The sequence below is a fragment of the Kitasatospora griseola genome, assembly GCF_014648555.1.
Taxonomy (GTDB): Bacteria; Actinomycetota; Actinomycetes; order Streptomycetales; family Streptomycetaceae; genus Kitasatospora; species Kitasatospora griseola.
In genome coordinates this window covers 26,614-68,928 of the sequence record NZ_BMRI01000041.1, presented here as the reverse complement: position 1 = coordinate 68,928, position 42,315 = coordinate 26,614, and the positions used below count along the sequence as shown (strand labels likewise).

At 69.9% G+C, this 42,315-nt stretch carries 39 protein-coding genes, 3 pseudogenes and 2 CRISPR repeat arrays; of the genes and pseudogenes, 33 read left to right on the top strand and 9 right to left on the bottom strand.

What is annotated here, in order from left to right:
* Positions 1–52 precede the first annotated feature (52 nt).
* The 3 genes from IEZ12_RS32630 to IEZ12_RS32620 form a co-directional block, all read right to left on the bottom strand.
* Positions 53–1,306 carry a HEPN/Toprim-associated domain-containing protein gene (locus tag IEZ12_RS32630; protein WP_189277315.1) on the bottom strand — a complete coding sequence of 418 codons (1,254 nt, stop codon included), beginning with the start codon at positions 1,304–1,306 and terminating at the stop codon, positions 53–55.
* A 73-nt stretch (positions 1,307–1,379) separates the two neighbouring features.
* Positions 1,380–1,949, bottom strand: a complete 570-nt coding sequence (locus IEZ12_RS32625; protein ID WP_189277313.1) for a DUF6262 family protein — start codon at positions 1,947–1,949, stop codon at positions 1,380–1,382.
* On the bottom strand, positions 1,946–2,782 hold the full coding sequence (locus IEZ12_RS32620; RefSeq protein WP_189277311.1) for a tyrosine-type recombinase/integrase: 837 nt from the start codon (positions 2,780–2,782) through the stop codon (positions 1,946–1,948). The genes IEZ12_RS32625 and IEZ12_RS32620 overlap by 4 nt, the downstream gene beginning before the upstream one ends.
* 32 nt (positions 2,783–2,814) lie before the next feature.
* Between IEZ12_RS32620 and IEZ12_RS32615 the strand changes: the two genes are divergently transcribed.
* Positions 2,815–3,611 (top strand): IS5 family transposase gene (locus IEZ12_RS32615; protein WP_189277322.1). Its coding sequence is split into 2 segments (ribosomal slippage): positions 2,815–3,151 and positions 3,151–3,611, totalling 798 coding nucleotides; the frame shifts between segments, so codons are not numbered across the junction.
* Here the strand turns inward: IEZ12_RS32615 and IEZ12_RS32610 are convergent.
* Positions 3,530–4,939 (bottom strand): hypothetical protein, encoded by a 1,410-nt coding sequence (locus tag IEZ12_RS32610; protein WP_189277309.1) that lies wholly within the window; start codon positions 4,937–4,939, stop codon positions 3,530–3,532. The genes IEZ12_RS32615 and IEZ12_RS32610 overlap by 82 nt on opposite strands.
* Positions 4,940–6,867: 1,928 nt before the next feature.
* On the opposite strand from IEZ12_RS32610, the gene IEZ12_RS32605 reads away from it, so the two are divergent.
* From IEZ12_RS32605 to IEZ12_RS39515, 5 genes and pseudogenes are all read left to right on the top strand, one after another.
* The gene (locus tag IEZ12_RS32605) at positions 6,868–7,824 is read left to right on the top strand and encodes a DNA-processing protein DprA (protein WP_189277307.1); all 957 of its coding nucleotides are present in this window, start codon (positions 6,868–6,870) and stop codon (positions 7,822–7,824) included.
* A 137-nt stretch (positions 7,825–7,961) separates the two neighbouring features.
* Complete coding sequence (locus tag IEZ12_RS32600; protein WP_189277305.1) at positions 7,962–8,570, top strand: ComF family protein; 609 nt, start codon at positions 7,962–7,964, stop codon at positions 8,568–8,570.
* Between the two features lie 200 nt (positions 8,571–8,770).
* Positions 8,771–10,246 carry a hypothetical protein gene (locus IEZ12_RS32595; RefSeq protein ID WP_189277303.1) on the top strand — a complete coding sequence of 492 codons (1,476 nt, stop codon included), beginning with the start codon at positions 8,771–8,773 and terminating at the stop codon, positions 10,244–10,246.
* Positions 10,247–10,447: 201 nt separating this feature from the next.
* A pseudogene (locus IEZ12_RS39520) lies at positions 10,448–10,756 on the top strand (GNAT family N-acetyltransferase); the annotation flags it as partial.
* A gap of 425 nt (positions 10,757–11,181) precedes the next feature.
* Positions 11,182–11,693: a CRISPR direct-repeat array (repeat unit 24 nt; unit sequence CATCCCCGCGCGTGCGGGGAGCAG).
* Between the two features lie 205 nt (positions 11,694–11,898).
* Positions 11,899–12,249, top strand: a pseudogene (locus IEZ12_RS39515) (IS21 family transposase); the annotation flags it as partial.
* Positions 12,250–13,294: 1,045 nt separating this feature from the next.
* On the opposite strand, the gene IEZ12_RS32580 reads toward IEZ12_RS39515, so the two are convergent.
* Positions 13,295–14,368, bottom strand: coding sequence for a hypothetical protein (locus IEZ12_RS32580; protein ID WP_189277297.1), 1,074 nt, complete (start codon positions 14,366–14,368; stop codon positions 13,295–13,297).
* 296 nt (positions 14,369–14,664) lie between these two features.
* Between IEZ12_RS32580 and IEZ12_RS32575 the strand changes: the two genes are divergently transcribed.
* From IEZ12_RS32575 to IEZ12_RS32480, 20 genes are all read left to right on the top strand, one after another.
* A complete protein-coding gene (locus IEZ12_RS32575; protein ID WP_189277295.1) occupies positions 14,665–15,573 on the top strand; it encodes a hypothetical protein in 909 nt (302 codons plus the stop codon).
* Between the two features lie 63 nt (positions 15,574–15,636).
* Complete coding sequence (locus tag IEZ12_RS32570) at positions 15,637–16,092, top strand: peptide deformylase (RefSeq protein ID WP_189277293.1); 456 nt, start codon at positions 15,637–15,639, stop codon at positions 16,090–16,092.
* A gap of 653 nt (positions 16,093–16,745) precedes the next feature.
* Entirely contained in the window at positions 16,746–17,024 is a 279-nt protein-coding gene (locus IEZ12_RS32565; RefSeq protein WP_189277291.1) for a hypothetical protein, read from the top strand.
* Between the two features lie 68 nt (positions 17,025–17,092).
* Positions 17,093–17,335, top strand: a complete 243-nt coding sequence (locus tag IEZ12_RS32560; RefSeq protein ID WP_189277289.1) for a hypothetical protein — start codon at positions 17,093–17,095, stop codon at positions 17,333–17,335.
* A 142-nt stretch (positions 17,336–17,477) separates the two neighbouring features.
* Positions 17,478–18,782, top strand: coding sequence for a GNAT family N-acetyltransferase (locus tag IEZ12_RS32555; RefSeq protein ID WP_189277286.1), 1,305 nt, complete (start codon positions 17,478–17,480; stop codon positions 18,780–18,782).
* 98 nt (positions 18,783–18,880) lie between these two features.
* Positions 18,881–19,342 carry a hypothetical protein gene (locus tag IEZ12_RS32550; protein ID WP_189277284.1) on the top strand — a complete coding sequence of 154 codons (462 nt, stop codon included), beginning with the start codon at positions 18,881–18,883 and terminating at the stop codon, positions 19,340–19,342.
* A 183-nt stretch (positions 19,343–19,525) separates the two neighbouring features.
* Positions 19,526–22,291, top strand: coding sequence for a CRISPR-associated helicase Cas3' (gene cas3, locus IEZ12_RS32545; protein ID WP_229848447.1), 2,766 nt, complete (start codon positions 19,526–19,528; stop codon positions 22,289–22,291).
* 10 nt (positions 22,292–22,301) lie between these two features.
* The gene (gene casA / locus IEZ12_RS32540) at positions 22,302–24,047 is read left to right on the top strand and encodes a type I-E CRISPR-associated protein Cse1/CasA (protein ID WP_229848446.1); all 1,746 of its coding nucleotides are present in this window, start codon (positions 22,302–22,304) and stop codon (positions 24,045–24,047) included.
* Positions 24,044–24,718: a type I-E CRISPR-associated protein Cse2/CasB gene (casB, locus tag IEZ12_RS32535; RefSeq protein WP_189277278.1), complete on the top strand. Its 675-nt coding sequence runs from the start codon at positions 24,044–24,046 to the stop codon at positions 24,716–24,718. The genes casA and casB overlap by 4 nt, the downstream gene beginning before the upstream one ends.
* A complete protein-coding gene (gene cas7e, locus IEZ12_RS32530; protein WP_189277275.1) occupies positions 24,715–25,911 on the top strand; it encodes a type I-E CRISPR-associated protein Cas7/Cse4/CasC in 1,197 nt (398 codons plus the stop codon). Before casB ends, cas7e begins: the two co-directional genes overlap by 4 nt.
* Positions 25,908–26,669, top strand: a complete 762-nt coding sequence (gene cas5e, locus IEZ12_RS32525; protein ID WP_189277274.1) for a type I-E CRISPR-associated protein Cas5/CasD — start codon at positions 25,908–25,910, stop codon at positions 26,667–26,669. Before cas7e ends, cas5e begins: the two co-directional genes overlap by 4 nt.
* Positions 26,669–27,373, top strand: coding sequence for a type I-E CRISPR-associated protein Cas6/Cse3/CasE (cas6e, locus tag IEZ12_RS32520; protein ID WP_189277272.1), 705 nt, complete (start codon positions 26,669–26,671; stop codon positions 27,371–27,373). Before cas5e ends, cas6e begins: the two co-directional genes overlap by 1 nt.
* A 4-nt stretch (positions 27,374–27,377) precedes the next feature.
* A complete protein-coding gene (gene cas1e, locus IEZ12_RS32515) occupies positions 27,378–28,313 on the top strand; it encodes a type I-E CRISPR-associated endonuclease Cas1e (RefSeq protein WP_189277271.1) in 936 nt (311 codons plus the stop codon).
* A complete protein-coding gene (cas2e, locus tag IEZ12_RS32510; protein WP_189277269.1) occupies positions 28,310–28,657 on the top strand; it encodes a type I-E CRISPR-associated endoribonuclease Cas2e in 348 nt (115 codons plus the stop codon). Before cas1e ends, cas2e begins: the two co-directional genes overlap by 4 nt.
* Positions 28,658–28,756: 99 nt before the next feature.
* A CRISPR array of direct repeats spans positions 28,757–29,029; the repeat unit is 29 nt; unit sequence CTGCTCCCCGCGCCCGCGGGGATGGCCCC.
* A 52-nt stretch (positions 29,030–29,081) separates the two neighbouring features.
* Positions 29,082–29,471 (top strand): hypothetical protein, encoded by a 390-nt coding sequence (locus IEZ12_RS32505; RefSeq protein WP_189277267.1) that lies wholly within the window; start codon positions 29,082–29,084, stop codon positions 29,469–29,471.
* A gap of 64 nt (positions 29,472–29,535) precedes the next feature.
* A complete protein-coding gene (locus IEZ12_RS32500; RefSeq protein WP_189277265.1) occupies positions 29,536–29,745 on the top strand; it encodes a hypothetical protein in 210 nt (69 codons plus the stop codon).
* A 216-nt stretch (positions 29,746–29,961) separates the two neighbouring features.
* On the top strand, positions 29,962–30,240 hold the full coding sequence (locus IEZ12_RS32495) for a hypothetical protein (protein ID WP_189277262.1): 279 nt from the start codon (positions 29,962–29,964) through the stop codon (positions 30,238–30,240).
* A gap of 3 nt (positions 30,241–30,243) precedes the next feature.
* Positions 30,244–32,427, top strand: a complete 2,184-nt coding sequence (locus IEZ12_RS32490; RefSeq protein ID WP_189277260.1) for a DUF6571 family protein — start codon at positions 30,244–30,246, stop codon at positions 32,425–32,427.
* Between the two features lie 119 nt (positions 32,428–32,546).
* Positions 32,547–33,539, top strand: a complete 993-nt coding sequence (locus IEZ12_RS32485) for a hypothetical protein (RefSeq protein ID WP_189277258.1) — start codon at positions 32,547–32,549, stop codon at positions 33,537–33,539.
* 450 nt (positions 33,540–33,989) lie between these two features.
* A complete protein-coding gene (locus tag IEZ12_RS32480) occupies positions 33,990–34,712 on the top strand; it encodes a hypothetical protein (RefSeq protein WP_189277256.1) in 723 nt (240 codons plus the stop codon).
* A 97-nt stretch (positions 34,713–34,809) separates the two neighbouring features.
* On the opposite strand, the gene IEZ12_RS32475 is transcribed toward IEZ12_RS32480, so the two are convergent.
* A complete protein-coding gene (locus IEZ12_RS32475; protein WP_189277254.1) occupies positions 34,810–35,568 on the bottom strand; it encodes a hypothetical protein in 759 nt (252 codons plus the stop codon).
* Between the two features lie 174 nt (positions 35,569–35,742).
* Entirely contained in the window at positions 35,743–35,943 is a 201-nt protein-coding gene (locus IEZ12_RS32470; protein ID WP_189277251.1) for a hypothetical protein, read from the bottom strand.
* A gap of 284 nt (positions 35,944–36,227) precedes the next feature.
* Between IEZ12_RS32470 and IEZ12_RS32465 the strand changes: the two genes are divergently transcribed.
* The 4 genes from IEZ12_RS32465 (at position 36,228) to IEZ12_RS32455 (ending at position 38,518) form a co-directional block, all read left to right on the top strand.
* Positions 36,228–36,794, top strand: a complete 567-nt coding sequence (locus tag IEZ12_RS32465) for a restriction endonuclease (RefSeq protein ID WP_229848445.1) — start codon at positions 36,228–36,230, stop codon at positions 36,792–36,794.
* 81 nt (positions 36,795–36,875) lie between these two features.
* Positions 36,876–36,998 (top strand): hypothetical protein, encoded by a 123-nt coding sequence (locus tag IEZ12_RS40235; protein ID WP_268250290.1) that lies wholly within the window; start codon positions 36,876–36,878, stop codon positions 36,996–36,998.
* Between the two features lie 18 nt (positions 36,999–37,016).
* Entirely contained in the window at positions 37,017–37,409 is a 393-nt protein-coding gene (locus tag IEZ12_RS32460) for a hypothetical protein (RefSeq protein WP_189277249.1), read from the top strand.
* Between the two features lie 419 nt (positions 37,410–37,828).
* On the top strand, positions 37,829–38,518 hold the full coding sequence (locus IEZ12_RS32455; RefSeq protein ID WP_189277247.1) for a hypothetical protein: 690 nt from the start codon (positions 37,829–37,831) through the stop codon (positions 38,516–38,518).
* A gap of 31 nt (positions 38,519–38,549) precedes the next feature.
* On the opposite strand, the pseudogene IEZ12_RS39510 reads toward IEZ12_RS32455, so the two are convergent.
* Positions 38,550–38,902, bottom strand: a pseudogene (locus IEZ12_RS39510) (transposase family protein); the annotation flags it as partial.
* A 1,005-nt stretch (positions 38,903–39,907) separates the two neighbouring features.
* Here IEZ12_RS39510 and IEZ12_RS32450 point away from each other — a divergent pair.
* From IEZ12_RS32450 to IEZ12_RS40230, 3 genes are all read left to right on the top strand, one after another.
* A complete protein-coding gene (locus tag IEZ12_RS32450; protein ID WP_189277245.1) occupies positions 39,908–40,504 on the top strand; it encodes a helix-turn-helix domain-containing protein in 597 nt (198 codons plus the stop codon).
* Between the two features lie 10 nt (positions 40,505–40,514).
* Entirely contained in the window at positions 40,515–40,922 is a 408-nt protein-coding gene (locus IEZ12_RS32445) for a hypothetical protein (RefSeq protein WP_189277236.1), read from the top strand.
* Positions 40,923–41,580: 658 nt separating this feature from the next.
* Positions 41,581–41,709 (top strand): hypothetical protein, encoded by a 129-nt coding sequence (locus IEZ12_RS40230; RefSeq protein ID WP_268250289.1) that lies wholly within the window; start codon positions 41,581–41,583, stop codon positions 41,707–41,709.
* A 37-nt stretch (positions 41,710–41,746) separates the two neighbouring features.
* Here IEZ12_RS40230 and IEZ12_RS32440 read toward each other — a convergent pair.
* Positions 41,747–42,315, bottom strand: a 569-nt coding sequence (locus tag IEZ12_RS32440; protein ID WP_229848444.1) for an AfsR/SARP family transcriptional regulator, incomplete at its 5' end; no start/stop codon positions are given.

The window sequence follows — 42,315 nt, the reverse complement described above, 5'->3', positions numbered from 1 at the left end:
GCGGACCAGCCGCCACGAAGATCACCGCCACCGCATCACAACGCGCAGTTGATCAATTACCCAACACTTTCTCAGGCAAACGGCCCGGCTTCACCCATTCAAGTTCAGTAGCGCCGTTGAAGCCGGTCCAGCGAACCGGGAGCGGCTCACCAGAAGCTGTCAGCAGGCAGTCGAGGCCGAAGTAGAACTCCACGGAACATGCTCGGCCGTTGATGTCGTAGCGGGTGTCGCCTGTAGGTCCGAGAGTCGGGTAGTCCTTCACGTAGTCGAGATCGGGCAACTTGCAGACCTTGAATCGTCCGGGCAGCGGAGCGCTCGACAGCGTCTTCACGGCCTCGCGGCCAGCGGCGTCATTGTCGACCATCGCAATGACGCGGTTCATGATCCCGGCGGCTGCGAAGGCCCGCAGGTTCTTCACCAGCTGGGCTGTGCCGCCCGCAGCCTTCGCGTCGGGGTCGAGGAACGTAAAGTAGCCCGCGAGCTCGGGGGCAACGATCTTCAGGCCTCGCTTGAGGAACCGGGCATCGGTCGTCCCCTCGGTCAGGACGATGATTGGCCCGATGCTTCCAATCTCCGACGCCAGTTCCTGCAGGGCGAGCTCTGAGACGGCATCGTGCCGAGCGAAGTAGCCGGCCGACAAGAGATCGTGCAGATCGAGGCGGACAACGGTGTCTGGCGCCTGGCCTTCAAGGAGCGCGGCGAGCAGTGTCCGCGGATCCTCAAAGGCTTCCTCCCGAAGCAACTCAAGCGCGTGCAGGCAGGCCTCCTCCAGGCTCGTCAAGGGCTCCTTCACCTCCGACGGCTTGGAACTGGCGATCAACGCCCGCAGGCCGATCTCCACCACCTGCTCGCAGTCGATCACGTGGCGAACGGGCTCCGCCCCCCGCGGCCCTCGGCTGTAGATGGCGTCATCGCCGTCGATCTCGCGAATCTTCTGGAGGAAGTCCCTCATATCCGCCTTGCAGCGCTGCGAGGTGAACCCCATCAGATTTAGTCGCTTCACAACCGTGTCGACGGTGGCCGTGTAGCCGAACGCCGAACTTATGTCACGGTCGGCGATGCCCTCCGCGTGCTCCTTCCACCCTGGCGCGCCCTCATAGGCCTCCGGCCAGCCCCCGATCCACTCAGCCGCCTCAGCGTTGAGGTCAGGCAAGTCCCCCGCGTTTGCCGCGTCGACCTCGCTCGCCCACTTCTCATCCATGTACCTGTCATGCTCTTGAAAGATTGTCATGAGCTTGATCGGAATGTGGTTCTTTCCGTCACTGATCTCGTCTTCGCCGAGGAAGAGGGACCACCTGTCGCCCACGTAACTCTCCGATCCGCGCTCCGTAAATCCGCCTGGCGAGCATCACAGTTTCGCGGCCGGCAGGCAATGGAGATCACCGTTGCTGGGCTTCGAGGAGCTCGGCTTCGAGGGCAGCGATCCGCTTGTCGGCGAAACGGAGGTTAGAGCGGGCGCCCTCAAGCCGCTCTTGCAGGGTGCGGTGCTCACGGGTGAGCTGCTGGACGCGGTGTTTGAGGGTGGTGTTCTCGGTGACGAGTGCCTGCACGGACTCGCCAGGGACCATCTGGTCGAAGTCCCTTAGCTGTCCCATGAGTTCGCCGATCTGCTGCCGCTGGGTGAGCACCTCTTTCTGGGCGCGGGTGAGCTCGGCCTCGGCGTTGAGTGCGCGCTCGCGCCAGGTCGCCTCGACCTGGTCGTGCTGCTGCAGGGCTCTGCGGTCGTGGCGGCTTCGGGAGTCGGTGACTGCCTGCTGGACGAGCGCGCGGGCGCCGGCGTTCTCGTAGAGGAACGTGGCCGAGACGCCCGCCCGCTGGGCGATGGCCCGGACGGTCAGGCGAGCGCGTTCGCGTCGGAGTTGGCCGATCGCGGTCTTGACCTGGGCGATCTTCTGTTCGGTCTGTCGACGGCGCGCGGCGATGGCCGCGGTGGTGGATTCCGGCCTCATGCGGCGTCCTCGTCTTCGTGCCGGGCGAGTTCCTGGGCTCGGAAGGCGGTGCTCCAGACCCGGCCGAAGTAGTCCTGCGGCCGGCGCAGGTCGAGCGTGAGGGCCTCGTCCAGCAGACCGACTGCGTCCAGAGCCTTCTCCAGGCCGGCGATCGCGCGGGTGGTCGGCTCGAACACCTCGTGCAGGAAGTCGGCGGTCGCGGGGTCGGGTGCGCGTTCGGCCAGCGTGCGCCACTGCTCGCGTTTGCGGTGCCAGTAGACGAGATCGGCGCCGGACAGGACGAACTTGTCGCAGTTGTGGCAGTCCATGTCCCAGGGGCAGGCGTCACCGTTGACAACCGGCTGAAAGGTGCAGAACCCGCCTTCCGCAGGGGTGCTGCGGCGGGTGAGGTCGATGGCAAGGGCCTCGGCCTGCTCGCGGCTCATCGGCTCGCCGGTGGAGAGCAGGACGCCGGGCTCGGCGGAGCCGGGTCCGCTGACCCAGACGGCGTTCAGCGCGTCGTTGAGTCTCGGGTCGGTGTTGGCCAGGTGGGTGTAGTGCTCGGCCATGCGTTCGGAGACCTGGCCCAGGTAGCGCTTGACGTGGGAGAGGTTCGCGCCGTTGCGCAGGAGGTTGGTGGCCAGGGTGTGCCGGGCCTGGTGCGGGACGCAGTGCGCGATGTCGAGGGTGTCCACCCAGGCGCGGAACGAGGTATTGAACCAGTTGTGGGACACGCTGTGCGTGCCGTCCCGGTTGGTCGGTCGGCGGGGGAACAGCGCGAGGCGGGGACGCTTTTTCTTGGTCGGCGGACGTCCGTGGTTCTGGACGAACCGGGCGATCGTCTTAGAGGTCATCTCATTTGGATAGCTAGACTCTGGGCGTGCTGATCGTGGAGCGTCTGGTGCCGGACGAGTTGTGGGAGCTGTTCCAGTTGGTGGTGCCGGCTGCGCCGCCCCGGCCTCAGGGCGGCGGTCGGCGGCGGTACGGGGATCGCGAGGTACTGGCGGCGATCGTGTTCGTCGCTACCTCGGGGTGCACGTGGGCTCAACTGCCGCCCTGCTTCGGTCCGTCCGGGCCGACTGCCCATCGGCGGTTCACCGAGTGGAGCAGGGCCAGGGTGTGGGCCAAGCTGCACCGGGTCGTCCTGGACGAGCTCGGCGCGAGGGGCGAACTGGACTGGTCCCGCTGCGTGGTCGACTCCGTGAACATGCGGGCCCTGAAAAGGGGGACCTGACAGGTCCGAATCCTGTCGATCGGGGCAAGTACGGGTCGAAGATCCACCTGCTCACGGAACGTGCCGGTTTACCCCTGTCGCTCGCAGTATCCGGTGCCAACGTCCATGACAGCCAGGCCCTGATCCCACTGACCGATGCCGTTCCGCCCGTCCGATCGCGCCGCGGCCCGAGGCGACGCAGGCCCGGCAAGCTCCACGGCGACAAAGCCTACGATCACCGATTCATCCGCGCCTACCTGCGGCGACGCCAGATCTCAGCGCGCATCGCCCGCCGAGGCGTCGACTCCTCCCAACGCCTCGGCCGACACCGATGGGTGATCGAGCGCACCGTCGCCTGGCTCAGCGGCTTCCGCCGACTCCACCGCCGCTACGAACGCAAGGGCGAGCACTTCGCCGCGTTCGCCAGCATCGCCGCAGCAGTCATCTGTCTCCGGAGAATCACCAAATGAGATGACCTCTTAGCCTGGCGTGCCTCGATCCGCTCATAGAGGCGTTCGGGGATGCGAATCGCCTCGTCGTAGTTGCCGACCTTCGTCTGATCGTGCCAGAACATCGGAATCCGGTTGAGCCGGCTGATGCAGTCCAGGCGGACCTTGGAGACCTCGGTGCCGCGACGGCCGGTGAGGACCAGCGCTTCCCAGATGTCCCGCAGTCCCCGGTCGTCGAAGTCGAAGCTCTCCAAGCGGGTCAGGTTTGCCTCGTTCGCCAGCGCGCGGGCAACGTCGTCGGGGAAGGGCCGGCGGCGGCCCGCCTTTGCCGTGTAGATCGGGAAGGTGACGATGAACGCCCGCGCCAGGCCGATCCGCTCGGCCTCTCCCAGGTCCAGGGCTGCTCTGAGCACTCGGCGGACGGCGGCGAAGGTCGTGGCCATGGTGCCGTCGGTGACGACGGTCTGCTCGGCCTTGCTGCCGACGATGTAGAAGCCGAGGGAGCGCAGGCCGTGCTTGGCGCGGTGGCGCTGGTCGGCGACGAAGTCGACGGCGTGGGCCTCGGTCAGCAGTGTGGGGTCATGGCCGCCGGCCGGCGCGTGGATCTCCAGGAACGCGCTCAGCTCGACGCATCCGCGCCGGGGAGCCGACAGCGTGCTGAATCCGCGGGGCGGGTCGACGGTCAGCCGGGAGTCCAGGAAGTCCCAGAGAAGATCGCGGAGCCAGCGCTGACTCACGGCGGAGAGGTCGACCAGCGTGCTGCGGTGGTTGAAGTGGACCCCGTAGTTCTCGGTCTCGATGAACCCGGCGTCCTTGGTGTCCTCGCGGGTGAAGTAGATCTGCCGCAGGTAGTCCAGCATCACCCGGGCGACCTGACCGGGGTGTTGGGCCGCCGCGCGGTGGTCGAAGTCGACCAGGGAGTCCACCACCTGCTCGCGGCAGGCGTTGATCAGGTACTGAATCCAGGGCAGCGGCCAGCGTCCTCCCTCGAATTGCCGCTGTGTGTGGTGGAACAGCGCCCATTTGATCTCCGCCTTGACCAGGGGCCGCAGGCCGAGCAGGGTCAGCCGGCCGTTCATCCGGCTGACCGGGCGGACGGCCCGGCACCAAGCCCGGAACGCGGCCTCGTCGTCGTAGCTGACCGGGATGCTCTCGCCCCGCTCCAGCATCCGCGGGGTCCAGCCCTTCGGGAGCCGCGCGCCGCCCGGCCTGTCCAGTTGCTCGTAGCGGTAGCGGTGGCGACCACACAACCGCAGCGGATGGTCCGCCGCGTCCGCGCAGGCAAGAACCTGACACTTCCCGAACCCGGGCAGCGGCTGCTGGGTGGCCAGCCAGACGTCCAAGTCCACCGGCCTGCCCGCCTGCCGGCGGACCTTGCGGTAGCTGACGAAGCGACGCGAGTGCAGAAAGCACAGCCCCTCCTTGCTCCGGGCCGGGGTCTCCGGGCAGAGCAGACAGGGCCGAAACGTGCGCTGGATGTGCGAGGTGAGCGGCTCCGCCTGCCGCAGGAACTCGGCGATGTTGCCGCGGGACCATCTCCGCGGGCGCGGGGAGAAGACTCGTTGACCTGCGGTGTTACGCGCCGTCGACCGGGAAATGACCCACTTTCAGAGAGTCGGACATAAGCGACCTTTCTCTCCTTGTGGATGCTTCCGGTGCGGCCGGCCCGCGACTTGTGCCGCTCGAGCCGATGGCACCGCCCTTCGGTTGTGCTGTGAAGGTGTCAAAGGGCAGTTGCGCGTGGGTGGATGCTCCCACGACAGTACGACGCCCACGTGCGCGGGGATTAGCCGGCCGAGGCGCCCGACGGTCTGCTGACGCCGAGACGATCCCCGCGCGCGGGGAGCAGGATCGGGTGGTCGCCGTCGCGGTGGCGGCGCAGGGACCATCCCCGCGGGCGCGGGGAGCAGCACCGCTGGTGGTCTGCTCCCCGCGCCTGCGGGGGCCATCCCCGCGCGCGCGGGGAGCAGAACCGCCGCCCTTCGTCGCTCGAGGGGCTGGGGGGACCATCCCCGCGCGTGCGGGGAGCAGGCGGCCCAGCTGATCGGGTTGGCAGCGCTGGCGGGACCATCCCCGCGCGTACGGGGAGCAGGGCAGGGCCGCAAAACCCCCGGGCTCATCATCAAGACCATCCCCGCGGGCGCGGGGAGCAGCAGCTGGCCGAGGCCCGGCGCAGCGCAGGCGAGGGGCCATCCCCGCGGGCGCGGGGAGCAGGCCCTCGTGATCGTCACCCGCATCCCCTACGCGGGACCATCTCCGCAGGCACGGGGAGCAGACCTGCTCACGGTACAGGTCGGTGTGCCGGTCGGGACCATCCTCGCGCGTGCGGGGAGCAGCAAAGCATCTCCTCCATCGCGCCGGTCTTGGTGGGACCATCCCCGCAGGCGCGGGGAGCAGCTGTGCTGCAGCCGGTCCAGGCGCCGCTCCATGGGGTCATCCCCGCGGGCGCGGGGAGCAGTGGAGGGCGGCGAGCGCCTCGGACATGAGCAGGGGGTCATCCCCGCGGGCGCGGGGAGCAGCTTCTTGGTCATGGTGTCGGCTCCCATCAGACGGGGTCATCCCCGCGGGTGCGAGAAGCAGTCGGCCCGGCGCTGCGGCAGCTCCAGGACCTGGGGGACCATCTCCGCGGGCGCGGGGAGCAGACTCGTTGACCTGCGGTGTTACGTGCCGTCGACCGGGAAGTGACCCACTTTCAGAGATTCGGACGTACGCGATATCTCTCCTTGTGGATGCTTCCGGTGCAGCCGACTCGCGGCCGGTGCCGTTCGAGCGCGATGGCGCCGTCCTTCGATTGTGCTGTGAAGGTGTCAACGAGCAGTAGTGCGTGGGTGGATGCTCCCACGGCAGTACGACGCCCGCGTTGGCGGGGAGCAGCGCACGCATGTCGGATGGCACGTTTTCGCGCGGGGACCAGCCCCGCTCGCGCGGGAAGGACCTCAGCCGTGATGCGCGAGGCAAGGTCGGGCGATCCCGATGTGGGCCCGCCGCTGCCACTTCTCGGCGGCCGCACGGGTGTCGGGGACTCGCGGATCCACCTGGGCGTCGTCGTCTTCGTCCGCCTGCGGTCAGCCGGCGGCGACCGGCGCCGCTACGCGTCGTCCTCTCCCGGCTCCGCCAGGCACGCCCTGGTCCCCCGACCCGGGTGAACCGGACATCTCCGAGCAGTTGCGTGCGAGCCGTGCGGACCTGATCGGGCATACGCCATGATGGGAAGCGGCCCACAGAGATCGAGCACCACCCTTCGAACACCCCGGGGCCGTGAGTAGAAGGACTCAACATGACCGCAACACCCCAGCAGCAGGAGCTGCTGACCATCTGCGCACTGCGAGCAGGCAGCAAATCCGTCGACTGGAGCCTGATCGCTCGGACCTGCCAGTCACCCGAAGCACTCCAGGTCGTCCTCGGGGGCGACATCCCGGAAGACTCCGCGGTCGCACGAAAGAACCTCCCTGTCCTACGTGAGGCGCTGCCGCTGATCGACGATGCCCGCGCGCGGGTGACCGCGGAGTTGGAGGCCGCCGAGAAGGCCGGCGCCCGCCTCGTGACCGTGCTCGATCCGACCTATCCGGCGAACCTGCGTCTCGTGCCGAATCTGCCGCCCTTTTTGTTTCACCTCGGCAACCTCGAGGAGAGGGACGCCCGCTCGGCCGCGATCGTCGGCACCCGCAACGCGAGCGAGGACGGGATGCTCCGCGCCGCCCGCATGGCGCGGCTCCTGGTCGACGAGGACGTGGTGATCTTCAGCGGTCTCGCGAAGGGGATCGACACCGCTGCCCACACGGCGACGCTCGACGCCAGTGGTCGGACCGTCGCCGTGATGGGAACCGGTATCGCCGCGAAGATCTACCCCGCGCAGAACAAGGGCCTGGCCGCCCGGATCGTCGCCGAAGGCGGTGCGCTCGTCTCGCAGTTCTGGCCCACCTCCGCGCCGGCCACGTGGACCTTCCCCAGGCGCAACGTCGTCACCTCCGGCTCGACCATGGGCTCGATCGTGATCGAGGCGTCCTCGACGTCCGGCGCGAAGATGCAGGCCCGCATCGCCCATGAACACGGCAAGCAGGTCTTCCTGATCAAGTCCCTTGCGACGAGCGAGCCATGGGCAGCGAAGATGGTCGCAGACGGCAAAGCGATCGAAGTCGGCAAGGTCGACGACGTGCTCGCACGCCTGGGTAATGCCAAGCGGGTCCAGCAGGCCGCGCAGCAGCGTCTCCAGCTCGCGCTGGTGGGCCTGTGACCAGTGGATTAGATCTTCCCGGGCGCCTCGTCTTTCCGCAGTGCCATCGCTGCGCCTACCGACTCACCGGAACCACTCAGGGATGTGCGGAGTGCGCCGCTTCGGCGGTACATCCGCTTGCCGAGCACCGCTGCGACGTGTGCAGCCAGAGCTTGGCCGCGCCCGGCACGCCGTGCTGGAACAGGATCTGCGGCTGGACTGTGGACAGGCGCTTCTTCACCCGCGTGGACGCCCTGGCGCTGTACGCCAACCCCCTTGGGCAGGCGATCAAGGATTACAAGTACGGCTACGCGGGCGCTTCGCAGGGCTGGGGTGTCATCTTCGGCCGACTCATCGTCGGATGGCTTGAAGCCAATGAGGACCTGGTCGCGGACATCGACCTCATCGTCGGAAATCCCACTGCGCCCGACCGTTTGCCGCTCCAACACATCGAACTGATGATGAGCGCGGCGCACGCCGAGGACGGGCTGGGCCGCTGGCCGATCGTCGAGCCCGGCCGCCCCGTCCTGATCAAGACATGGGAGACCAAAAAGTCGGCCGGCCGGGGGTGGAACGACAAAATGGAGGCTGCCCGCGAGCATGCCGGGGCGCTCAAGCTCCGACGGAGTGTCGAGGGCAAGCGTGTCCTGCTGGTCGACGACGTCTTCACCACCGGCTCGCAGTTCCACACTGTCGGCAAGTTCCTGATCGAAAAAGGTGAGGCGAAGGAAGTGCGTGGGCTCGTACTGGCCCGTGTTCCCGGCTAACCCCCGCTCGCGCGGGGAGGCCCGCTCCCACATCCCGTACAGCCACCACGTCAGCGGCTGACCCCCGCTCCCGCGGGGAAGACTCCTGCCCGCGGATCCACGCCGCGAGGTCGGCCGGCTGACCCCCGCTCGCGCGGGGAACACGCTGTCGTGGTTATCGCCCGGGCTTCGCATAGAAGCCTGCCTGGCATGCTAGCCGCATGGATGCTGACGATCTGCCCTCGATTCACCTCGACAAGGTGATAGACGGGTTGGCGATGAATCCCGCCCTGCCAGCTTCTATGGTCCGGCGACTATTCGCATGGCGACGGGGCATGGGGGAGGTGGCGAAGCGTCCGGACCTCACCGAGGACGTGATCGCCGAGATCGTCGCGATTGACGACCACTGGCTCCTGCACAGCCTCGCGCTCAACGACCGGCTGCCGGACCAGTTCCGCATCCAACTGGCCGCCCATCGGGACGGGGAGGTGCGGGCCGCACTCGTTGTCCACGCCGCGACCGCACCGAGGAAAATGCTGGAACAGCTCATCAACGATCCCGATCCACGGGTCCGTGAGTACCTGGCCCAGGGCCATCACACGCCGCCCGACCTCCGGGCCCACCTCGCCGCCGACTCAGACCCCTCGATCCGCGCTGCGCTGGCGAAGCACTGGCCACAAGCACCGGAGGCGGTCCGCCGGATCCTGCTGACCGACCCCGAGAACAAGGTCCGCGCTGCGGCCTGTTCGACCTACTACGCGCATCGGCCGCATCCGACACCGCCCTCGGACCTACTTCCGACGCTGTTGGCGGACCCGGTGACTCGGGCGGGCGCGGTCATTCACGCTGTTCTCGACGCGGACACCCTCCAGCGGCTCGCCGCAGATACGGACAGCGAGGTTCGCGCCGAGCTCGCCCGGCATCCCGACCTGCCGCCGCCGGCCCGCGAGGCCCTTGCGGTCGATCCGGCCTTGAACGTCCGTGTGAAGGTCTTCGCCCGACCAGACACGCCCGAGCACGTGCGGGCACAGATCCACGCCTCGGTGCACGAACTGTCGCGCTCGACGGCTGATCCGGGCCCCGACGCGGACGACGAAACGGTCCTGCAGTGGTTCCGGAACGAATTCGCGCCCACGGAACTACGGATCCTGCGGCTGCCCTGGGTGACGGCTGATCCGCTGCCGCACATCGACTCGCCCTATGTCAGCTTCCGAGTCTCCGCGGCCGCTAGCAAGGCCCTTCCCGCCAAAGCGGTGGCCCGACTGCTCGACGACGAAGAGGAGATGGTCCGCCTCACCATGGCGCACACCGCCCCGCACCTGGTCGATCTCGCAACCGCCGAGAGCATCGAGCGCCGCTACCAGCCCCAGCGGGACAAGTTCACGTTCTGGTGGGACAAGAAGGAGGTTCTGACGTTCCCGCCAGCCGCCCTGCGCCGCTTCGCCACCGACCCTGAGCCCCGGCTCCGCTCCTTCGCACCTCGCGATCCGGATCTGCCCTCGGAACTCGCCGAGAAGCTGGCCGCCGACCCCGAAGACCGCGTCCGCCGCGCGGTCGCGCCCCACCCCAACCTCCCGCTCCAATCCCTGCTGCGTCTCCTCGCCGACTCCTCGGAACGCGTCGCAGAAGCCGCTGGCTCCTCACCGTTCCTTCCGAGCGAGCACATGGAGTGGCTGCTGAACCGGGCGGGTCTGTAGCCGCCAACTCGCCCAGGCCACGCTGGTCCGACAATGGCCACCCGATGCGGAAGATCTTGCTCAGCACCCGACGAGTCTCGCTGTCCAATTTGCTGCTATAGCCGGAGGGGCTGGACCCCACGGGTCCAGCCCCTCCGACACATCCAGGGTGAGGCCCCGACCGCGACTTGTCAGGGAGACGACCCGGGCCCTCACTCACACGCTACCGACGCCACTACGCTGCTGATCGCCCGGCTCGACGGAGCGATCGTGGGCGCGCTGACGTTGGTCCTGTCCCCGCTGCCGTCCGGCCTGCGGGCGCGCATCGAGGACGTCGTTGTCGATGCCGCCGCGCGTGGCCACGGAGTCGGCGGGGCCTTGACCGATGCCGCACTCCGACTGGCGAAGGACGCAGGCGCTCGAACCGTCGACCCGACGTCCCGCCCATCGCGCGATGCTGCGAATCGTCTCTACGAACGGGCTGGTTTCCAAGCCCGGGACTCGAGGGTCTACCGATTCACGATCGAATAGTCCTCGGGTCTCGGGCTCGGCTCGGGCGCGCGGCGTGCTGGGGGATCGCCGAGCTGTGGGGACCATCCCCGCGGGTGCGGGGAGCAGTCTTGTTGACCTGAGGCGTTATGCGCGAGTGGTACGAGAATCCGCCACTTTCTGAAATTCGGACATAAACGGCTTTCTTCCCTACCGGGGGCGTCGCCCTCCGGGTCAGCGATGCGGTGAAGGTGTCAAGGAGCAGTGACGCGTGGATGGATGCTCCCACGGCAGTACGACGCCCGCGTGCACGGGGAGCAGCCTCTGCAGCGCCGGCGGCACGTAGAGCAGCCGGGACCATCCCCACAGGCGCGGGGAGCAGGCGGTGCTCTGGTTGTGGTCCGTCTCATCCTTGCGGGCGCAGGGAGCAGATCAGGCCGTCGCCTCGGTGCCATCGAGCTGGGGGCCGTCCCCGCGGGCGCGGGGAGCAGTTCGTCGGCGATGTCGTCGTGGGTGGCGCCGAGGGGTCATCCCCGCGCGTGCGGGGAGCAGCCTGAGCACGTTGCTGCGCGAAGCGCCGGCGAGGGACCATCCCCGCGCGTGCGGGGAGCAGTCGACCTCGAACTCGTCGGCGAGCTGGCTCATGGGATCATCCCCGCGCGTGCGGGGAGCAGACCATGCCGTACATCGCAGTCGTCCTGGACGAGGGATCATCCCCGCGCGTGCGGGGAGCAGCGCATGTCGAGAGCAACGGCCTCACCGCGCTCGGGATCATCCCCGCGCGTGCGGGGAGCAGCGCATGTCGAGAGCAACGGCCTCACCGCGCTCGGGATCATCCCCGCGCGTGCGGGGAGCAGAACCTGGCCCAATGGCACACCCCTGCGGGCGAAGGATCATCCCCGCGCGTGCGGGGAGCAGGCAGCCTGGGTGTTGGGGTTCTTCACGATGGCGGGATCATCCCCGCGCGTGCGGGGAGCAGCCTTGTTGACCTGGGACTCTAGACGCCGTCGACTCGGAAATGAGCTACTTCCAGGAATTCAGGCATAAGCGGCATTGTCAGCGGACGCGGCAGACTCCCCAACGGCGGTCGGTTGGCCTCCCCGCTGGCGGACACGAGACCTCCCCGGTGACGGACAGCTGATCTCCCCGCTGACCCGCTAAGCCCATAACGCAGAGTGGGCGGGGTGAAGAGCGATGAGGAGATCATGGAGATTCTTGAGGCGTATGACCTCACGGGGAGTTACCGGAAGGCGGCCGAGCTGGCCGGGTGCGACCACCACACGGTGCGGCGCTATGTCCAGCTCCGGGGCCAGGGGGTCGACCCGACCGAGCGGGCCGTGCGGTCGAAGCTGATCGACGGCTTCCTGCCGAAGGTCGAGGAGCTTGTCGAGCGGTCCCGGAGCAGGGTCGGGGCCGACGCTGTTCACAAGAAGATCGTCGCGATGGGCTTCACTGGCACCGACCGCACGACCCGCCGGGCCGTCGCGGCGGCGAAGGAGTCCTACCGGGCCGGGAACCGCAGGGTGTTTCGGCCCGCCCAGCAGATCGACGGCTGGACCACCGCATACAAGGCCAACATGTACGAGGTCGAGGATCTCCTCGACTACGTGAGCAGGCCGGCCAACCCACTCAACGAACTACTCCGCGGCCGCCCCGTGACCACTCGCCTCGCACAGGTAGCGCCGCACATCTCCGACGGGCCGGTCGCCCTGACCCACCCCGGCAAGAAGCCGACGACCATCAACGTCAGCCGCGACGGCGACCAGATCGCGGCCGTCCCCGCCGCCCGGCACCACGCCGTTCTCACCATGCTCGACAGCGGACTCGACCTCACCCACTGCCTCGAAGCCGGACAGCTGGTCACCACCCTGGCCACGGCCGACCTGTAGGGCGCGGCGCCGATCCTACCCCCACCTGTTCACCGGACACCGCAACGGACGACTGGTGCAACACCTCGACCCGGCGTGCCGATCGCGCCTGCCCGCGCAGGCTGATTCCGATCGGACTTCCACCACCACAGTGCAGCGGTGCCGGGGGCGCTCATCCGACCGTCCTCGGCCCGGCACCAGCGTCCTCAGCCTCTACGCGTCGGTCACCGCCGACGGTGCCCACGAGGTCGCACAGGTCGTCCACGAGATCCTCACCGGCCAGCGCTGCCCCGACATCACCCTCCGCTGAGCAGCGTCGCCTCGGGCCGGCAGTCGCCTGATCGTGCGCCAGGTGGCGGGTCAGCCGGTTGACATGGCGGCGCAGCGGAGGCAGCGCCGGGCGGTGAGGACCATCATGCCGTCCTGGACCACCTCGGCGACGGCGTCTGTTGCAGCCTCAACCCCCAGCCTGGGCGGGTGCAGCGGGCTCTACCGGCTGAGGGCGCGGACCCCCAGGTCGTAAACCATGGAGCCGAGCGCAAGGGTGACGAGGGGCCACACCAGCGGCGGGTCGGGCGGGATCGTACCGCTCACGAGGAGGCTGCCGACCGAGCCGTTGCTCAGCACGGCGGCACACGTCGGCATGCTCGGCCAGGCGACGCGTACCAACACCGCACGCTGTCGGCCGTCGTCCGGCACGGGAGAGGTCAAGTCACCGCTCACGGCCGCCGCCCAGGGTAAGGGCGGCCGCCTGAACTCGTTCGGTGTACTGGCCGCCGAGCCGCTTGAGCTTGGCGCGGACCCGTTGTCCGAAGGCGTGCGGGGAGGGGCACCCGACTTCACGGGCTGCTTCCTCCCAAGATCCGCGCCCGCTCTGCGACCACACCCGAGCAACCTCCTGCTCCTCGGGCGACAACTTGGCGAAGACCGCGAGGGCGCGCTGCTCGGCGGGCTCCCAAGGCAGTACGTCGTCCTGCGGGTGGCGATTGTCGGAGATCACGTCGTGCAGCGTCAGCCCCTGGCCTCCTGGTACGGGAGCATCAAGGAGGGCCACCCGGTTGCCGGCGGACTTGCGCTCCCAGATCGGCTGCAGTTGTTGGTGAACCGTGCCGCTCTCCAGGCGAAGCGCGGCCACGAGAGTCTCGTTGTCCACTCCAGGCGGCCCGCTCTCCCAGTCGCCCATCAGGGCGTAGGACACGGCCTCTCGCCAGTCTGAGGTCACGTTCGAGATCTTCAGCCACTGTCGGGCGAAAGCGTCGACGGCCTGGTCGTTGCCCGCGACCGCAGCCCGGCGGGCCCCCAGCGCGGCGTACAGCGCGGATTGATTACGGCGCTCCGCCGACGCTCCGAACAGGTCCCAGAGGCGTGCTCGGACCCAGCGCTGCATTTCCCCGGCCTCACGTCGGATCGGCAGCCAATCTCCATGTGCGAGCCCTGGGACCTCATCAGCCGCCCGATTGAGTTCCTTGCCGATCAGTTGACGCTCCAGGTCCTTCAGACGGTCCAACGAACGCGTCACCTTGGCGTGGGCCCCCATCAGCTGCAAGTTCAGCCTGAGAATCTGGAGCTCCAGGATCAGATGGTGCTCGCGGCCCTCGGCGGCCTCGATCATCCCGCCCCTGTCGCTCACCGACTTGGCCAAGTCCCTTACTGCCCGCTCGGGATCGGCCACGACGGGCAGATACGCCGGAAGCGAGTCCCGGCTGATACGCGCCAGCCGAGACTCAGCCGTCACAACGAGTTCGGTGGAGGGAGTCCACTCCGGCAGGGGAGGGGTGGTGGCCACGGGCTGGTTCTCCTTGTTCAGGCGAGACTTCTACTACCTGGCCCGGGAGGGTGCCAATCCGTCAAAGTTTTTTGGCGACGAGATGTGATCTGCATCACATTCATCGATGTTGCGGGCAGGCGAGGGGTGAGGACCGCTGCCAACTTGCTCTGCGGCCGCCGGTGTCCGTTCCCGCAGGCGTGCAGCGCCAGCAGCAGGTCCGCGCCGGGGCGGAGGACGGAAGACCGCCGGGCGGGCCTTCCCGCCGGCTGTGCCGGGCCCCGGGACAGCCGGCGGGCCGTTCCTTCGGTCGAGTGATGCCCGTCTCTCGCAACCGCAAGCAGAGCAAGGCCGCCGCGTCCCGGAAGATTCGCCGCTCGCCGAACTCCAACGGCACACCGATGCTCGTGGACACCACCGACCTCGTCGTCAACCTGCTGACCACGGCCCCGCCCGAGCAGTTGGTCGAGCTCGTGATGCCGCACCTGCTGACCAACATCTCCACCGGCCAGCCCGCCAACCGCTGCGTCGACGCCTCGCTGACCCTGCACCACGCCTTCGCGCAGTTCGCGATCCCCAGCGAACTCATGGCCGTATCCCTGCTCACCGAGTCAGCCGGCGGGACACGGCGTTCCCACGGCAGCACGACGCCTTCCTGGAGCGCGGACGGCACGACGTTCCACGGCCACAGCGTGCTGTTCCTACCGCAGTCCGGGAGGTTCGTCGACGCCACCGCCGACCAGTTCGCGGAAGTACGCCGCCACGGACTCGGCCCCGTGATCGGCCGCGTCACCGCCAGCACCACCAAACTCGCGCCGGGCCAGGGACTTCCCGCCGGCGCCGCCGTCCTGGTCCAGCGCGGCGACGTACTGCTGCGCTACACCGTCGCTGACGCCGAGCCACTGCTCGCCGACCAACCCTGGATGACCCGGCACGCTGCCCAGCACCGCCAGGCCGGGATCAAACCTCGCCACCCTCACCCTCGACGCCCTACGCGCCCCCTGGACGATCGAGCGGGTCCTGCCGGCGCCCTACCCGCGCCTTCGGGCGCTGCTCACCACAATCGGCGACACCCCCTACGAGCCGGACGCCCACAACAACCTGACGTTCCGCTTCCCCGACAACCGCCTGTGCCTCGACGAGATCCCCTTGCCCCCGGACATCCCGGCCGCCCTCGGGTAGCAGCACGTCGGTGCCGGGGGCCGGAGCCGAGCGCACCGCAGTGACCGCCCGGCCCGTCCCGGGGGCCGTCAGCGCGGCGGGGGCGTCAGACGACCTGGAACGGCAGAGTGAGCCGCTCCAGCGACAGCGACTCCCCGGCGCCCAGCGCGGTGGCCCTGCCTACAGTCGACCGCGCCGCCGCCCTCGTCCTCCCTCCGAACCCGGACGCCGCCCCGATCATCCTGCTCAACCCCCGTGTCGCCGACGCCTCCGAGGAGTCCGACGAGCAGTACGAGGGCTGCTTGAGCTTCTTCGACGTCCGCGGCCTGGTCCCCCGTCCCCTGCGAATGGACGTCACCTCCGCGAGCATCGACGGCAGGGTGACAACCGTGGTGTACGAGCTCGGCCTCGCCCGCCTTGTCGCCCACGAGATCGACCACCGCAACGGCCTCTTGTACACCGACCGCATGCGCGACGACGCCACACCGATCCCCGTTGAGAAGTACCGGGCGCGGGGTCCACCCGGGCCCACTGACCTACTTCGGTTTCACGACCCCCGCGTGTGCGGGGAGCAGGAGAACTGATTCGAGCTGCCACTGAAGGGCACGGGACCATCCCCGCGCGTGCGGGGAGCAGGGCGTCCTCGGCGGCAACGACGCGTCGCAGCAGGGACCATCCCCGCGGGCGCGGGGAGCAGCGGGCAACGGGGCCCACCAATGCTTTGACCTGCGGGGCCATCCCCGCGGGCGCGGGGAGCAGGCAGGTTGGTTGGTCTAGGCCCCGAGTCTGGTGGGGCCATCCCCGCGGGCGCGGGGAGCAGTGCTGGATCCGGGTGATGCCGTCGAACGCGTCGGGACCATCCCCGCGCGTGCGGGGAGCAGTTCGGATGAGCGGGAAGACGCTCAGGCCGCGTGCGGGCCATCCCCGCATACGCGGGGAGCGGTTGAGCAGGACCAGTACTTCCTCCTTACGGTATGGATCATTCTCATGAGGGCGGGGCTGCAGTACCGGTCCGCCAGCATCGTCGGGGCTGCCATGGACCACGTACTCACGTGAGTAGGTGGTGTCGGGCTGGACTGTCGGATTTGTCGTGGTGGTATGCACAGAATGCGCTACGGTGCTGGTGTAGTACACGGTTCCAGACCGTGTGTGATCGCGGGGGTCCCGGAGTGTTCCTCTCGTTGACAGGCTGTCGGCGCGGGGGTGTTCTGCCCGTCCTTGTGGCTTGGAGGCAAGAATGAGCGAACCATGGACGATCGAACGCATTAGCGAGTCGCTGGGTGCGCCGGCGGTGCGGCACAGGTTCCTCGCGGAGATCAACCGCGCCCCCGCCCACGAACTCCTGGCCGTGTTCGCCCACTGGCAGGGCATCGCTGACAGCCTTCAGGCCAGCGCGCAGCGAGGCCAGGACCTCCTCGAGCAGTCCGGCCCCGACGGTGAACTTCCGGGCGAGTGGATCGACGTCACCGAAAAGGTGCGCACCGAGGCAACGGGACGCCGGAACCACGCAGCCTGACCGTCGTAGGTGTCCTCACATTCCGCATTTTCCTGTCGGATCCGTAGTGGCACGGCTACGCTCCGGGTATGCCGTACTCGCTCCATGTCGACTCCGTGCAGCAGCTCGTCTGGGACTCGCTGCCGCCGCCCGCGGGTGAGGAGTTGTCCCTTGCGCTGTTCCAGGTGTGCGAGGACCCGCATGGGACAACCGTGCCCTATGGCGAGGACGACGGCGTGACGCGTCTTCTGGTGACCCAGCGCCTTCTGGTGATGCTTCTGGTGAACGACGGCGCCAAGCGTCTGACGATTCTTCAGATCACCATGCCGTGACCTCCCCGGCGGGATCACACGACGGCACCGGCCAGAAGAAGCTCGTGCCGGACTCTCGCAGAACCCCGCAGTATCGGTGCTCCCGAGCAGCCGCCGGGCACGCCCTGCCCCTGCTGCCCGCGCGCAGCCGTACCGGAGAGCCGTGACCGTGGACAAGCGGATCTACCTCGACGCCGAACGCACCTGGCGCTCCCGCCGGATCGAGGTCGAGGCGACGCGGTGGTTCGCCGTTGTCTCCCTGGACCGTGACGGGTACGTCGACTCCCTGAACATGCGGGGAGAAGATGCCGACCTGCCGGCCGCCTTCACGGTGGCAGCAGAACGTGCCGCCGAAGCGGCCTGCAACCGTGTCCGCTACAACGGCTACCCAGGCAGCTACCTGCTGAGCAGCGGAAGCCGCTTCATCACCGTCCGGGTCCCATTCACGCACGTTCAACTCGCCGTGGACGCACTTCGCTCCGCAGAGCTTGAGCACGACTACACCAAGCTCGACGAACTGACCGCTCAGCTCGTGCTCCCTGTCGAGCAGTGGCTGAACCCTGGCGAACGGGAACTTGTCCGCGGCACCGACTTCGACCCGCCGCCCACCGTGTTCCTGCGTTTCCTTCGCGAGCAGGCCAAGCACCGCGGGCTGCGCCTCAACGGCCAGGCCACGCCGGGCAGTGTCTGGGTGCGACCGGAACTGCCGTTCGCCGAAAAGCTGCTGCGAGAGAGCCGGCCCGAACGGTATCCCGGATGGACGGACCGATGGACCTCGCACATCGAACCCGACGATGCACCCACCCGGCCGCAGTCCAAAGGCCGGTCCCGCAGCAACCTCAGCCGAGGCGCCCGACCGGTCCGCTTCCGGCCGTCCCACATCGCCGGCACCGGCGACTGCCCCTGCGGCACACGCCTGCACGGATCACGCGACGCACAGGCCCAACACGCCGCCCATCACGTGCAATGGGCCCTGGGAGTCCCAACACCCAAGGGCCTGCACTGGACGAACGGCATCGCCGTCGTAACCTCCCAATCGCCCATCGCCTGGCGAAGGCTGGCTCACCGCATGGGACGCCTGCCACAAAGGGAAAACGGTTACGACACCAACTCGTGGTTCCACGTCCGCGAGCCAGAACCCACTCCGGACGACGTCCGCGCCTACCTGTTCCAGAGCAACCATCGCGTCATCGGCTACCTGAATGCCCACGATACCGACCGGCACCACCACTGGAAGCTGGCCGAGGACTCGCCCGCCAGCATCCAGGACCGCACTCTGCGCCCGCAGATCGGTCTGATCTGGGTAGCCGGCACGCATCGCAGGCACGGCATCGGCCGCGCACTTGTCCAAGCCCTCGCCGACGACTTCGGCTGCGACACCAGCGACGTGTCGTGGTCCACCCCGGTCAGCGCTGCCGGTCAGCACCTCGCCCGCAAACTCTCGCCCGAAGGAATCTGGATCAGCTGACCGACCAGTCGCGACTTCGAGGACGGCGAACGGAGAGGTTCCTTGAGCGGTCCCGGGAATCGCACAGTCATCACGTGGTCCGGCGAATATCTCAGTCCATGGTCATCGGCACCACAACGATCGGCCCGTTGATCGGCGAGCCCCAGGAGTCAACCATCATGTCCGTAATCCAGCCGCGTTACGCCACCGACATCACCGTGGCCGATGTCAACGCAGCCATCCTCTTCCTCCACCCGTGGCTCGAGAGCGAGCTCGACACCCGCAACGGGACACCGGGTGCCCGCTTCGCCGACGCGCTGGACGTCCTGGTCCACGACGCTGCAACCCGAATCCGCCTCCAACTCGACCATGTCGCCAGCAGGCCAGACGTCTTGAGCGAAGCCGATCGGCTGAATCACCTGACAGCTGTGCGCGACGACTGGAACCTCATCGCCGCAGCGTTGCGCCCCTGGCGTCATGTCCCGGGCTTCGATCGAGCCCGCTTTCGACCGGTACGTCACCTCAGCGCGGCTCACGAAGTAGAAGACCCAGGGCGCGGTGCGGTGAATCGAACCGCATAGCGCGGTCACCGGTGGTCTCTATGATCACCCGCCGTCCGGAGCGGGTGGTAAGGCTTGCAGCGGTGAGGGATGCGCGTGATGTCTGAGGGCGACGGTCTGCGTGCGCGGTTGTCGGCGCAGGCTCTGAGTGTGTGGGCGAAGCACGACAAGGACAACGGTGGGTGGCTGCCCCTGTGGTGTCACATGCACGACAGTGCGGCCGTGGCGGGGCTGCTGTGGGACTGCTGGCTGCCGGCCCGGGTTCGGGCTCTGGTCGGCAGGGTGCTTCCGGAGGGGGAGGTGGACGGGCGGCGGTTGGCGGTGTGGCTGGCGGGGGTGCACGACATCGGGAAGGCGACGCCGGCGTTCGCGTGCCAGGTGGAGGTGTTGGCGGACCGGATGCGGGCGGCGGGGTTGGAGATGCCGTCGCGGCGGGCGGTGGGTGCGGACCGGCGATTGGCGCCGCACGGCCTGGCGGGCCAGGTGCTGCTGCAGGAGTGGCTGGAGGAGCAGCGGGGCTGGCCGGGGAGGGTGACGGGGCAGTTCGCGGTGGTGGTGGGCGGCCATCACGGGGTGCCGCCGGATCATCCGTCGCTCAGGGATCTGGACGGGCGGTGGGATCTGCTGCGGACGCCGGGCGGGAACGAGGGGGTGTGGCGGCGAGTTCAGGGCGAGTTGCTGGATGCGTGCGCCGCCGAGTTCGGCGTGGAGGGGCGGCTGGGGGAGTGGCGGGGGGTGAGGTTGCCGCAGCCGGTGCAGGTGGTGCTGTCCGGTCTGGTGATCATGGCGGACTGGATCGCGAGCAACGAGGACCTGTTCCCGTACTTCCCGGCCGGGTCGGAGTGCGGGGCCGGGTCGGGTCGGGCGGGGGCGGCGTGGCGTGACCTGGACCTGCCGGGGTCGTGGAGGCCGGTGGTTCCGCGGGACGGTGTGGGGGAGTTGTTCGCGTCGCGGTTCGACCTGCCGGCGGGGGCGGTGGTGCGGCCGGTGCAGGCGGCGGCGGTGGAGACGGCGCGCGGGATGCCGGAGCCGGGGCTGTTGATCGTCGAGGCGCCGATGGGGGAGGGGAAGACGGAGGCGGCGCTGGCCGCGGCGGAGGTGCTGGCGGCGCGGGCCGGTTCGGGCGGGGTGTTCTTCGCGCTGCCGACGATGGCGACGAGCAACGCGATGTTCCCGAGGCTGCTCAGCTGGCTGGACCGGCTGCCGGCCGGGGACGGGGATCGCCTGTCGGTGCTGCTGGCGCATTCGAAGGCCGCGCTGAACAAGGACGCCGCCGAGCTCAGGGCCGGGTCGCGGAAGCGGATCGCGTCGGTGGACGTGGACGGCGCCGTGCAGACGGTGTCGGCCGGCGGGGAGGCGGCGGCGTCGGCGGAGCTGGTGGCGCACCACTGGCTGGTGGGCCGGAAGAAGGGGATGCTGTCGTCGTTCGTGGTCGGGACGGTCGACCAGTTGCTGTTTGCCGGGTTGAGGGCCCGTCATCTGGTGCTGCGTCATCTGGCGGTGGCGGGGAAGACCGTGGTGATCGACGAGGCGCACGCGTACGACACGTACATGAACACGTATCTGGACCGGGTGCTGGGCTGGTTGGGCGCGTACGGGGTTCCGGTGGTGGTGCTGTCGGCGACGCTGCCGGCTGCGCGGCGCCGGGAGCTGGCGCAGGCGTATGCGGGTGCGGCCGGGGACGACGAGCGGTTCGTGCCGGTGGAGCAGGCGCGGGAGTATCCGCTGCTGACGGCGGTGAGCCGGGGGGCCGTGCCGGTGCTGGGGCGGCCGGCGGTGTCGGGGCGCGGGTACGAGGTGCGGGTGGAGCGTCTCGACGACGGCTTGGGGGTGTTGGCGGACCGGTTGGAGGCGGAGCTGGCCGGCGGCGGGTGCGCGCTGGTGGTCCGCAACACGGTCGGCCGGGTGCTGGAGACGGCGAAGGCTTTGCGGGAGCGGTTCGGCCCGAGGGCGGTGACGGTCGCGCACAGCCGGTTCATCGATGTCGACCGGGCCGAGAACGACCATCGGCTGCTGGAGCTGTTCGGCCGGGACGCCGCCGTGCGGCCCGGGCGGCACATCGTGGTGGCCAGTCAGGTGGCGGAGCAGTCACTGGACGTGGATTTCGACCTGCTGGTGAGCGACGCGGCGCCGGTGGACCTGCTGCTGCAGCGGATGGGCCGGCTGCACCGGCATGCGCGGGAAGGCCGGCCGGCGGTGCTGCGGGACGCGAAGTGCCTGGTGACGGGTGTGGACTGGTCGGCTGCGGTACCGAAGCCGGTGCGCGGGTCGGAGTTCATCTACGGGCGGCACGCGCTGCTGCGCTCGCTCGCGGTGCTGCTCCCGTTCTTCGACGGGGGGAGGCCGGTGGACCTGCCGGGGGACATCAGCGCCCTGGTGCAGGACGTGTACGGGGGCGGTCAGGTGGGGCCGGCGGACTGGGCGCCGGCGCTGGAGGAGGCGCGGCTGGTCCACGAGAAGCTCCAGGCCGGGAAGGCCGACAGGGCGGAGCAGTTCTGCATCGGGGAAGCGGGGAAGGACGGGCGGCCGCTGATCGGATGGCTGGCCGGGAGCGTGGGGGACGCGGACGACACGCGGGCCGGGCGGGCGCAGGTGCGCGACAGCGAGGAGTGCGTCGAGGTCCTCGTGGTGGAGGAGTTGGGGGACGGTTCGCTGGCGACGGTGCACTGGGCGGGGGAGGGGCGCGGGGGGCTGGCGCTGCCGACCGACGCGGTGCCGTCGCCGGAGGCGGCGAGGGCAGCGGCGGCGTGCGGGCTGCGCCTGCCGGTGGCCATGGCCAAGCCGCACATTGTCGACCGAGTTGTCGCCGAACTTAAGCAGTTTTCTTTCGAAAAATGGCAGACAAAGGAAAACCCTTGGCTGGCAGGGCAGTTGATCCTCCCGATCAGGCCCGGTTGTCAGACCTCTCTGGCAGGGTTCCGACTCATGTACACCCGTGAGAACGGACTCGAGGTGTCGAATGCACGCTGACCGGGCTCAAATGTCCGATGGGGAAAAGACGTTCGACCTGACGGAGCAGCCGTGGATTCCCGTGCTGCTGACCGACGGCCGCGAGAGCGAGCTGTCGCTACGGGAGGCGTTCGCGCAGGCGGGCCGGATCAGGCGCCTGGCCGGCGACCTCCCCACCCAGGACTTCGCGCTCACCCGCCTGCTCCTGGCAATCCTCCACGACGCACTGGACGGCCCCGGCGACAGCGACGACTGGGCCGACCTGTGGGAGGACCCGGACGCCCTGGCCCCGGCCCTGCCCTACCTGGACAAGCACCGGGACCGCTTCGACCTGCTGCACCCGCACGCGCCGTTCTTCCAGTGCGCCGGGCTGCGGACCGGCAAGGACGAGGTCTTCCCGCTGAACCGGATCGTGGCGGACGTGCCCAACGGCAACGCGTTCTTCACCGCCCGCTTCCCGGGCGTCGAACGGATCGGCTTCGCCGAAGCGGCCCGCTGGGTGGTCCACGCGCACGCCTACGACACGTCGGGCATCAAGACCGGAGTGGAGGGCGACCCGCGGGCCAAGGCCGGCAAGGCCTACCCGCAGGGACCGTCATGGGCCGGCAACCTCGGCGGCGTCCTCGCCGAAGGCGACACCCTGCGCGAGACGCTGCTGCTGAACCTGATCGCCGCCGACCAGTGGAAGACGAAGCGGCCGGACCTGCCCGCCTGGCGGCGCCCGCCCGCCGGCCCCGGCGCTGCCGACGACCTGGCCTTGCGACCCGCCGGCCCCCGCGACCTCTACACCTGGCAGTCCCGCCGCATCCGCCTGCACACCGACAACGAGGGCGTGAACGGCGTCGTCCTCACCTACGGCGACCCCCTCGCCCCGCGGAACAAGTTCGACGCCGAGCCCATGACCGGCTGGCGTCGCAGCCTCGCGCAGGAGAAGAAGCTCGGCCAGTCGCCGGTGTACCTGCCCAGGGAGATGGATCCTGCGCGGGCCGCGTGGCGCGGCATCGGACCGCTGATCGCCGCCTCCGCCCCCGACCAGGGCCCGGCGGGCGAGCCCGCGCCGGAGCTGCGGCCGGGCCTGGTCCACTGGCTGGCCCGGCTGGAGACGGAGCGGATCCTGCCCCGGGGCCGGCTGATGCGGCTGCGGACGTTCGGCGCCGTCTACGGCACGCAGCAGTCCGTCGTCGACGAGATCACCACCGACACCGTGGCGTTCGCGCTGATCGTGCTCAGCGAGCGCGACTCGAGCCTGGGCCGGACCGCGCAGGACGCGGCCGGCGACGCGGACCTGGCCGTACGCGCCCTGGGAGACCTGGCGTCGGACCTCGCGCGGGCCGCGGGCAGCGAATCCGACGCACCGCGGGCGAGCGCCCGGGACGCCGGCTTCGGAGCCCTCGACGGCCCCTACCGGCTGTGGCTGGCCGGCATCCGTGACGGCGACGACCCTGCCGAGCTGCGGGCCCTCTGGCAGCGCCAGGCGCGGCAGACAGTCGCACGCCTGGGCGACGAGCTCGTCGCCCAGGCCGGAGACGTCGCCTGGCAGGGCCGGATCGTGACGGGCAACAAGGGCGAGACCTGGCTGAACACCTCGTCCGCCGACCTGTGGTTCCGTGCCCGGCTCCGGCGCGCCCTGTCGCTCGCCGTGCCGGACACCGCCGCAGAGGGAAGCGGCCCGGGCCCCACCTCGCCGCAAGCCGACTCCGCCGGCCAAGCCGACGTGGAGGCAGCGGAAGCCGAAAACCTCGACACCGCACCCGACCCTGAAAGGGCGCCCGCATGACCACCGCCCCACCGGCCCCCGCGCACCGCCGCCGGGCCCTCGGCCCGGTCGGCGACCTGGCCGGCAGCGAGATCGGCCGCCTGCAGAAGGGCTACCTGGACGACCGCCCCGACGCGGTCGCCGCCCTCGCCCGGCTGCGCCGCGGCGCCGGCAAGGACGTCGCCGCCGTCCCCGACCTGTGGGGCCTGCTCGACACCGAGCCCCTCTACGACGATCCGGTGCTGCGTCAGGACGCCGCGCACACCGCCCTGTACACGGCCGCCACCCTGTACTCCCTGCACCAGCAGTCCCGCGGCACCCGCATGCACAAGGCCGGCGGCGACGAACTCGGCACCGCCGTGCGCCGCCTGATGCCCGGCAGCGACATGGACGAGCCGACCCGCAAGCGCTTCGTGAGGGCCGGGACCGCACAGACGCTCCCCGTGCTGGCCACCCGCCTGCGCGAGATCGTCCTGCTGCTGCGCCGCGAGGACCTCGCCCTCGACTACGCCCTGCTCGCCGAGCAGCTCTACCAGTGGCAGCAGCCCCCGTGGGGCCCGGACAGCGTCCGGCGCTCCTGGGGCCGCTCCCTGCACACCCACCGTGCCAAGTCCGCCGACCCGGCGAACGGCGACACGACCGCCGACGCCAGCACCGCCCCCACCGACACGCAGAAGGACAGCGCCCAGTGACCAGCCGCATCATCCTCGACGTGCACGCCCTGCAGAGCGTCCCGCCGAGCAACCTGAACCGCGACGACACCGGCGCGCCGAAGACCGCCGTGTACGGCGGCGCCACCCGCGCCCGGGTCTCCAGCCAGGCCTGGAAGCGCGCCACCCGCCGCTACTTCGACACCATCCTCGACCCGGCCGAGCTCGGCGTGCGCACCAAGCGGGTGGCGGAACTCCTCGCCGAGCGCATCACCGCCCTGACCCCGGGTATTGGTGAGGTCCAGGCGCTGGCGCTCGCGGCGGAGGTGCTGCAGACCGCGACCGGCTCCAAGATCGAGCCGCCCAAGCGCAAGGTCGAGCAGGCGAAGAAGAACGGCGACGCCGAGCCCGCGCCCGAGTCGTCGTACCTGATGTTCCTGAGCTCCCGCCAGCTCGACAACCTGGCCGCCCTGGCGGTGGAGGGCGCCGGCGACATCAAGGCGTTCCTGAAGGACAAGGACAACAAGGCCCGCGCCAAGAAGATCGCGGACGGGCGGCACTCCGTCGACATCGCCCTGTTCGGCCGGATGGTCGCCGACTCCACCGACATCAACGTCGACGCCGCCGCCCAGGTCGCCCACGCCATCAGCGTGCACCGCGCCGAGACCGAGTCGGACTACTTCACCGCCGTCGACGACCGCAACAGCGACGCCGAGCCGGGCGCCGGCATGATCGGCACCGTCGACTTCAACTCCGCCACCCTCTACCGGTACGCGGCCCTCGACGTCGACCTGCTGGAGCGCACCCTCGGCAAGGGCCTCGACGAGAACGAGGCCCCCGCCACCCCGGTGCGCCGCGCCGTCGAAGCGTTCCTGGAGGCCTTCGTCTCCTCCCTGCCCACCGGCAAGATCAACACCTTCGGCAACCACACCCTCCCCGACGCCGTCGTCGTCACCCTGCGCACCGCCCGGCCGATCAGCTTCGTCTCCGCCTTCGAGAAGCCCGTCGCCCCCGACGCCGACGGCGGCCACCTGGAGCCGGCGTGCGCCCGCCTCGCCGACTGGGTCCCCGAGATCGAACGGGTCTACGGCGACGACGACGCCCGGACCTGGATCCTTCGCGTGGGCCCCTCCACCGCCAAGCTCTCCTCCCTCGGCGACGAGGCCCCCCGCCTGGCCAGCCTGGTCGCCGGCGTCGGCGCCGCCGTGGCCGAACGCCTGGAGCGGCGCGGATGAGCGTGCTGGCCCTGCAGCTGGCCGGCCCCCTGCAGTCGTGGGGGGCCTCGTCGCGGTTCGCCAGGCGCACCACCGAGAGCGCGCCGACCAAGAGCGGTGTGATCGGGATGCTCGCCTCCGCGTCCGGCGTCGAACGCGGCGACGACGCCCGGCTCGCCGAACTCGCCGCCCTGCGCTTCGGGGTGCGCGTCGACCAGCCCGGCACCCGCCTGCGCGACTACCAGAGCGCCCAGCACTTCGACACCGACGAGTCGATGCCGCTGTCCGAGCGCTTCTACCTCGCCGACGCCGTGTTCGTCGCCGCCGTCGAAGGCTCGGCCCCGCTGATCGCCCGCTTGGCAGAGGCCGTGCGGGCCCCCGCCTTCCTGCCCTACCTCGGACGCCGCTCCTGCCCGCCGGCCCGGCCCCTGGACCTTCCTGACGGCCTGTCGGTCCACGACGAAGGCGACCTCGACACCGTCCTGGCCCGCCTGCCCTGGCAGGCCTCCGACTGGTACCAGCGCCGGCAGCGGCAGCAGCCCGCCGTCGACCTGGCCGTCCTGACCGAAATCCCGCAGGGCGGCGACGGCCCCGGCACGCCCGCCCGGGGCGACACCCTGCGCGACCAGCCGCTCAGCTTCGACCCGCGCCACCGCCGCCACGGCCTTCGCACCGTCCACGCCGGCACCGTGACCGTGCCGAACCCCCATGGCCGGCCGCGCACCGCCTCGGCCGCCGTGCCCGCCCACGACCCGACCGGACACCTGGATATCGCCTGATGTACCTGACCCGCTTCCGCTTCAACACCGCGCGTGCGGACGCCAGGCGGCTGCTGTCCTCGCCGCAGAACCTGCACGCCGCGGTCATGTCGTCCTTCCCCGAGCTCCTGCCCACCGCACCGGGCGCACGCGTCCTGTGGCGGACCGACCACAACGCCTCCGCCGAGGTGCAGCTGTACGTCGTCAGCCCGTCCCGGCCCGACCTCACCCACCTCGTCGAACAGGCCGGCTGGCCCGCCGCGGCCGCCACCGGAACAGCCGGCTGGCAGACCTACGCCTACACGCCGTTCCTGGAACGCCTCGACAAAGGCACCTGCTGGAACTTCCGCCTGACCGCCAACCCCGTCCACCACGCCCGCACGAAGGACGGAGAACCGACCAAGCGCACCGCCCACGTCACCGCCCGCCACCAGATGCAGTGGCTGTTCCAGCGTCAGGAAGCCAGTGGGTTCCGCATCGCGGCCAAACCGGAGGAGCGCAGGCACACCGAACACGGCGACGAGTACCAGCTCGCCGTACACGGTCAACGCAACCTCGCCTTCTCCAAGCGCGGTACCAGCGGCAGGGTCACCCTCACCGCCGTCACCTTCGACGGCCGCCTGGAGGTCACCGACCCCGACGCCCTGCGCGGCGTACTGACCGGCGGCCTCGGCAAGGCCAAGGCCTACGGCTGCGGCCTGATGACCCTCTCCCCGATCGGCTGACCCGGTGAGCACTGTCAGCCGCCGACCGGCCGGCGGCCCGTGCGAACTCGCCCGCGCCGCCGACCGGCTCTCCTTCCTCTACCTGGAACGCTGCACCATCCACCGCGACTCCAACGCGCTCACCGTCGAAACAGCGGAGGGCACCACCCACATCCCCTCCGCCACCATCGGCACACTCCTCCTGGGGCCCGGCACCCGCATCACCCACCAGGCGATGAGTGTCCTCGGAGAGACCGGCGCGGGCGTGGTCTGGGTCGGCGAGCACGGCGTCCGCTACTACGCGGCAGGCCGTTCCCTGTCCCGTTCCTCGGCCCTGGCCGAAGCCCAGGCCGCCCGCTGGGCGAACCCGCGTACCCGTCTGGAGACCGCCCGGGCCATGTACCGGCTGCGCTTCCCCGGCGAGGACCCAGCGGGCCTCACGCGGCGGGAACTGCTCGGCCGTGAAGGCACCCGAATGAGGGACTGCTACCGCGCCGAAGCCGCCAGAACCGGCATCCGCTGGAGAGGACGCCACTACACCCCTGGTGACTTCTCCTCCGGGGATCCCGCCAACCAGGCCATCACGGCGGCCGCTCAAGCCATGTACGGCGTCTCGCACGCTGTGATTGCCGCGCTCGGCTGCTCGCCCGCCCTCGGGTTTGTTCACTCCGGCCACGAATTGTCCTTCGTCCTCGACATCGCCGACCTCTACAAGACCGACGTCGGAATCCCCGTTGCCTTCGATGTCGCAGCCGAGTCTCCTGAGGACATCGGCGCTCGTACCCGCCGCGCCCTGCGCGACCGCATCCACGAGCTGCGCCTGCAGGAGAGGATCGTTGCCGACATCCGCCGCCTGTTGGCTGTCGAATCGGCGACCAACGACGAGGACACGGTCAGCCTCCAGTCCGACCACGGGCAACACGTTGCCGCAGGAGTCAACTACGGAGAGGGCAACTGGTGACAGTCATCGTCCTCACCAACTGTCCCGTCGGACTGCGGGGCTTGCTCACCCGCTGGCTCCTCGAAATCTCCGCCGGAGTTTTCATCGGCTCCCCATCCGCACGGGTACGGGACGTTCTGTGGGCAGAAGTCCGGCAGCACGCGGGCCAAGGCCGGGCTCTCCTGATCCACACTTCGAACACCGAGCAGGGCTTCACCTTCCACACCCACGACCACGCCTGGAAACCTGTGGACCACGAAGGCCTCACCCTCATCCACCGGCCGAACACCAACTCAACCTCGGTGTCCAGTCCCCCTAAGCAAGGCTGGAGCACTGCGTCCAAGCTACGCCGCTTCGGACGATGAATCACAGTAGGGCATTTTGGGCAGAAAAGCCTTTATGTCCGAATCTATTAAAGTTGCATTCCGGCGCCAAACCGACAGGTAAACCCGCAGGTCATCAAGCTGCTCCCCGCGCCCGCGGGGATGGCCCCCGGGCCTTCGCCGCGGCCTTCTCCTCGGCGCTCTGCTCCCCGCGCCCGCGGGGATGGCCCCCTTGACGCCCCATCCCGATGGTCCAAGGGAAGCTGCTCCCCGCGCCCGCGGGGATGGCCCCCCGCCGTGCTGTGGGCGCTGGTCCGGCACGCCCTGCTCCCCGCGCCCGCGGGGATGGCCCCACCATGACCGACCCCGTCCGCACCGCCTACGACTGCTCCCCGCGCCCGCGGGGGTCTGCCCCGGGGCCGAGCCAGCGGCGGGCGGCCATGCGGGGCTGGGTACAGTCGAGGAGGTGCTCGACCGCGCGGTGCGGGGCGGACAGTGGTCGATCGTCCGCTTCGCGCTGCGGGCGCTGCGGCAGTTCGGGTCGGCGGCGGCGTCTGCCCGGTCGGCGATTCGTGCGCTGGCGTCCCCCGGCGGGCTGGGGGACGCTGAGACGGCGCTCGCCGCGGTCACCGCGCTCTGCGCGGTCGGTGCCGACCCGGACGAGGTCCTGCCGCTGCTGCCGCCCGGGCTGGATGGCGACGGCGGGCCGTTCAGGGCCGGCGACATCGACGGCGTCGCGAGCCTGCTCGGCGCGATCGGCGCCGGGCGCAGCCAGGTCAGGGCGTGCACCGCGCCTTCGTGGTTGTCCAGGCGCGGTCTCCTCGCCGGCGCGAAGGCGGGTCTCCGAGGCCGGTAGAGAGCAGCGGCGACGTGCCGCGGCGGGGCTGGCTGTGGCGGTCCGCGGCCAGGATTCTGTGGTCGTGGTGGTGCCGGGTGCGGCCGTCACCGAAGTCCTCCAGCCCCTTGCTGGGGTCCTCGCCGGTCGGGGGGTCTCCGAGCGCCTGGTCATGGGCGAGGCGGTGGTGGAAGCCCGCCTGGTGTGCTTCTGCGGCAGGCTCGGCGTCGGCTTCCGTGCCTCTGTCGTCGTGGCCGGCTTGGCGTCGGGGTTGATTCAGGCTGCGGAGCGCTGAGTTGATGCTTGGTCACTTGTTGTCGATCTCTTGACCGGGAATTGGTAGGGTACTGACCGAGTCGTCACGGGGGAGATCGGAACGGCGACTCGCAGTGACACTCATGGGGGGAACATGGGGGAATCAACGGCCGCTGCCCGGACTGGGGCCAGCGGATCCGGCGGCGCGCGCACACCGGATCTTCCGTCGGGCGTACTCAGGGTGTCTCCGGGCGAGATGCGTTCGTGGGCCGCGTCCGTCCGGGAGATCGGGACGTCCTTCCGCGCGGCGGGTTCGACCGTCGACGGGGAGACCACCGACGCGTACGTGGCGCTGTCGGGCTGGCTCAGCGGCCCAGCTCTGCGGGAGCGCTCGATCCGGTGGGACGACCAGGAGAGCATCCTCGGCAACCTGCTCGCCGATGTCGCCGACCGGCTGGAGCGCACCGCCGACAACTACAGCGCCGCCGAGATTTCCGCGCAGAACCATGTCGCCGCCGTGCGCGGGGGGTGGTGACGGATGCTCACCTTCGAGGCCGTGATGGAGGCCAAGCTCGACCGGGTGACCGGTGCGGCCGAGGCGTGGGGCGCGCTGCGCAACCGCTATCTCGGACTGCACGACCAGCTGGTGCAGCAGGTGGTGAACCGGATGGCGGCCGGCTGGGAGGGCAGCACCGCCGCCCAGGCGCAGGCCCGGGTGGGCCGGGCCGCCGACCAGCTGAACGCCGCGGCCGAGGAAGCGGCGGACCTTGCCGCGCTGCTGAACGATGCGGCGGGCGAGTTCCGCGATGCGCAGAACCGGCTGCGGCAGCTGGTCGAGGAGGAGGCCCCCGCCGAGCAGCTGCGGATCACGGCCGCCGGCGAGGTCGTCGACGTGCGGCCCGAACCCGACGCGGCGCAGCAGCAGTCGGACGGTGATCTGGCCGGCGTGCTGGCTCGCCAGCAGGCCGTCATGCTGATGACCGCGAAGGTCAACGCGGTGTTGGCGCAGGCCACCCAGGCGGACCGGGCCACGGCCTGGGCGCTCGCGCAGGACCCGAACGGGGCGCGGGATGAGGGTTTCAACGCCGACGGGTTCAACGATCTCGACCAGGCCAGGGCCGCCGAGCGTGATCTCGCGGAGGCGCTCGACCTGGCCCGCAAGGGCGGGAAGCTGTCACCGGCCGAACTTGCCAGGCTCAACGCCCTGTTGGAGGCGCGCAAGGGCGACCAGGCGTTCGCGGAGGCGTTCGCCACCGGCTTGGGCGCGCGCGGCACCATGGAGTTCTGGCGGAGCGTCAACGATCCCGGCCAGTACGGCGATCCGTTCGGCGGCCCGTTCGGCGCCCAGGTGCCGGGGCGGGCGGAGACGATGGCGAAGCTCCAGGCCTCCCTGGGCGAGACCCTGGGCACGGCCACCCAGAGCGGCAGTCAGGCGATGGGCGACTGGAAGAAGGAGATGATCGGGCTTGGCCCCGAACGGATGGCTGGCGGCGGCTACGACCCGAACGGGTTCCAGCTGATGGGCAGTCTGATGCGCACCGGCGTGTATGACAGCGGTTTCCTCAACGAGTTCGGCACGGCGCTGGTCGACACCGAGCGGAGCGCGGGCAAGGGCGCCACCACCGGGTACGTGTGGCAGCTCGACGGCGGCGCGGCGAACTGGGACCACCTCGCGGAGCGCGGCACCACCGCCGACCCGATGGCGGGGTTCGCCGTCGCCCTCGGCAACAACCCGGACGCGGCGACCGCGTTCCTCGACCCCGGCCCGGGTGGCGCCAACGACCACCTCAAGTACCTCCTCAAGGACCGCGAGTGGCCCCTCGACGCGGGGAACGGGACGTTCCACGCGACGTCCGGCCCGCTCGGGCCCGCCCTCGAGGCGGCCGCCACCGGCGATCCGGCCGGCCAGGCCGACGGCGACCGCCGGCACACCGAGGCCCAGGCGCGGGTGGCCCAGGCGACCCTGATCGCGATCGATCCCGAGGCCGGCGAGGAGAAGCTTCCCGGCGGCCTCGAAGGCCCAATCGCCAACGTGCTCGCGGACTATGTGGACGACACCCACGCCGCGCTCGGCGGCGTCGACGACAGGCAGCCCGGCGGGGCGACGAACGGGTCCGTGTACGCCACGCCGGACGGCTCCTCGCACATCGCGGTCAACCAGGGCACCCTGATCCGGGTGATGCGCGGCGCGGCGGAGGACCCCGACGCGTACGCCGTGCTGCACACCGCGGAGACCCGCAAGGTGTCGGAGGTGCTGCAGGACATCCCGCCGGGTGCGAGCGAGACCCAGCAGCGCGATCAGATCCAGCAGAGCGCCGCGGCCCTTTCGGTGTACGACGCGATCCGGGACGACATCCGGTACGACAAGCGCGACGACGACAACGACGCCGTCGAGTGGAACGCCAAGGTGGTGCAGAGCGTCGTGGCGGTAGCCGACATCCCGGCCGGGCCGGCCAAGGACGTCATCGACCCGCTGACGGACACCTGGCTGACCTCGGTCGTGAACGACAGCAAGAAGGCGAACGACAACAAGGCGCTGGCCGAGGTGGGCCGTCAGGACCTGGAGGCGAAGGGCCAGCTCAAGTTCCAGATCGGCGAGTGGGCCAGGCAGCGTGGCGATGCGGCGGACGGGTCGTCCGTCAACGTGCTGCAGCGCGAGGCCGAGAACACCCGCGGCACTTCCTACAACTCCGCCATCGAGGCACTGAGGGGCCACTCATGACGCCGGACCAGTTCAGCGTGCCGGTCCCGCCGAGGCCGGCTGTCCCGCCGATGCCGCCGGGCCGGCCGGCGGTGCGGCAGGTAGGGGGGAACCGGCGGCGGTGGGCCTGGCTCGGGGCGGTGCTGCTCGTGGCGGGGGCGCCGACCGGGTGGTACTTCGGCGGCGGGTACGACCGGTGGCAGGACGGGCGTTCGCTGCAAGGGCTGTGCGGGGGAGCGGTGGACACCGCCGAAGTGAAGGACCTGCTCGGCGGGGCAGGGCGGCTGCGCGGCCACGAGGTCTCCCCGGAAGGGTGGCTCGCCAACTGCGGGCTGACGGCGCCGGACCGGTCGGGGACGCTCTCGGTCGACGTCGCCTGGGACGTGCCGCGGGCGTACGACGCCATGTTCAAGCTCCGGCGCACCCGCGCGGTCCGGGCCGAGGGCGTGCCGGTGGTACCGGTAGGTGCGGGGTGGGCGGGAGTGATGTCGGCCGCCGGCGACGACCGGGCAGACCTGGTGCTGGCGTTGTCCTGCACCGGGAAGCAGGCCGGCCGGCAGCTGATCGTCAGCCTGACCGCCGACCCGACACGGGATCCCGACGGGCCGAAGGACGACCTCGCGTCGGCCGAGCAACGCGCCCGGCTGGGCCGGATCGGCGCCCGGACCGCGCAGCGGGCCAACGACATCTGGAGCTGCGGCGCCCCGCTCGGCGGGAAGGTCGAGCAGGTGCCGGGCCGGGCGGACATCGTGACCGCCCAGCTCGGGAAGGCGACCGGCACCTGCGCCGGGATCGCCGGGCAGGTGCGCGAGAGCCCGGCCGACGGCACCGCGCCGATCGAGGACTGTGCCGTCCTGATGCCCGACGACCCCAAGACCGTCGGCCTGAGGCTTTCCGCCTACTACCCTCCCTTCGCCGACCAGGCCAAGGACGGCGTCGGCCTGGACCGGGGATCGACCGAACCGGGCGTCGACGGAAGCCTCAGCTGGGCGACCGCGAAGTGCCCCGGCGGCACGGCCGTGTACCTGGGGAACCGCCTCGAACCAATGAACGCCGCGGCGCGGGACGCCCTCGCCGCATTCGCCCGGCACTCCGCCGAGCGCCACGGCTGCTCGGCACCGGCCCTGCCCTGACGGCCCGCCACCCCGGCACCCGCTGTGTCGAGGGCCCGCCGTTCCCGCCGCGGCGACGGCGCAGGTCTGCACGCCGGTGGTGAGCAGGTCGTGCAGACCGCCGGTGACATCGATGTACACGGCGAGCGCCGCGACCGGGGCGGAGACGGCGTGCTCGTTCTGCGTGCTGGAGCACCTGCACCGGGCGCTTCGCCGCCGGGACGAGTTCGCCAGCAACGGGGACCGGCGGGGTGACCCGCGGGCCGAAGTGCCGGCGGGCCACCCACGGGGAGGCAGCCGAGCCGGCCGTGTTGATCGCACCGCGCGGAAGACCACACGGAGTGCGGCCCGAAAAACCGTTCGCGACCCCAGGGGCATTGAGCGAAAACTGAAGGGCCGACCGCATCGGACAGGAAGAGTGGCCCAGCGCTGACGTACAACCGTGACACCCTGCCCTTCCCCGAGAACCGTGTGCCCCGCGTCACCTACGAGGGCATTCGGAACTGGGATGAGTTCGACCCGGCCCGCCACTCGTTCGCCTGGGACGAGGGCGAAGAGGAACGCCTCCGCTCGCTGGTCCGCGAGTGGGTGCCGCCCGTGCTCTCCGAGATGGCCGGCTGGTGGCAGGGCGAACGATGGTGCGAGAGCCAGGTGGACGCGGTCCTTCGGGAGCGGTACGGCACCTGGGCCTGGGGATGGAGCTGGTGCTATCGCGACGGCGGGCCCATCGGCAACTGGGTCAGCGGGCCGAGCTCGGTGACGACCCCCGACGAGACCGCAGAACGAGTCGTGTCCGCGCTGCTGGAGTGGCGGGGGTGGTTGGAGCGAACGGCCCAGCGTTTCGCCGAACTGGCGCCGCCGCCGAACGCCTCGCCCGAAGACCGCAGCTGGCATCTGGAGAGGGCCTGCGTCCGGCTCGTGACCCACACCCTGGACTCGGGCGCGGAGGGCGGCTGGTACGGGCAGGCCTCGGTCGTCCTGGGCTGGTTTCTCACCAGCACCGGCATGGACCGAGCCGAAGCCGCACGAGCAGTGGAGAGCGCGATCGGTGGCCGGTTCAAGAGCTGGGTCCATCCGGAACGGGCACTGATCGAATCCGTCGGCGAGGACCTCGCCGTCGGCCTCACCGGCCACGCCCCGTACCAGGACTACCGTGAGAGGGCGGCGCTGGAGGAACTCCACGACCGCTACTGACAGCCTTTCGGCCTGGCTGCGCGTGCGCCGCGAGGCCGACTGGCAGCGCGCACCGGCCCTTCAGCGAATCCCGCCCGACCGCGACGGCAGAGCGCTCTTATCCGGGTCGTTCGCCGGTCAGCTGCTGCCAACGGCCGCAGGCAGCATCCACTTCCCGTCGGGCCTGGAGGACGCGAAGGTTCAACTGGGCGGTGACCTGCTGTGCCTTCTGCTCGGCCCGGCGGCGGTCGCCGGTGTCGGCGGTGACGCGCTCCAGGTCCGCCTTGGCCTTGGGAATGAGGGCCCGGAGCCGCTGACTCGCGGCGCCGACGTTGGCGATGGCGTTGTGAACCTGGACGACGAAGGCCCGAACGTCCGCCTCCGGGGTGTTCTCCAGCGCGAGGGTGAGCAGCTCGCGTCGGCCGTCGTGCGGGGTCAGATAGATGTAGGCCTCCGTGGGGGAGTACTGGTCGTCGATCGTGAGCCCGAGGAGCGGGTGGGTGGTTTCGGTGCCGACCCGAAGGGCGCGCTCGTACAGGTCCAGGCGGTCCCCGAGGGAGTGGAGCAGCGCTCCGTTGAAGTCGGGGTCGCGCAGTGCGGCCAGGCGGAGCTCGGCTTTCCTCACTCGGGCCTGATGCTCGCGTGCGGCGTCGGCTGCGGCCGAGCGGGCGTGCTCCTGCTGGGCCGCCAGGTTGTGCTCGGCCCGGTACAGGTTCTCCCGGGCCGTGCTCAACTTCTGTCGCTCCTGGCTGTAGCGGGGGTCGAAGGCGTGCCGCCAGGTACCGGGGTAGCGGTTCCTCCGTCGGGCTGCGGCGACCAGGACGGCCAGGACTGGCAGGCCTGACCAGAACAGTGTGGTCCACACGGTTTCCGCCATGGCTTCTCCTCTGGGTGTGTGCGGGTGCGCTCCGGTCGCGGCGGTGGTGTCCGCGGTCTGCTGTCGGACGCGGGATCAGTGGGTGGCGACGGCGAAGGACGCGACGATGCCGTTGAGGAGAACCCGCCGGCTGCCGCTGTTCCGGGGCGGAAGGGCCGGAAACGAGGGTCGCGGTCAGTGGATGTTCTGGGTGAGGGAGGCCACGAAGTCCAGGATGGCCTGGCCGGCCGGGGTGGCGGCGATCAGGACGCCGAAGACCACGCAGCACACCGCGCTCAGCTTCTCGTCGAAGCGGGTGCGCGGCTGGGTCGGCCTGCGCAGGCGTAGCACGATGATGACGCCGAGGAGCGCGATCGCGCTGAAGGTGAACTGCATTGCCTACCTCAAGTGATGCTTCGGATGCTCTGGGTGAGAGTGCCAGAAGTGTGGCGGTCGTGGGGCGTGATCGGGAAGTTCGGCCTTGGGCAACACGGCCCGTTCGGCCACCGACCGCCGCGATCCGGCCGGTTGGACCCGACCGCCTGCGACGAGCGGCCGCCGCCTCCTACGCTCTCGGCCAGGATTCCGGCCCGGAGGAGGGGAGCGCCGTAGCCCGCAGGCCCGTTCGGCGACGCCGCAGCGCCAAGCGCCGCGCGCAGGCCCGTGATCACGGCATCGTCGTGTTCACCCTCGCCGCCGGCGCCGTGATCCTGGCTGTGCTCCTGGTCGGCTGGCTCCTGCACCACCTGGTGCTGCTGCTGGGCCTGCTGGTCGTCGCCTTGGCGGTCGTGCTGGTAGTGGTGCGCGGCCGGGTGGCGGCGTCGCGGCGGGAACACGAGGGCCAGGTCGCGCAGCTGCGACACCTCGGGGCGTTCCTCGCGATGGGCCCGAAGGAATTCGAGCACGCGCTGGCGGTGCTGTGCCGGCGCGACGGCTGCACGAAGGTCACGGTCGTCGGCGGCGCCGGTGACCTCGCTGCGGACGTCCTGGCCACCACGCCGGCCGGGCAGCGGATCCTGATCCAGGCCAAGCGGTACGGCCCGAAGACGCTGGTGGGCTCCCAGGACGTGCAGAAGGTCAACGGCACCTACCGCGACGTCCACCGCTGCGACCTCGCGCTGGTCGTCACGACCAGCACCTTCACCAGGGCCGCGGCCGCGTTCTGCGCCCAGGTCGGGATCCGTGCCGTCGACCGCCGGGCGCTGGCCCTGTGGGCAGAGGGAACCGCTCGGCCGCCTTGGAGTTGACCCGCATTCAGTACGGCGGGAGGCGGCCGGAGCTGCCCGGGTGGCGCCGGACGCTGGGCGCGGGAAGACCTTGGCCAGCTTGTGAGTCTCACCGCGGCGACGTTCTACGGCCGGCCGATCCGCTCGACTCTCCTTGCTGGCCGGTACTGGCAGTACCTGCTCGCCGCGAACCACGTGAAGAGCAACGTCCGCGTCGTCCCCTGACCTTGACGGAGGCCCACCATGATGCACACGATCTTCGTCGCCGCCCCCGAGGGCACCACGTGGCCGCTGAGAGGCCGGCAGGTCGAGCAACGCCTGGAGACGCGCTTCCCCGGCGTGCAGGTCTGGCACAAGTACGCGCCGGTGAGCCGCAGCGCCTACATCGACTTCGAGATCGACGTCGACGGCGAGCCCCGGCACGGCAGCTACTTCGACCACCGCCACCTGATCCTCCGCGACGCCGAGCCCGAGGCCTGGGCCGGCACCATCGCATGGTTCCTCGGCCTGCTCCCGCCGGGTGCGCACGCCGTCGCCATGGTCGAATCCAACCCGGACGAGATCCGCCCGATCCCGGCCGCAGTGACCGTCCAGCAAATCGCGGACCTCCTCGACGGCCTGGCCAACGACCACTGACGTCCCGTTGGCGGTGCGACGGAGGTGGGAGGCTGCCTCGTCAGCGATGCCGGCGACGTCCCGGCCACCACACCGGCCGGGCAGCGGATTCTCGTCTCGTCCAGGCCAGGCATCATGGCCCGAAGACGTTCATTGGCTCCCAGGGGACGTGCCACCTGTCCTGGGTCTTCCTTGGCAGTCCTTACGTGTCCTGCTGTGGTGGCCTGGAACTCCGTGCCGGTCTGGACTGGACCTTGGCTGACGAATAATCACTTGGTGGTTTATCGGAGCCGATTGAAGGCGGAAATCTGCGCCGAGGAGTCTTCGCGGGCCGTCGCCGACTGGCCGGAACCGGTTCCTGGGGTGGCAAGCCCTCTTCTGGCAGGTGTGCTGTTGCTCTACCCTGCGACTCCGGCCCGACGGGCCACCAGGGGGGCGACATGGAGACCGAACAGAGAGTGGTGCAGCGGAGCGGAGTGTTCTCTCGGCTGCTGATCGGAGTGGTCGCGGCAAGTTGGCTGCTCCTGCTGCACACCGTGATCCGGCAGAACCTGCACGGCGACTCGTTGGAGAACTGGCCCTGGAACATTGACTTGTTCGACATCCAGAGCGCCACGGCGGCTGTGCTTGCGGCTTCCGGTGCGTGGCTCGCCCGGGCTCAGTACGCGCGGGCCGTCCGTCCGGCGATCGGGTACTTCGCTCGGATCGTCGACGGCATCGGCCCTGCGGGCCAACTGGTCTGGGCCGTGCATGCGTTCAACGGCGCGCAGGACATGGCAACGGTGACCGAGATGGACTACTGGGTGACATTCACTGAGGACGCCCGCAGGGCCGGTGCCGTGGACTTCACAGACTGGGGGACGTCCGACGAGGCCTCGTCCGCGATCGAAACCAGAGGCCTGGTGCGCCGGGAGGACTTCACCCTGGACTTCATCGCGCGAGGCCGACCGATTCCGGGCCAGGGCCTGATGTTCATCGGTTGGTTCAACGAGAAGAGCCTGGGCGAGGTGGAGAACGTCTTCGTCCGGCTGCGGGCGATCGATCGGGTCGGCGACACACACGAACGGACACTCTCCCTGATGAAGGGGGTGGACCGGCACCCCCAGTATCCGGACCCGGCACCGTTCTGATGCAGGGCTGCAGAGCAGCCGTTGACTGCCCGGCGGGTTCTCGGAACCAGAGGATCAATGAGGCCAGGACGAGGTCGACTCGGTAGCGGACGGAGAGTCTGTTGAATCGGGTGGCGACGGCACGGAACTACTTGAGGCTCGGGAAACAGCGTCCGACCACGTTGCGGTCACGGTAGGCGATGCGGTCGAAGCGTGGGTGGCTGGCCACCGGCGGCTCCGCGCCGTTTGCGGTTGGCGGCCTGGTCGCGACGCTCGGGGACCACGGCGGTGATACCTGAACGCCGAAGCAGGCCGCGGATCGCCCTGCTTGATTAGGCTTTGTCGCCGAGCATGCGACCGGGTGCCGTGCCACGGGCGACCCGTCACCGCGTGCGGGACCCGGATCCCGTAGGACTCATACTGCTTCCCCGGCCCCGAAGGGCCGTGGTTCCTGACGAAGAACGTCTGCTGCATCCTTCTCCGGGTGTTCGGGATCTTGGGACGAAGGTAGATGGGATGGCTCTTGGATCTCGCCGTACGGGCAGCGGGGTCCCGGGACGGCCCCTCCGCTGCTGCTGGCGCTGCCGAACTGCGGACCGTACCACTGGCAGTGCCAAGACTTCGCCGTCGAAGGCGGCATCTGCGAACTTCGGGCGAGCCCTACTGCCCAGGAACAGGGTGGTACCCAGGTCGCCACCTGAAGACTGATGGCGATGCCCTCAGTCAGGTGCAGGACTGTCCATGCGTCCGTGCTGTGGTTGATGTCCGCCAGGAGAGGTTCGAGATCAAGTTCCGGACCTGCGCGGGTCGCTGAGGGCGTGTGCCGGTGAACAGCGATACGCAGTCGGCCTCAACAGCTGAGGTGACACCCGCAGTCGGCGAGGGAAGGAAGGGGGGCTGGCGTCTTTAGTAAGAGGCCGCAGGCGGCAAATGGCTTCTGACCTGCTGGTTTGTAAAGCGCAATGTCTGGTCCTAGCGGACATTGAAGAGGTCGAAGTGCCCCGTGGGCGGGGACAGTGAGCAGGAAGAGTTGCGGATCGCTGAAAGTTTTCCACAGTTCGCCTCCGTGCAGTCGCCGATGCAGCCGACGGGGAAGTGTCCCGGGCTCAGGACACTTCCAGCCCAAGTGTCCTCACCTCACGACTAAAACTTGCGACAGGCCGCAAGTCTTCTTGCGGTGGACGCTAACTTCGAGTCGGAGCGGGGCCCCTCGGGACCCTGCCCGAGCCTGCAAGAAGAAACTTGAAGATATCTGCAAGATTCGCTGATGTGCTCCCGCCCGCCGGTACTGCTCTGCGGCCGCCCGGTGTCGCCTCCCGTGGACAAGAGTTGCGACTCGCCGCATCGAAACTTCGAGCCATCCGCAAGTTCCGCTAGTGTCATGACGACCAATCCGTCTCAGGAGGCACCGTGCGAGCAGAACGACGGACCGGTCCTGCCGGCGCAGCACCCAAGCCCCGGCCGGTCCGATCCGCAGCCGAGCCCGAGCTCGTCAGCCTGCTCGACCGCTTCGGCGAACAGCTCGCGATGGACATCGCCGCGCAACCCGCCGGCCCGGCCGTCGACGAAGTCACCGTCAAGTTCCGCCCCCGCCGCGCCGCCCACGACATGGCCGGCTCCATGGGCTACTCGCTTACCAGCAACTGGTTCCTCGCCAAGGTCCTGGCCCGGTGCATCGTCGCGCACCGCCTCAGCCCGGTCGAAGTCGCGGTCCTGCTGCACATGATGGGCTCGCAGAACCGCGGACAGATCAACCAGACCCAGGTCGAGATGGCCAACGAGCTCGGCGTCGCCCGCAGCAGCGTCAACTCCGCCATCGGCAGGCTCTGCGAGCTCAACTACATCCGCCGGCACAAGAAGCGCGGCCAGTACGACGTCAACCCCCGCCTGTGCTTCCGCGGTAACGGTGACGAGCAGAACGGCGTCCTAGCCCTGGTCCGGGCAGAGAAGCTCGCCTCTGAGTTCCCCGATACGATCGGGCCCGATGACTTCGCCCGCGAGAGCTGAGGAGGACCCCATGGAGATCACCCCCTCCGGCGTGCTCGGCATGATCCCCCGCCTGAAGCTGACGCCGTCCGCGATTGCCGTGCTCGGCATCATGTCCGAACTGCAGCAGCCCGGCGGCGAAGTCCGCCACAGCCAGGTCGAGATGGCCGAACGGCTCGGCCTCGCCGAATCCGCCGTCAGCCGCGGAATGAAGTGCCTCGTCGACCGGCACCTCGTCATCCGCAGCGGCGACGGCCGCGGCCACAACTACCGGCTCCACCCGTTCATCGCCAAGTACAGCTCCCAACCCCAGATGGAAGCCGCGCTCCGCGAAGCCGCACTCGATGTCCGCGAAGGCCGCCTGCCGGACATCGCGGCCCCGCTCTACCGGAAGCAGCCGCCCCGCCCCACCGGGCGACCCAACCTCGTCGCCGTCTGACTCACCCAACGACCCGCCTGGGCGCCCACGCGCAGGCGGGCCTGACTTGGGCATGGGGTTCGGTCACTGGCTTCGCCGAAGGCGGAGTTCTGCCCAGGTCTCTGATCCGCCAGCAGGTTCAGGGGCGGGCACACGCTGAGCAGGCCGGCCGATGATTGCCGCCACCAAAGCCATGGCGGGTTCGACCCGGACAGCCTCGGCATGCCGCCCGTGTACACCCTCAACCTCTCCGCAGGCCAGCGCAGCACCCTGGAATGGCTCGTCAGCCACGGAGCGGTCTTCGACCTGATCAGTGCGGACGTCGACGAGATCGCCTTCGACTGCGGCACCTCCGCCTCCACCGTCTACGAGGCCCTCTCCCGACTCGAGACGCTGCAGCTGGTGGAGAACCCCGACCCCACCCACTACCGGGTCAACCCCCGCTACTTCTTCGCGTCCAACCCGGAAATCCGGCGTCTGGTCGGCGAAGCGCTGGAAGCCCCCCAGATCACCCCGGACGCCCGCGCCGCGGGCCCCCGCAAGATCGGCAACACCGAGGCCCGACGCCGACGCACCATCAAGGCCGTCCCCGATCGGGGAGCAGTAGATTCGGAAGCCACCTGCAGAGATAGCCGTCGAAGGGCTGGTTTTTCGGAGTTAGCATCCGGAAAACCAGCCCTTGGCACTCACCGTGCCGCTCATCGACGGCCCGCTGGGCCTGACGATCGACCAGGCCGAGGCCGACACCCTCCACCGCCTCGCCGCAGCCTGCCCCGACACCGAACTGACCGTCACACTCGCCCGCTGACCACCAACGCCTGCCCGCGGCGGCGGTGCTGGCGACGTCAGGCTCTCGGTGTGGGGTGAACACCCGTCAACTCGCCCACCAGTTCGTCCATCTGGGACGACGGTGCCACGTTCAACTCCCGCCGCAGGAAGTCCTGGTAGTCGCGGTAGCGTTTGATCGCGCTGGCCGGGTTGCCCTCGGCGATGTGGATCTCGATGACCCGGCGGTGGGCGGTCTCCCGGATCGGGTCGATGGCGATGGCCGCGAGGGCGGTCTGAAGCGCCGGCACATACCACTGGGCCGCTTGGAACTGCTGCGCCAGGCTTTCCAGGGCGTGCAGCCGCATCAGGTCCCAGCGTTCGCGGTCCAGCGTCAGCCACTCCTCCGGCCAGCCCGGCAGCAGTTCCGGGCGCAGACCGTCGATCAACTCATCGCAGCTGTAAGGGAGTTCATTCAGGCCGCCGATGATCAGCCGGGCCCATTCCCACCGTTCGTGCAGATCGACGCAGACCGTCGGTGAGAGCCGCAGCCGCTGGCCGATGCTGTCGATCACGGTCGCCGACCCGGCCGTGCGGCCCTGGCACAAGGCGGAGCGCAGGTTTGCCGCCGCGCGGCAGGGGGCGCAGT

Coding starts and splice junctions, on each gene's coding strand:
- IEZ12_RS32625 (WP_189277313.1), bottom strand. CDS start 1,949: ATGAGGCCGGAATCCACCACCGCGGCCATCGCCGCGCGCCGTCGACAG.
- IEZ12_RS32620 (WP_189277311.1), bottom strand. CDS start 2,782: ATGACCTCTAAGACGATCGCCCGGTTCGTCCAGAACCACGGACGTCCG.
- IEZ12_RS32605 (WP_189277307.1), top strand. CDS start 6,868: ATGACCGCAACACCCCAGCAGCAGGAGCTGCTGACCATCTGCGCACTG.
- IEZ12_RS32595 (WP_189277303.1), top strand. CDS start 8,771: ATGGATGCTGACGATCTGCCCTCGATTCACCTCGACAAGGTGATAGAC.
- IEZ12_RS32575 (WP_189277295.1), top strand. CDS start 14,665: ATGCCCGTCTCTCGCAACCGCAAGCAGAGCAAGGCCGCCGCGTCCCGG.
- IEZ12_RS32565 (WP_189277291.1), top strand. CDS start 16,746: ATGAGCGAACCATGGACGATCGAACGCATTAGCGAGTCGCTGGGTGCG.
- IEZ12_RS32560 (WP_189277289.1), top strand. CDS start 17,093: ATGCCGTACTCGCTCCATGTCGACTCCGTGCAGCAGCTCGTCTGGGAC.
- IEZ12_RS32550 (WP_189277284.1), top strand. CDS start 18,881: ATGGTCATCGGCACCACAACGATCGGCCCGTTGATCGGCGAGCCCCAG.
- cas3 (WP_229848447.1), top strand. CDS start 19,526: ATGCACGACAGTGCGGCCGTGGCGGGGCTGCTGTGGGACTGCTGGCTG.
- casA (WP_229848446.1), top strand. CDS start 22,302: ATGTCCGATGGGGAAAAGACGTTCGACCTGACGGAGCAGCCGTGGATT.
- casB (WP_189277278.1), top strand. CDS start 24,044: ATGACCACCGCCCCACCGGCCCCCGCGCACCGCCGCCGGGCCCTCGGC.
- cas5e (WP_189277274.1), top strand. CDS start 25,908: ATGAGCGTGCTGGCCCTGCAGCTGGCCGGCCCCCTGCAGTCGTGGGGG.
- cas6e (WP_189277272.1), top strand. CDS start 26,669: ATGTACCTGACCCGCTTCCGCTTCAACACCGCGCGTGCGGACGCCAGG.
- IEZ12_RS32495 (WP_189277262.1), top strand. CDS start 29,962: ATGCGTTCGTGGGCCGCGTCCGTCCGGGAGATCGGGACGTCCTTCCGC.
- IEZ12_RS32490 (WP_189277260.1), top strand. CDS start 30,244: ATGCTCACCTTCGAGGCCGTGATGGAGGCCAAGCTCGACCGGGTGACC.
- IEZ12_RS32475 (WP_189277254.1), bottom strand. CDS start 35,568: ATGGCGGAAACCGTGTGGACCACACTGTTCTGGTCAGGCCTGCCAGTC.
- IEZ12_RS32470 (WP_189277251.1), bottom strand. CDS start 35,943: ATGCAGTTCACCTTCAGCGCGATCGCGCTCCTCGGCGTCATCATCGTG.
- IEZ12_RS32460 (WP_189277249.1), top strand. CDS start 37,017: ATGATGCACACGATCTTCGTCGCCGCCCCCGAGGGCACCACGTGGCCG.
- IEZ12_RS32455 (WP_189277247.1), top strand. CDS start 37,829: ATGGAGACCGAACAGAGAGTGGTGCAGCGGAGCGGAGTGTTCTCTCGG.
- IEZ12_RS32445 (WP_189277236.1), top strand. CDS start 40,515: ATGGAGATCACCCCCTCCGGCGTGCTCGGCATGATCCCCCGCCTGAAG.